The sequence below is a fragment of the Vibrio sp. VPAP30 genome (genome assembly GCF_001188205.1).
Lineage (GTDB): Bacteria > Pseudomonadota > Gammaproteobacteria > Enterobacterales > Vibrionaceae > Vibrio > Vibrio bivalvicida.
The window spans coordinates 1-57,671 of sequence record NZ_LBLS01000031.1; the positions used below are offsets into that span (position 1 = coordinate 1).

Annotated in this window: 51 protein-coding genes (1 of these 51 running past the window's edge); 38 read left to right on the plus strand and 13 right to left on the minus strand. The window is 44.0% G+C overall.

Translation table 11 applies throughout. From position 1 onward, the window contains the following. From ZX61_RS13600 to nspC, 4 genes are all read left to right on the plus strand, one after another. Window positions 1–1,886: cadherin repeat domain-containing protein (locus tag ZX61_RS13600; RefSeq protein WP_150115007.1), on the plus strand; the 1,886-nt coding region annotated here is incomplete at its 5' end. A 512-nt stretch (window positions 1,887–2,398) separates the two neighbouring features. After that, window positions 2,399–5,299 (plus strand): pyridoxal phosphate-dependent class III aminotransferase, encoded by a 2,901-nt coding sequence (locus ZX61_RS13605; RefSeq protein WP_049845173.1) that lies wholly within the window; start codon window positions 2,399–2,401, stop codon window positions 5,297–5,299. 15 nt (window positions 5,300–5,314) lie between these two features. Further along, complete coding sequence (locus ZX61_RS13610) at window positions 5,315–6,568, plus strand: carboxynorspermidine synthase (protein ID WP_049845174.1); 1,254 nt, start codon at window positions 5,315–5,317, stop codon at window positions 6,566–6,568. Window positions 6,569–6,753: 185 nt separating this feature from the next. Continuing rightward, the gene (nspC, locus tag ZX61_RS13615) at window positions 6,754–7,893 is read left to right on the plus strand and encodes a carboxynorspermidine decarboxylase (protein WP_049845175.1); all 1,140 of its coding nucleotides are present in this window, start codon (window positions 6,754–6,756) and stop codon (window positions 7,891–7,893) included. Between the two features lie 50 nt (window positions 7,894–7,943). Here nspC and ZX61_RS13620 read toward each other — a convergent pair whose 3' ends face one another. Together ZX61_RS13620 and ZX61_RS13625 are read right to left on the minus strand one after the other, a co-directional pair. Beyond that, window positions 7,944–8,456, minus strand: coding sequence for a glycine cleavage system protein R (locus ZX61_RS13620; RefSeq protein WP_049845176.1), 513 nt, complete (start codon window positions 8,454–8,456; stop codon window positions 7,944–7,946). 212 nt (window positions 8,457–8,668) lie between these two features. Beyond that, a complete protein-coding gene (locus ZX61_RS13625) occupies window positions 8,669–9,565 on the minus strand; it encodes a DUF3943 domain-containing protein (RefSeq protein WP_049845177.1) in 897 nt (298 codons plus the stop codon). Between the two features lie 177 nt (window positions 9,566–9,742). Here ZX61_RS13625 and ZX61_RS13630 point away from each other — a divergent pair, with 177 nt between their 5' ends. Together ZX61_RS13630 and ZX61_RS13635 are read left to right on the plus strand one after the other, a co-directional pair. Beyond that, entirely contained in the window at window positions 9,743–10,984 is a 1,242-nt protein-coding gene (locus tag ZX61_RS13630; protein ID WP_049845178.1) for a CinA family nicotinamide mononucleotide deamidase-related protein, read from the plus strand. A gap of 244 nt (window positions 10,985–11,228) precedes the next feature. Further along, complete coding sequence (locus ZX61_RS13635; RefSeq protein ID WP_049845179.1) at window positions 11,229–11,480, plus strand: hypothetical protein; 252 nt, start codon at window positions 11,229–11,231, stop codon at window positions 11,478–11,480. A 42-nt stretch (window positions 11,481–11,522) separates the two neighbouring features. Here ZX61_RS13635 and yfaE read toward each other — a convergent pair whose 3' ends face one another. The 4 genes from yfaE to ubiG all read right to left on the minus strand — a co-directional run bounded on the left by yfaE (window position 11,523) and on the right by ubiG (window position 16,502). Continuing rightward, window positions 11,523–11,801, minus strand: a complete 279-nt coding sequence (gene yfaE, locus ZX61_RS13640) for a class I ribonucleotide reductase maintenance protein YfaE (RefSeq protein ID WP_049845180.1) — start codon at window positions 11,799–11,801, stop codon at window positions 11,523–11,525. Between the two features lie 24 nt (window positions 11,802–11,825). After that, window positions 11,826–12,959 carry a class Ia ribonucleoside-diphosphate reductase subunit beta gene (gene nrdB / locus ZX61_RS13645; protein ID WP_049845181.1) on the minus strand — a complete coding sequence of 378 codons (1,134 nt, stop codon included), beginning with the start codon at window positions 12,957–12,959 and terminating at the stop codon, window positions 11,826–11,828. An 84-nt stretch (window positions 12,960–13,043) separates the two neighbouring features. Next, window positions 13,044–15,326, minus strand: a complete 2,283-nt coding sequence (nrdA, locus tag ZX61_RS13650; protein ID WP_049845182.1) for a class 1a ribonucleoside-diphosphate reductase subunit alpha — start codon at window positions 15,324–15,326, stop codon at window positions 13,044–13,046. A gap of 468 nt (window positions 15,327–15,794) precedes the next feature. Next, window positions 15,795–16,502, minus strand: coding sequence for a bifunctional 2-polyprenyl-6-hydroxyphenol methylase/3-demethylubiquinol 3-O-methyltransferase UbiG (gene ubiG / locus ZX61_RS13655; protein WP_049845183.1), 708 nt, complete (start codon window positions 16,500–16,502; stop codon window positions 15,795–15,797). 285 nt (window positions 16,503–16,787) lie between these two features. Here ubiG and gyrA point away from each other — a divergent pair, with 285 nt between their 5' ends. The 5 genes from gyrA to ZX61_RS13680 all read left to right on the plus strand — a co-directional run bounded on the left by gyrA (window position 16,788) and on the right by ZX61_RS13680 (window position 24,475). After that, complete coding sequence (gyrA, locus tag ZX61_RS13660; protein WP_049845184.1) at window positions 16,788–19,415, plus strand: DNA topoisomerase (ATP-hydrolyzing) subunit A; 2,628 nt, start codon at window positions 16,788–16,790, stop codon at window positions 19,413–19,415. A gap of 200 nt (window positions 19,416–19,615) precedes the next feature. After that, window positions 19,616–19,903: a hypothetical protein gene (locus ZX61_RS13665; protein WP_049845185.1), complete on the plus strand. Its 288-nt coding sequence runs from the start codon at window positions 19,616–19,618 to the stop codon at window positions 19,901–19,903. 128 nt (window positions 19,904–20,031) lie between these two features. After that, window positions 20,032–21,915: a methyl-accepting chemotaxis protein gene (locus ZX61_RS13670; RefSeq protein ID WP_049845186.1), complete on the plus strand. Its 1,884-nt coding sequence runs from the start codon at window positions 20,032–20,034 to the stop codon at window positions 21,913–21,915. A gap of 139 nt (window positions 21,916–22,054) precedes the next feature. Further along, window positions 22,055–23,596, plus strand: coding sequence for a YjjI family glycine radical enzyme (locus ZX61_RS13675; RefSeq protein WP_049845187.1), 1,542 nt, complete (start codon window positions 22,055–22,057; stop codon window positions 23,594–23,596). Between the two features lie 12 nt (window positions 23,597–23,608). Next, window positions 23,609–24,475, plus strand: coding sequence for a YjjW family glycine radical enzyme activase (locus ZX61_RS13680; RefSeq protein WP_049845188.1), 867 nt, complete (start codon window positions 23,609–23,611; stop codon window positions 24,473–24,475). Here the strand turns inward: ZX61_RS13680 and ZX61_RS13685 are convergent. Beyond that, window positions 24,472–25,386: a LysR family transcriptional regulator gene (locus tag ZX61_RS13685; RefSeq protein ID WP_082173494.1), complete on the minus strand. Its 915-nt coding sequence runs from the start codon at window positions 25,384–25,386 to the stop codon at window positions 24,472–24,474. The genes ZX61_RS13680 and ZX61_RS13685 overlap by 4 nt on opposite strands. 131 nt (window positions 25,387–25,517) lie before the next feature. On the opposite strand from ZX61_RS13685, the gene ZX61_RS13690 reads away from it, so the two are divergent. Continuing rightward, window positions 25,518–26,048: a hypothetical protein gene (locus ZX61_RS13690; RefSeq protein ID WP_049845190.1), complete on the plus strand. Its 531-nt coding sequence runs from the start codon at window positions 25,518–25,520 to the stop codon at window positions 26,046–26,048. A 219-nt stretch (window positions 26,049–26,267) separates the two neighbouring features. Here the strand turns inward: ZX61_RS13690 and ZX61_RS13695 are convergent, their stop codons facing one another. From ZX61_RS13695 to ZX61_RS13710, 3 genes are all read right to left on the minus strand, one after another. Next, window positions 26,268–27,371: a phosphoribosylaminoimidazolesuccinocarboxamide synthase gene (locus ZX61_RS13695; protein ID WP_049845191.1), complete on the minus strand. Its 1,104-nt coding sequence runs from the start codon at window positions 27,369–27,371 to the stop codon at window positions 26,268–26,270. 215 nt (window positions 27,372–27,586) lie between these two features. Next, a complete protein-coding gene (locus ZX61_RS13705) occupies window positions 27,587–27,982 on the minus strand; it encodes a hypothetical protein (protein WP_049845193.1) in 396 nt (131 codons plus the stop codon). Between the two features lie 265 nt (window positions 27,983–28,247). Continuing rightward, window positions 28,248–28,949 (minus strand): glycerophosphodiester phosphodiesterase family protein, encoded by a 702-nt coding sequence (locus tag ZX61_RS13710; protein WP_049845194.1) that lies wholly within the window; start codon window positions 28,947–28,949, stop codon window positions 28,248–28,250. A 151-nt stretch (window positions 28,950–29,100) separates the two neighbouring features. On the opposite strand from ZX61_RS13710, the gene ZX61_RS13715 reads away from it, so the two are divergent. The 12 genes from ZX61_RS13715 (at window position 29,101) to ZX61_RS13770 (ending at window position 41,471) form a co-directional block, all read left to right on the plus strand. Beyond that, window positions 29,101–29,973, plus strand: a complete 873-nt coding sequence (locus ZX61_RS13715) for a DMT family transporter (RefSeq protein ID WP_049845195.1) — start codon at window positions 29,101–29,103, stop codon at window positions 29,971–29,973. Window positions 29,974–30,096: 123 nt separating this feature from the next. Beyond that, window positions 30,097–31,059 (plus strand): lactate/malate family dehydrogenase, encoded by a 963-nt coding sequence (locus tag ZX61_RS13720; RefSeq protein ID WP_049845196.1) that lies wholly within the window; start codon window positions 30,097–30,099, stop codon window positions 31,057–31,059. Window positions 31,060–31,249: 190 nt separating this feature from the next. Then, on the plus strand, window positions 31,250–32,026 hold the full coding sequence (locus ZX61_RS13725) for an MBL fold metallo-hydrolase (RefSeq protein ID WP_049845197.1): 777 nt from the start codon (window positions 31,250–31,252) through the stop codon (window positions 32,024–32,026). 94 nt (window positions 32,027–32,120) lie between these two features. Then, window positions 32,121–32,783 carry a response regulator transcription factor gene (locus tag ZX61_RS13730; protein WP_049845265.1) on the plus strand — a complete coding sequence of 221 codons (663 nt, stop codon included), beginning with the start codon at window positions 32,121–32,123 and terminating at the stop codon, window positions 32,781–32,783. Window positions 32,784–32,787: 4 nt separating this feature from the next. Next, window positions 32,788–34,164, plus strand: coding sequence for a histidine kinase sensor domain-containing protein (locus tag ZX61_RS13735; protein ID WP_049845198.1), 1,377 nt, complete (start codon window positions 32,788–32,790; stop codon window positions 34,162–34,164). A gap of 183 nt (window positions 34,165–34,347) precedes the next feature. Beyond that, window positions 34,348–36,438 (plus strand): TonB-dependent siderophore receptor, encoded by a 2,091-nt coding sequence (locus ZX61_RS13740; protein WP_049845199.1) that lies wholly within the window; start codon window positions 34,348–34,350, stop codon window positions 36,436–36,438. 172 nt (window positions 36,439–36,610) lie between these two features. After that, on the plus strand, window positions 36,611–37,375 hold the full coding sequence (locus tag ZX61_RS13745) for a DUF3450 domain-containing protein (protein ID WP_049845200.1): 765 nt from the start codon (window positions 36,611–36,613) through the stop codon (window positions 37,373–37,375). Continuing rightward, complete coding sequence (locus ZX61_RS13750) at window positions 37,375–38,730, plus strand: MotA/TolQ/ExbB proton channel family protein (protein ID WP_049845201.1); 1,356 nt, start codon at window positions 37,375–37,377, stop codon at window positions 38,728–38,730. The genes ZX61_RS13745 and ZX61_RS13750 overlap by 1 nt, the downstream gene beginning before the upstream one ends. Beyond that, window positions 38,730–39,287: a MotA/TolQ/ExbB proton channel family protein gene (locus ZX61_RS13755; RefSeq protein WP_049845202.1), complete on the plus strand. Its 558-nt coding sequence runs from the start codon at window positions 38,730–38,732 to the stop codon at window positions 39,285–39,287. Before ZX61_RS13750 ends, ZX61_RS13755 begins: the two co-directional genes overlap by 1 nt. Then, entirely contained in the window at window positions 39,284–39,688 is a 405-nt protein-coding gene (locus ZX61_RS13760) for an ExbD/TolR family protein (RefSeq protein WP_049845203.1), read from the plus strand. The genes ZX61_RS13755 and ZX61_RS13760 overlap by 4 nt, the downstream gene beginning before the upstream one ends. Then, complete coding sequence (locus tag ZX61_RS13765) at window positions 39,688–40,305, plus strand: energy transducer TonB (protein ID WP_049845204.1); 618 nt, start codon at window positions 39,688–39,690, stop codon at window positions 40,303–40,305. The genes ZX61_RS13760 and ZX61_RS13765 overlap by 1 nt, the downstream gene beginning before the upstream one ends. Further along, on the plus strand, window positions 40,302–41,471 hold the full coding sequence (locus ZX61_RS13770; RefSeq protein WP_049845205.1) for a hypothetical protein: 1,170 nt from the start codon (window positions 40,302–40,304) through the stop codon (window positions 41,469–41,471). Before ZX61_RS13765 ends, ZX61_RS13770 begins: the two co-directional genes overlap by 4 nt. A gap of 52 nt (window positions 41,472–41,523) precedes the next feature. Here the strand turns inward: ZX61_RS13770 and ZX61_RS13775 are convergent, their stop codons facing one another. After that, entirely contained in the window at window positions 41,524–41,748 is a 225-nt protein-coding gene (locus ZX61_RS13775; protein ID WP_049845206.1) for a hypothetical protein, read from the minus strand. A gap of 349 nt (window positions 41,749–42,097) precedes the next feature. Here ZX61_RS13775 and ZX61_RS13780 point away from each other — a divergent pair, with 349 nt between their 5' ends. From ZX61_RS13780 to ZX61_RS13800, 5 genes are all read left to right on the plus strand, one after another. After that, window positions 42,098–43,717 (plus strand): ATP-binding protein, encoded by a 1,620-nt coding sequence (locus ZX61_RS13780; RefSeq protein WP_049845207.1) that lies wholly within the window; start codon window positions 42,098–42,100, stop codon window positions 43,715–43,717. Then, window positions 43,714–44,400 carry a response regulator gene (locus ZX61_RS13785; protein WP_049845208.1) on the plus strand — a complete coding sequence of 229 codons (687 nt, stop codon included), beginning with the start codon at window positions 43,714–43,716 and terminating at the stop codon, window positions 44,398–44,400. Before ZX61_RS13780 ends, ZX61_RS13785 begins: the two co-directional genes overlap by 4 nt. 81 nt (window positions 44,401–44,481) lie before the next feature. After that, window positions 44,482–45,243 carry a substrate-binding periplasmic protein gene (locus ZX61_RS13790; RefSeq protein ID WP_049845209.1) on the plus strand — a complete coding sequence of 254 codons (762 nt, stop codon included), beginning with the start codon at window positions 44,482–44,484 and terminating at the stop codon, window positions 45,241–45,243. Window positions 45,244–45,252: 9 nt separating this feature from the next. Next, window positions 45,253–46,059, plus strand: a complete 807-nt coding sequence (locus ZX61_RS13795) for a hypothetical protein (RefSeq protein ID WP_049845210.1) — start codon at window positions 45,253–45,255, stop codon at window positions 46,057–46,059. Between the two features lie 73 nt (window positions 46,060–46,132). Continuing rightward, window positions 46,133–46,795 (plus strand): DUF2726 domain-containing protein, encoded by a 663-nt coding sequence (locus ZX61_RS13800; protein WP_049845211.1) that lies wholly within the window; start codon window positions 46,133–46,135, stop codon window positions 46,793–46,795. 3 nt (window positions 46,796–46,798) lie between these two features. On the opposite strand, the gene ZX61_RS13805 is transcribed toward ZX61_RS13800, so the two are convergent. Further along, window positions 46,799–47,842 (minus strand): GGDEF domain-containing protein, encoded by a 1,044-nt coding sequence (locus tag ZX61_RS13805; protein WP_049845212.1) that lies wholly within the window; start codon window positions 47,840–47,842, stop codon window positions 46,799–46,801. 497 nt (window positions 47,843–48,339) lie between these two features. Here ZX61_RS13805 and nirB point away from each other — a divergent pair, with 497 nt between their 5' ends. The 7 genes from nirB to ZX61_RS13840 all read left to right on the plus strand — a co-directional run bounded on the left by nirB (window position 48,340) and on the right by ZX61_RS13840 (window position 55,348). Beyond that, on the plus strand, window positions 48,340–50,898 hold the full coding sequence (gene nirB, locus ZX61_RS13810) for a nitrite reductase large subunit NirB (RefSeq protein ID WP_049845213.1): 2,559 nt from the start codon (window positions 48,340–48,342) through the stop codon (window positions 50,896–50,898). Between the two features lie 14 nt (window positions 50,899–50,912). Then, window positions 50,913–51,236 (plus strand): nitrite reductase small subunit NirD, encoded by a 324-nt coding sequence (gene nirD / locus ZX61_RS13815; RefSeq protein ID WP_004745192.1) that lies wholly within the window; start codon window positions 50,913–50,915, stop codon window positions 51,234–51,236. Between the two features lie 269 nt (window positions 51,237–51,505). Further along, window positions 51,506–52,354, plus strand: a complete 849-nt coding sequence (locus tag ZX61_RS13820) for a formate/nitrite transporter family protein (RefSeq protein WP_049845214.1) — start codon at window positions 51,506–51,508, stop codon at window positions 52,352–52,354. Window positions 52,355–52,494: 140 nt separating this feature from the next. Continuing rightward, window positions 52,495–53,253 carry a uroporphyrinogen-III C-methyltransferase gene (cobA, locus tag ZX61_RS13825; RefSeq protein ID WP_049845215.1) on the plus strand — a complete coding sequence of 253 codons (759 nt, stop codon included), beginning with the start codon at window positions 52,495–52,497 and terminating at the stop codon, window positions 53,251–53,253. 131 nt (window positions 53,254–53,384) lie between these two features. Then, on the plus strand, window positions 53,385–53,861 hold the full coding sequence (locus ZX61_RS13830; protein WP_049845216.1) for a LabA-like NYN domain-containing protein: 477 nt from the start codon (window positions 53,385–53,387) through the stop codon (window positions 53,859–53,861). 77 nt (window positions 53,862–53,938) lie between these two features. Next, complete coding sequence (locus tag ZX61_RS13835) at window positions 53,939–54,838, plus strand: hypothetical protein (RefSeq protein WP_049845217.1); 900 nt, start codon at window positions 53,939–53,941, stop codon at window positions 54,836–54,838. 306 nt (window positions 54,839–55,144) lie between these two features. After that, on the plus strand, window positions 55,145–55,348 hold the full coding sequence (locus tag ZX61_RS13840) for a hypothetical protein (protein ID WP_049845218.1): 204 nt from the start codon (window positions 55,145–55,147) through the stop codon (window positions 55,346–55,348). Between the two features lie 66 nt (window positions 55,349–55,414). Here ZX61_RS13840 and ZX61_RS13845 read toward each other — a convergent pair whose 3' ends face one another. Then, window positions 55,415–55,615, minus strand: a complete 201-nt coding sequence (locus tag ZX61_RS13845) for a DUF2986 domain-containing protein (protein WP_049845219.1) — start codon at window positions 55,613–55,615, stop codon at window positions 55,415–55,417. A 154-nt stretch (window positions 55,616–55,769) separates the two neighbouring features. Here ZX61_RS13845 and ZX61_RS13850 point away from each other — a divergent pair, with 154 nt between their 5' ends. Then, complete coding sequence (locus ZX61_RS13850) at window positions 55,770–56,492, plus strand: response regulator (protein WP_049845220.1); 723 nt, start codon at window positions 55,770–55,772, stop codon at window positions 56,490–56,492. A 21-nt stretch (window positions 56,493–56,513) separates the two neighbouring features. Then, window positions 56,514–57,671, plus strand: the 5' portion of a protein-coding gene (locus tag ZX61_RS13855; RefSeq protein ID WP_049845221.1) for an ATP-binding protein. It continues 126 nt past the right edge of the window; 1,158 of the gene's 1,284 nt are visible here — the first part of the coding sequence; it begins with the start codon at window positions 56,514–56,516; its stop codon lies off the right edge, out of view.

Here is a 57,671-nt window from a genome sequence, read left to right on the forward strand (position 1 = left end):
ATGACGCGGAAGAGCCACTGTTTGAAATCGATTCAGTCACAGGGGAAATTAGCCTAACAGCGGCGGGTGTGGCTGCATTTACCAACGACTATGAGTTGGCCGAAAACGAACACAGCATAGTGGTTACCGCCACTGAAGACGAAGGTTTAGGCCCAGTTAAAACCACCGATGTGACGGTAAACCTTGATGAGGTCAACCTTGATGACAACGCGCCAGTGTTTGATGCAAACGACGACGACCAGTACGCATTCTCCTATTTGGAGAACAATACAGAGGACTACGTGATTGGTACCGTTTCTGCGACGGATGCAGACGGTGAGGACGTCACCTACAGCATTAAAACAAATATCTTTAATGACGACGACGAGCCGCTATTCGAGATTAATCCAACCAATGGGAACATAAGTTTAACTGCAGCAGGGGTGTTGGCGTTTACCAATAACTTTGAAGCGCTTGCCAATGAGCATACTTTGGTTGTCACCGCTACAGAGGTAGAAGGGTTTGGTATACAGAAATCTACAGACATTGATGTCGTACTTAGCGAACTCAATGTCAATGAACTCCCAGTTACCGAAGACTTTGATGTTGATGCCGGAGACGCGATCTTTGTACCGATTATTTTCGACTCCGATGATGAGGGTTTGGATCACATCTCTGATGAAGATGATGACTTTAATGGTGTTGAACTCAATGTCATGATTACATCTCTTCCTCAATATGGCACGTTACTCTACACCGATGATTTTGGTGAGACACGAGTGCTAACAGAAGCTGACCTTCATGTTATGGGTGAAGAAATAGACCCAGCGAAGCTGTTTGATCCAGATAACTTCACCTATGTCCCAGGCCCAGGTGATCCATTTGAGATTGGTTACAGTGGGGACCCTGATGACATAGTGCTAGATGATGATGGTTTTTATAACTGGGGCGAGTGGGTGAGTGACACTGAGCGTCTTATTACATTAGATAATGGCAACACCATAGGTATTTCCATTACTGACAATAATAATAAACCACTCAAACAGTACACCGGAGATCAACCGCATGTAGGTTGGGGTATCGGTGATACTGATGGTAACGGGATGAACAAACAAGAAGCTTTGATTATTGACTTTAGCGATAACCCGCTTGATGTGGTGACTTTTGGTTTAGATGGTATGGGTGCGGAGTTTAATACTAACAGCAGTGTCTACGTCGAAGTAACTTATACCTTTGCTGATGGTACGACGCACGTTGAACAATACCAGAAAGATGAAGGTGATGTGGGCAACGAGCAAATCCTCTATGAGTTCAGTTACTCTTCACCAGACAATCCAATTGTGGAGATGGAGTTGAGTTCAACGGGAGGTAACTGGGAACTTAGATACCTATCAGGTACGCAAGATATCACCGAAGATGTCACGTTTGATTATGTTGCGGTAGATTCAGACCTTGCGATTAGTAATGAATCGACTGTCACGATTGATGTGTCTGAGTCTCCTGAATATGAGGTTCTGTCTGCCGCTGAAGGGGATGATCTAGATGCAGAATTGGGTAATCAAGTTATGCTCGGTGATGAAAACGACAATGTGTTTACTTGGTTAGACTCAACACTAGACAACGGTACTGATGTTGTCGATAACTTTGATTTAGGTAACGACCTGATCGATTTGCGAGGTATCCTAGAAGAAGATGACAATGTATTGGTCGGTGACTTAATTGACTCCATCAGCACTGAAGTCGATGGAGATGATGTAGTGATGACGGTGACGGATGACGGGCGAGAACAAACCATTATTTTGGAAGGAGTCACTAACGCGTTCGAAGACGCGGGGTTGGTTGAAAACAACTCGATTACCAATGAACTGGAAATGTTGACTCAGGTGCTTAAGACAGATGCGGCGTAAACTTTATTGCCAGAGAAATGACCAACCCTTATCGGTTGGTCTTTTTTTTGATAGCTGAATGATTATTTTGGCGAGAAGGTGAAAAATTATTGCCAGATGATTTCAATTTATGATAATTTTCGCCGCAATCTCGGAGATGAGTCAAAATTAGGATATTCTGGGGGATACGCGTGATGGCATTCGGGCTGAGTGGACATCACGTAGGGTAGGTATCGACAAGCCCTTTTGTCGATAGACGGGATACTAATGTCGCAGTGCGGCATATGAATGGGAAACCCAACATTGAACTCACATAACAAACACACATTAATCAGCTTAGTTCTTCCACAATGCCCTGTTTTACAGGACAGTTGCATTACTGAACCTTGATCTAATTTCTCGATATGTAATCCATCCACGATGGATCGATTTTCCGTACGCGCTATTTAATTAATTTGCGCTGCGGCTTGCTGTACCCTCAATTTAGATTTCGTTCAAATGAGGGAAAGAACTACATTTCAAGGGATTAAATCATGAGCACAGCCTTTGAAGTCGATAACACAGTGACGAACACTACTATCGCAACTCCTTTTTCATCTCAGATTCCAATCTTGGAAGGCACTTACGATCTTACACCTGATCAAATACTGCTTGAGCAAGAACAGCATGAGTCTGAGGTTCGTTCGTATCCACGACGTTTGCCAATTGCAATAAAACAGGCCTATGGTGCACTTGTTGAGGATACGCGTGGTCAGTTATTCTTAGATTGCCTTGCAGGTGCAGGGACCCTGGCTTTGGGTTATAACCATCCAGAGATCAATCAAGCACTAAAAACTCAGCTAGACAGCGGTCTGCCATACCAAACGCTTGATATTGCAACTGAAGCGAAAACTCACTTTATCAAAACGGTAAAAGCGTTCTTACCCCAAGAGCTTGCTGACGATTGTGTGATTCAATTCTGTGGGCCGTCTGGCGCCGATGCAGTTGAGGCGGCGATTAAGCTTGCAAAACAAACAACAGGCAGAAACACCATGTTCGCCTTCCGCGGTGCCTACCACGGCATGACCAACGGCACCATGGGCATGATGGGTAATCTTGGTACTAAAGCGCGTAGAACAGGTCTAATGTCCGATGTTCACTTTATGCCATTCCCATATAACTTGCGCTGCCCATTTGGCTTAGGCGGTGACGAGGGTGCCAAAGCGAGCATTCGCTACATTGAACGTCTATTACACGATGATGAAGCGGGTATCATGAAGCCTGCGGCTATCGTTGTCGAACCTGTGCAAGGCGAGGGCGGGGTTGTTCCAGCTCCGGCTTTTTGGCTTAAAGAACTACGTCGTATTTGTGATGAGCATGAAATCTTGCTGATTTTTGATGAAATTCAATGTGGTGTCGGCAAGTCAGGCTACAACTTTGCGTTTGAAGAAGCGGGTATAGTTCCAGACATTTTATGTTTGTCGAAAGCCATTGGCGGCGGTATGCCAATGTCGTTGCTAGTGATTAACAAGCAGCATGACACTTGGAAACCGGGCGAGCATACGGGCACATTCCGTGGCAATCAGCTAGCGATGGTTTCCGGTGCTAAAGCGTTAGAAATTATTCAACGCGACAACTTAGTTGAGCACGCTAATATTGCTGGTCAGTATTTACGTCACGGTCTAGAAGCGATTAAAGCACGAGTAAATTGCATTGCAGAAGTTCGTGGCAAGGGGTTAATGCTTGGTGTTGAGATTCGCAAGCCTGGCAATGAACTGAATAAATTTGGTGAGCCTGTCGCCGATGGTGATCTCACCTTAAAAATTCAACGCGCTGCGTTAGAGCGAGGCTTGATGGTTGAGAAAGGTGGACGTGATGGTTCTGTGATTCGCTTCCTTCCTCCGCTGATCATCTCTTTTGAGCAGATCGATTTTGCTTTGCGAGTGCTTGAAGAGGCGATTATTGTCGCGGGCGGTAGCCATCTAGATTGCGCATATAGTGATTCTGAGTGGAAGCAACATTTCGTCCACACTGGTGAGTCCGGCAGTGACGAGTTCGCTAAAGTCATGAATCATACTACAGCGAAAATGAAAGCTGTGTTTGAGCAAATTGATGCGCCATACTCTGGCTTAGAGCCTAAGCAGTTAGAGCAAGCAATCAATGCTATTGATTTGGACAATAAAAACGCTTCGTTGATTGACGTGATTGGTGAGACGGCAGATTTGGTTGCCAAGAATTCAATCATAGTACAGCACCCAGATTGTATCGCTCACCTGCACACACCTCCACTGATGCCTTCGATTGTCGCTGAGGCAATGATCGCTGCGCTAAACCAATCAATGGACTCTTGGGATCAAGCATCCGCAGCCACTTACGTTGAACAGAAAGTGATTGACTGGATGTGCGAGAAGTATGAGTTGGGTACTCAAGCCGACGGTATCTTCACCAGTGGTGGAACCCAGAGTAACCTGATGGGATTACTACTTGCGCGCGATTGGATTGCCGATAAGCTCGATTCACATTCGATTCAAAAGTCAGGGCTACCAGAGTACGCGAGCAAGCTTCGTATCTTGTGCTCAAAAAAGTCTCACTTCACGGTGCAAAAATCGGCGTCACTGCTTGGACTTGGTGAAAACGCGGTTTGTTGTGTAGAGGCTAACTCAAACGGAACCATCCAAGTAGATGCATTAACGACACAAGTTGAAGTGCTCAAATCGCAAGGTTTGATCCCATTCGCTGTTGTCGGCACAGCAGGTACAACCGACCATGGTGCGATTGATGATCTTGCATCCATTGCTGATATTGCCAAGCAAAATGAACTGTGGTTCCACGTTGACAGTGCTTACGGCGGCGCGTTGATTCTCAGCAGTCATAAATCGCGTTTATCAGGTATAGAGCGAGCAGACTCCGTGAGCGTTGACTTCCATAAGTTGTTCTATCAAACAATTAGCTGTGGCGCTGTGCTGCTAAAAGACAAAACGAACTTTAAGTACCTTTTGCATCATGCGGATTATCTAAATCGTGAACATGACGAACTGCCTAACTTAGTCGATAAATCGATTGCGACGACCAAACGTTTTGACGCACTGAAAGTCTTTATGACGATGCAAAGTGTAGGCCCTGATACGTTAGGTCAAATGTATGATCATTTGCTTGAACAGACTCAGCAGGTTGCGGGACTAATCGATAATGATGCCTGTTTTGAGTTACTGGCAGAACCATCGCTTTCTACCGTTCTGTTTCGATTTAATGAATCCGGCGCCCGTGATTTGGATGAACTGAATAAAACTCTAAGGTTAGAAGCCCTAACTCGCGGCATTGCAGTTCTTGGAGAAACGGTAGTGAATGGTAAGTCTGCGCTTAAATTTACTATTTTAAACCCTTGCTTAAAGATCTCTGACTTTGAATCTTTACTAAATAAAATCAAAATTTTAGCTTCTGAGCTAGCGAATTAAAGGTAACGTAATACTATGGCTATTTTACAAATTGGTGCAGGTGGTGTTGGTTGGGTTGTTGCACATAAAGCAGCGCAAAACAATGATGTTCTTGGTGACATTACTATTGCTTCTCGCACAGTAAGTAAATGTGAAAAAATCATCGAATCTATCCAGAAAAAGAACAACCTAAAAGATAGCTCGAAGAAATTGGAAGCGCGTGCAGTGAACGCTGATGATGTAGATGCATTAGTTTCACTCATCAAAGAAGTGCAGCCTAATCTTGTTATCAACGCCGGTCCTCCGTGGGTCAATATGACCATCATGGAAGCGTGTTACCAAGCGAAGGTGAACTATCTAGATACATCAGTGGCGGTTGACCTATGTTCTGAAGGTCAGCAGGTTCCTCAAGCTTACGATTGGCAGTGGGGTTACCGTGAGAAGTTTGCTGAAGCGGGCATTACAGGTATTCTAGGTGCAGGTTTTGATCCAGGTGTTGTGTCAGTATTTGCAGCTTATGCAGTGAAGCACCTTTTCGATGAGATCGATACGATTGACGTAATGGACGTTAACGCTGGTGATCACGGTAAAAAGTTTGCAACTAACTTTGACCCAGAAACCAATATGTTAGAAATTCAGGGTGACTCTTTCTACTGGGAAAACCAAGAGTGGAAACAAGTCCCTTGTCACTCACGTATGCTTGAGTTTGACTTCCCTAACTGTGGCACACACAAAGTTTACTCAATGGCGCACGATGAAGTTCGTTCAATGAAAGAGTTTATCCCAGCGAAACGTATTGAGTTTTGGATGGGCTTTGGTGATAAATACCTAAACTACTTTAACTGTATGCGTGATATTGGTCTGCTTAGCCCGGATCCACTAACACTGCATGATGGTACGGTTGTTCAACCTTTACACGTACTGAAGGCACTGCTTCCAGACCCAACTTCACTTGCTCCGGGTTACACTGGCTTAACTTGTATCGGCACTTGGGTACAAGGTAAGAAGGACGGTAAAGAGCGTAGCGTATTTATCTACAACAACGCAGACCACGAAGTGGCTTACGAAGATGTAGAACACCAAGCGATCTCTTACACTACAGGTGTTCCTGCTATTACTGCAGCGCTACAATTCTTCCGTGGTGAGTGGGCGGATAAAGGTGTGTTCAACATGGAGCAGCTAAACCCAGACCCATTCCTAGAAACCATGCCAAGCATCGGTCTTGATTGGCATGTTCAAGAGCTTGAAGCGGGTCAAGGTCTGCCAGTAATACACGAACTTAAAAAGTAACGACTGAATTTTTTAGTTTGGTATCAAAAGGGGGCATCAGTGTTCCCTTTTTAGGTATAGGGAGTGGGTATTAGTTATTTTAATTTTGTAACTCACTTCGTTCAGACAGGACAAAATCAAAAATAACCAATACCAACCCATTGGTTTTACTTTTTCATCTTTATCTAGAGCTTGAGCGCGTATAAATGACACCTAATAACGAACAACTCAAAACCCCTTACTTTATGATCAACGAAGATAAGTTGATTGAAAATCTGGAGAAAGCAAAACAGCTTAAAGAAATCTCCGGCGTGAAACTGGTATTGGCACTCAAATGTTTCTCTACTTGGGGCGTGTTTGACATTATCAAGCCTTACTTGGATGGCACCACAAGCTCTGGTCCTTTTGAGGTAAAGCTTGGTCATGAAACGTTTGGTGGCGAAACACACGCGTACAGTGTTGGTTACAGTGAAGATGACGTACGTGAGGTGGCTGATATCTGTGACAAGATGATCTTCAACTCACAGTCTCAACTGGCTGCTTATCGTCATATTGTTGAGGGTAAAGCGTCGATTGGGCTACGCTTGAACCCTGGTGTCAGTTATGCGGGTCAAGATCTGGCAAACCCAGCTCGTCAGTTCTCTCGTTTAGGCGTACAAGTTGACCACATAAAACCAGAAGTATTTGAAGATATTGATGGCGTAATGTTTCATATGAACTGTGAAAACAAAGATGTGGACGCGTTTATTGGGTTATTGAATTCTATTTCTGAACAGTTTGGCGACTACTTGGACAAGCTCGATTGGGTTAGTATGGGGGGCGGAGTATTCTTCACCTGGCCTGGCTACGATATTGAGAAACTGGGTGTGGCACTGAAAGCGTTTTCGGTCAAACATGGCGTTCAAATGTACTTGGAGCCGGGAGAGGCGATCATTACCAAGACCACTGACCTTGTTGTGACCGTGGTTGATATCGTCGAAAACGTAAAGAAAACAGCGATTGTTGACTCTGCGACAGAAGCGCACCGTTTAGATACCTTAATTTATGATGAGCCAGCGTCAATTCTTGAGGCATCGAATAATGGTGAGCACGAGTACGTTATAGGCTCCTGCTCTTGCTTAGCGGGTGACCAGTTCTGTGTCGCTAAGTTCGACCAACCGCTCGAAATTGGCCAACGTTTACACATTATGGATAGCGCAGGTTATACCATGGTTAAGCTTAACTGGTTTAATGGTCTGCGTATGCCGTCGGTCTTCTGTGAGAGAACCTCAGGAGAGGTTCAAAAGCTAAATGAATTTGACTATTCAGACTTCAAACGTTCACTGTCTCAGTGGTCCGTGAAGTAGTAGGTGAGAAAAGAGAGCGATTGGTCGCTCTCTTTTTATTTGGGTTGGTGCTAGCTTTCAACCATTACCCGAGTGTCTTCACTAAGAGATTCAAGCTCATTGGCGACATCGTTGATATTGATTTGCGTTGGTAATCGAATCGATAGATTTGCTGTAAATAAGCTTGAACTTACACCGCCACCACCTGCAATGAACACACGTTGGCAGTCCATATCCAAAATACTGATTCCTTGCCCGTCTAATACGTGGGTGATTTCATTGACAATCCCAGCACGATCGTTGGAGTCGAGTCTGAGTTGGTAAATTGCATCAACATCGTGAGCATGCTGATTTGATTCTGAGAATTGCACCAACAAATCCGGGTGAGATGTAAATGCGTCTTTTACGAGTTGTTCGTTAACACTCGGCAACTCAATTTTTATTACCGCAGCGACCTGATCTTCAATGAAGTTAACTTTACTAATAAGCCACTTTCCCCCATTTTCATGAGTGATTGCAGCAAGCTGCTTGATAGTCGCAGGTGTCGCTTTACCAACAAAATTGACAATAAATGTGCTGTTCATATTGGGCCTCCTAACACTAAGTAAGGCATGCTCTTTCAATCTCTAAAGCGACGAAAGACTAATTCAGTGCCTAACTTCAGTTTAGGATGAAGCGGTAGGTTAGGTTTGACCTGAGTCAAGTTTTCCCCCTAAATCGTTGTCACTGTTACTGATCTTTTACAACGAGCACAAAAAAAGCGATGTAAGACATCGCTTTTACAAAAAGATTAGATTTAGAACGTTACTTTCATTTCTACGCCATAAAATACATCGTCGTAGCTTGCTCCTGCATCCAGAGCGAATTTGGCTGCGTCTTGATTACCAAACCAAGGTTTACTGCTGTACTGAAACTCTGCACTGCCACCCCAAGCACCACTCACCCAGCCATGAATATGACCAACAGGGTTAAGGAAGAACAATGAAACATCACCAACGGTTTCTGAGCCGAGCACTTCACCACCAGAGGCGACGATATCCTGTTCAGCTTCAAACATCATTTCGCCCACAACGGCACCAAAAAAAGGAGTTATAAAAATATCTTGCCATGAAGGTACTTCGGCAAACGCTTCGACGCCGTATTCCCAGAAGAATGTCGACATAGTGGCAGAGTAGAGGAACGATTCAAACTCATTGAACCCAGCATGTCTGGCAGCAGTGTAATATACACCGCCGAAATAGGGGTGCATGATGTAGTTGAGAAAGTGTTCATCGCGATCCCAAGTGGGACCAGAAGTGACATTATCTTTCCACTTTGAGCCTAAACCGCTAATATCGCGGTCTTCCTCGTCCCACTTAGTGATTGATTCAGGTAGAAGTGTCATCAGGCCGACTGTCGCGACACTTAGGCCTAATATGGTATAGGTTTGCCCCATAAGGTAATCCCAATCTTTACCGTCTGATACTGTCAGATACTTGGGCAGGCCTGGGCCATCTAGTTTTAGGTCGTTTTCTGTCAAACTGAGCGAAAATGGATCGGATTGCTGATATTGATAAGAATGATAGAAAAACGTGTCTGATTCAGCTTGATCTACTGCGTATGAGAACTCAATATGTTGGTTAGAATCATAGACATTGGCACTCGCGTGGGCAGAGGCTGATAATACTAAAGCGGTAATGCTTTTTTTTAACACGGAGTACTCCATCGTTGTTATTTTAATGATCACGGTCACAAGTATCCGACAAAGTTGGCAGATTAGGAACCAATAATTGTCTTAAATAAGAAACTTAGTTCTTTTTTGGCCTAATACCATAATAAATATCAGTTAAACTCTTAAAATATGTGACATTTTCCCACTAAGGATAAAATAATGTTGAAAATCGCAATGCTGAGCACTGGGGAAGAAGTCCTCCATGGAGACATCGTCGATACGAATGCTGCGTGGTTATCTCAAAGATTCTTTGAACATGGCTTCAGTGTCACCAAACGCTCTACCGTTGGGGACGAAATGTCTGCATTGGTAGAGGAACTCATGATGCTGAGCTTCAATTGTGATGTGGTTGTTGTAAATGGGGGATTGGGCCCTACGAGCGATGATTTAAGTGCGCAGGCTGCGGCTGTTGCTGGGGAGACAGAGCTAGAGCTATACCCAGAATGGTTAGAAAAGCTAGAGCATTTCTTTGCTGCACGTGGTCTGGCGATGTCGGAGAGTAATCACAAGCAAGCCATGTTGCCAAAAGGTTCAGTTCTACTCGATAACCCGATCGGAACTGCGTGTGGGTTTAAAGTTCGCTTTAATAGTTGTGACTTCTACTTCACTCCAGGTGTGCCTAGTGAGTTTAAAATGATGGTAGAACAGCAAATTCTACCTGATATGAAAAACATACACACCAATGTTTTAGGGCAGGAGTGCAGTAAGCTCTATACTTTTGGAACCTCAGAATCTGCTTTGTCTGACAAACTTGATAAGGTCCACCTTCCTGATGGATATACCTTAGGCTACCGTTCTTATCTTCCCTACATTGAAGTAAAGCTGTTCGGACCTAGAAATGACCTAGATAACAGAGTTAAGTTGCTTCAAATCATCTTCAGCCTTATTGAAAGCAACGTGGTCAGTGTGGATGAATCAATGCAAGACCACGTCGCGTATCTAATCCAAGAGCGTAAGCAATCTATTGCGACCGCAGAGCAATCTACTTATGGTGCTTTATCTCACTGGCTACAATCCAAAGAAGCGGCGGCACAATATTGTGGGCATGGTTGGGTGCTTGGCGAGCGTGTCACTGTGGGTGATGAAAGTGATGATCCCCTTGCCGCGTCATTTGCATTAGCGGGTGCGACTAAGGAAAAATGTGCAACGGACATCGCCATTGTAACCGGAAAAGTCGTAGACAAAACGTTTTCAGTGGCACTTGCGACACCTGAAGGTGAGTGGGGACAGACATTGACTTTCAACCGCCGTTATACTCGTGAAGAACGGACTTTGGTGATTACGACTGTTGCAGCAGATATGCTTCGTCGGTACCTCAATGGCAAACCCATGTTTGTTCAATACAGTTCACTTACTAGTAACAAAGAGATGTTCGTTCCTCGAAGCATGTTGCAAGCATAAATATTCAACTAGGCGAGAGAGCCAGTTTTGTCAAATTGGCTCAGTCTGCTATTCCGTATTAAGTGAATGAAACTGTTTCTTATTACTCAGTTGTACGCATATTATTTTTATATGCCAAATTCGAATATAGCTTAACTGGATGATTTTCAATAGAACAGGAAATTGTCTTAGATTTGAAACGTGCAATCGGCAAAATAACCTATAGAATGACAATTCGGGATTTAAATTGCTCAAGGAGGTTAGCATGTTTACTCAGTCAAAGATCCTCGTTTGGTATCAAGTGGCGAGCCAAAAAGTCTTTCTAGGTGAAGTACTTAACGGCAAACATCAAGATGTTATCTCTTTGTGGTTACAAGCGCCAGAAGATAAGCCAAGCGGTGACTGTTTAGGCTACCGATTATCGTTGTTTGATGATGATGGAAGGGAGATCGCAGATAAGCCCGTTTCAATGCTTACTGCAGATGAATTTTTGTCAGGTGTTCGAGTTCAAATATAAAAATAGCCAGCGTAATGCTGGCCATTTTTATGTTCTGCATACTTATGCGCGTTTTTCTTTAAGCGAGTAATTGACACCTTCTACTTCGATGTCTGTTTTCGCTTTACAGATGCATGGTAAGATTTCTTTATCTTGCGTGTATGCCATCGCAAAACCAACGTATTCAACTTCACCAGAAATAAGCTTGCATCGACAAGCGCCGCAGTGGCCATCTCTACAGTTATATTCTGGCTCTAGACCCGCGTTCTCCATTGTTTCTAGAATGGTATTTGACGGATGTGACTGAATAGCCGTGACTGCGTTGATTTTAATATTTGGCATAAAGATCTATCAATCCTTTGCGGTTTAAAGCTCGAAATCTTTAAAGTCGTCTGCACGAACATCACTATCGATCTGGCCAACCAGGTAAGATGATATTTCTGCTTCTTGTGGCGCAACCTGAACGTTATCTGAAGACAACCATGCGTTAATCCAAGGAATTGGGTTAGATGTTGCTTCTGGGTAAGCGACGTCTAGGCCCACGGCCTGCATACGGATGTTAGTGATGTACTCAACGTATTGGCAAAGAATGTCTTTGTTTAGGCCGATCATCGAACCATCTTTGAATAGGTATTCTGCCCACTCTTTTTCTTGCTCAGCAGCGTCTTTGAACAGGTCAAAGCATTCTTGCTTACACTCTTCCGCAATTTGCATGAATGAGAAGTCATCTTGACCGTTGCGCAGCAAATTAATCATGTGCTGAGTCCCAGTTAGGTGAAGAGCTTCGTCACGAGCGATGAGCTTGATTATTTTAGCGTTACCTTCCATAAGCTCACGCTCTGCGAATGCAAATGAACACGCGAAACTAACATAGAAACGAATCGCCTCGAGTGCGTTAACCGACATTAAGCACACGTAAAGTTGTTTCTTAAGCTCGTGAAGAGTAATTTTCACTTCTTCGCCATTGATTGTATGATTACCTTCGCCGTAGCGATGGTAATCATTGGTCATTTGGATCAACTCATCGTAGTAGCGCGAAATATCTTCTGCACGTTTCAGGATGTGTTCGTTTTCGACAATGTCGTCAAACACTAGGCCAGGATCATTCACAATGTTACGGATGATGTGCGTGTAAGAACGCGAGTGAATGGTTTCAGAGAAAGACCAAGTTTCAATCCAAGTTTCTACCTCAGGCAGTGATACCAAAGGCAGTAGGGCAACGTTTGGGCTGCGTCCTTGGATAGAGTCTAGCAATGTTTGATATTTAAGGTTAGAGATGAAAATGTGCTTCTCATGCTCTGGCAGTTTGTTGTAATCGATACGGTCGCTTGATACGTCGACTTCTTCTGGGCGCCAGAAGAAAGACAGTTGCTTCTCAATGAGCTTTTCGAAGATCTCGAATTTTTGTTGATCGTAACGAGCAACATTGACTGACTGACCCAAGAACATAGGTTCTTTTAGCTGGTCATTTTTGTTTTGGTTAAAAGTACTGTAAGCCATGGTGCCTCAATTCCTTTTAAGCCCCTCTGCTAGAGGGGCGAATTATTTGTTAAGCCTTGATAACCCTTTGGTAAGGATTATGGTTTAAATCTTACAACCGCCGCCTGCGCAGTCATCGTCTTGTGGTTGCACTGCGTCTTTCTGATCGTCGCTCGCGCCATCACGTGTGTTGTGATAGTAGAGTGTTTTTACACCAAACTTATACGCTGTAAGCAGATCTTGAAGCAGTTTCTTCATTGGCACTTTGCCACTTTCAAAACGCGTTGGGTCGTAGTTAGTATTCGCTGAAATTGCTTGGTCAACAAACTTCTGCATAATACCTACTAGGTGTAGGTATCCATCGTTTGAGCCGATATTCCACAGCAGTTCGTAGTTGTCTTTGTATTCTAGGAAATCAGGTACAACCTGCTTCAAGATGCCATCTTTCGACGCTTTTACTGAAACATAACCCCGAGGTGGCTCAATACCGTTTGTCGCGTTAGAGATCTGAGATGACGTCTCAGAAGGCATTAGCGCTGTTAGGGTCGAGTTACGTAGGCCATGTGTCATGATCTCTTGGCGTAAACCATCCCAATCGTAATGAAGCTGTTCGTCACAAACTAGATCTATATCTTTCTTGTACGTGTCGATTGGCATTAGGCCTTTAGCGTAGTTTGTTTCTTCGAATAAAGGACACTTACCTTGCTCTTTCGCTAGCGCAACCGAAGCCTTGAGCAAATAGTATTGCATTGCTTCAAATGTACGGTGTGTTAGGCCATTTGCGCTACCGTCGGAGTACTTAACACCGTTTTTCGCAAGGTAGTAAGCGTAGTTTATAACACCAACACCTAGAGTACGGCGATTCATGGTTGACTTGTATGCTGCTGGTAGCGGGTAGTCCTGGTAATCCAATAGTGCGTCTAGAGCGCGAACAACAAGATCAGAAAGCTCTTCGAAATCATCTAAAGAGTTAATTGCACCAAGGTTGAATGCTGATAGCGTACACAGTGCAATTTCACCAGAATCATCTTCTACGTTCTTTAGCGGCTTAGTCGGCAGCGCAATTTCTAAACATAGGTTAGATTGACGAACAGGTGCCACTTCTGAATCGAATGGGCTGTGTGTATTACAGTGGTCAACGTTTTGGATGTAGATACGACCCGTAGAAGCGCGCTCCTGCATCAAGATAGAGAACATCTCGATAGCTTTAACCGATTCTTTCTTTACTGAAGGATCGTTCTCGTACTTGACGTATAGACGCTCGAACTCATCTTGGTTTTCGAAGAACGCATCGTACAGACCAGGTACATCTGATGGTGAGAACAGAGTAATGTTGCCACCTTCTACCAAGCGCTGGTACATGAGGCGGTTTAGTTGAACACCGTAATCCATATGACGAACACGGTTTTCTTCAACACCACGGTTGTTCTTGAGAACCATCAAAGCTTGAGATTCACCGTGCCATAATGGGTAGAATACAGTTGCAGCACCGCCGCGTACACCACCTTGTGAACAACATTTTACTGCCGTCTGGAAGTATTTGTAGAAAGGAATACAACCTGTGTGGAACGCTTCACCACCTCGAATCTCTGAACCTAGAGCGCGGATACGACCTGCATTGATACCAATACCAGCTCGCTGAGAAACGTAACGAACAATAGAGCTTGCCGTTGCGTTGATAGAATCTAGGCTATCGCCACATTCGATCAGGACACACGAGCTGAATTGGCGAGTAGGAGTACGTACACCTGACATGATCGGAGTAGGTAAAGAAATTTTAAATGTCGACGTCGCATCGTAGAAGCGTTTGATGTAATCAAGACGCGTCTCTTTCGGGTATTTCGCGAACAGACACGCAGCAACTAGGATATAAAGGAACTGCGCACTTTCGTAGATTTCACCGGATACACGGTTTTGAACAAAGTACTTACCTTCAAGCTGCTTAACGGCCGCATAAGAGAAGTTTAGGTCGCGCTTGTGGTCGATATACGCATCGAGCTCATCAAGTTCTGCTTTGGTGTAGTCTTCCAGAATGTGCTGGTCGTACTTACCCATATCAACCAGGTGAGCAACGTGATCGTATAATGCTGGTGGCTCATACTGGTCATACGCTTTCTTGCGCAGATGGAATACAGCCAAACGTGCCGCTAGGTATTGATAATCAGGTGTCTCTTCAGAGATCAAATCCGCTGCAGATTTGATAATTGTCTCGTGGATATCAGAGGTAGTGATACCGTCATAGAACTGAATGTGAGCGCGCAGTTCTACTTGAGATACAGAGACGTTATCTAGACCTTCGGCAGCCCAGGTGATAACGCGGTGGATCTTCTCGAGATCGATACTTTCTTTGCGTCCGTCACGCTTAGTAACGGTAAGTTGTTGGTTCATTCTGCTTCATTTCCCTAACAAAACTGATAAAAGCCGTCTTTTTGTGTAATTCTTGTAAAAATCGTTCCGGCTTTGTGATCAAAGTCTATCTATATATTGTAGTACAAACACAACATATAGGGGTGCACCAAGGTGCGGATTACAAGATAGTGCTATCCATGCGTCTTTTCAAGTTGCAGATCTTGGATGACTTGTGGATAACTAACAAAATTAAAAAAAACAGTAAGTGACTACTAACCGATGAAGTTAGAGTAGATAAGATTGTAATTAATTACCGTTTTTAGATCGGTTTAGAAGTAACCATAAACAAAAAAAAATTCCTTGATCTTTGGTCAAAGTTGTCTTCGATTTTTGCGTTGATTATTTTGGAATCAAACCGACAAAAATTGCTTCAATTGGCACTAAAAAAGGCGATGAGCTTGTGCTATCGCCTTATTCGTAACCACTACATCTAGTGTGTGATAAATGTTAAAATTTCTGGGTGTGGACAATGTAATTTACATCTACCTTTCGACCTAGCTTATAGGTATCGGTGAGAGGGTTGTAATGAAGACCAGTAATTCCTGTTTCGGTTAAGTCCGTTTGATCAACCATCTTGATCAGCTCAGCAGGGCGGATGAATTTATCGTGATCATGAGTGCCTTCAGGGACAATCTTCAACAGCTTTTCTGCGCCGACAATCGCGAATAGATAAGACTTAAGGTTGCGGTTAAGTGTTGAAAAGAAGACGTGACCACCTGGCTTAACGAGAGCGGCACAAGCGCGAATGACAGACAGTGGATCAGGGACATGCTCTAGCATCTCCATACAGGTCACGACATCATATTTGCCTTGGTTTTCTGCAGCATGGTCTTCGATAGTGCTTTGAATGTAGGTCAGTTTGGTACCAGTCTCTAGAGCGTGTAGCCTAGCAACCTCTAAAGGCTCTTTACCCATATCCAATCCAGTGACTACAGCGCCTTCTTTGGCCATGCTTTCAGCTAAGATGCCACCACCACAGCCAACGTCTAGGACAGTTTTACCAAAAAGACCATCACAATTATCTAAAACATAATTAAGGCGCAATGGGTTGATTTGGTGTAAAGGCTTAAATTCGCCTTCTAAATCCCACCAACGTGAGGCCATATCCTCAAACTTCTTAATTTCATTTGGATCGACATTTTGTGATTGGGTCATAACTACTCTATTAAATTAACCGCGTCCTAGAATGAAAGGCATTATACCCGTTAAGTTCGTACACTCCATAGACGGGATCACTTTTCTCTATAGGTGAGTAAAATATAACCATTAATCAGCAAGATATCAGAAGAGTGTGCAATTTCTCAGCGTTTGATTCACAACCGAGCTCACAACCTGATAAAAGGAGAGGGAAAGTAATGCCGAACCACTGAAATGTATGTTATATTTTTGCACCTTAAGCGTATTGTACATACGATCTATAAATAGAGGGATAATGGCTCTATGAGCGATCTAGCGAAAGAGATCACGCCCGTAAACATTGAAGATGAGCTTCGAGGTTCATACCTAGACTACGCGATGTCAGTCATCGTGGGTCGTGCTCTTCCAGATGTGCGTGATGGCCTAAAGCCTGTACACCGCCGCGTTTTATTCGCGATGAATGTACTAGGTAATGATTGGAATAAACCATATAAAAAATCTGCCCGTGTTGTTGGCGACGTAATCGGTAAATATCACCCACATGGTGATAGCGCTGTGTACGATACTATCGTACGTATGGCTCAGCCGTTTTCGCTTCGTTACATGCTGGTCGACGGTCAAGGTAACTTCGGTTCGATCGATGGTGACTCAGCGGCAGCAATGCGTTACACCGAAGTTCGCATGGCAAAAATTGCCCACGAACTTTTGGCTGACCTAGATAAAGAAACTGTAGATTACGTGCCTAACTATGATGGCACTGAGCAGATCCCTGCAGTTCTACCAACTAAAATTCCTAACCTATTGGTGAACGGTGCTTCTGGTATCGCAGTAGGTATGGCAACCAACATTCCTCCGCATAACTTGACTGAGGTAATTGATGGCTGTCTTGCATACATCAATGATGAAGAGATCACTATTGATGAACTAATGGACTACATTCCTGGTCCAGACTTCCCAACAGCAGCGCTAATCAGCGGCCGTAAAGGCATCGTCGATGCATACAAGACGGGCCGTGGTAAGATTTACATGCGCTCGAAAGCGGATGTGGAAGCAGACAAGAATGGTAAAGAGACCATTATTGTTACCGAAATCCCTTATCAAGTTAACAAAGCACGCTTGATCGAAAAGATCGCAGAGCTAGTTAAAGATAAGAAAGTTGAAGGTATCAGTGCGCTGCGCGATGAGTCTGATAAAGACGGTATGCGTATTGTTATTGAATGTAAGCGTGATGCAGTGGGCGAAGTGGTTCTAAACAACCTATACGCACAAACTCAACTGCAAACGACTTTCGGTATCAACATGGTTGCGCTAAATAATGGCCAACCTCAGCTATTCAACCTGAAAGATATGTTGAAGTGCTTCGTTGATCACCGCCGTGAAGTGGTAACTCGCCGTACTATTTTCGAACTTAAAAAAGCGCGTGATCGTGCCCATATCCTTGAAGCCCTTGCCCTTGCATTAGCGAATATCGATGAAATCATCGAATTGATTCGTAACGCAGCAACGCCAGCAGAAGCAAAAGCGGGCCTAGTGGCTCGTGGTTGGGACCTTGGCAACGTAGCAGCTATGCTTGAAAGTGCAGGTACCGATGCTGCTCGCCCTGATTGGTTGGAAGAGCAATACGGTATCCGTGACGGGCAGTACTACCTGACTGAAACACAAGCACAAGCAATTCTAGATCTACGTCTACACAAGCTGACTGGTCTTGAGCACGAGAAGATTCTAGACGAGTACAAAGCACTATTGGACGAAATCAAAGAGCTAATGCATATTCTTGCAAGCACTGAGCGTCTGATGGAAGTTATTCGTGAAGAGCTAGAAACTGTTCGTGATGCGTTCGGCGATGTTCGCCGCACAGAAATCACAGCAGCAAGCCACGACATTGACATGGAAGAGCTGATCGCTCGTGAAGATGTGGTTGTGACGCTATCTCACGAAGGTTACGTTAAGTACCAAATTCTAAGCGATTACGAAGCACAGCGTCGTGGTGGTAAAGGTAAGAGTGCAACGAAGATGAAAGAAGAGGATTACATCGAGCGCTTGCTTGTTGCGAATACTCACGACAACATCTTATGTTTCTCGACTCGCGGTAAGACTTATCGTCTGAAAGTTTACCAACTACCACTAGCAAGTCGTACTGCTCGTGGTAAGCCAATCGTCAATATTCTTCCTCTAGAAGAAGGTGAGCGTATTACAGCGATCTTACCGGTTTCCGAGTTCAGTGCTGAGAAGTTTATCTTCATGGCAACGGGTGACGGTACGGTTAAGAAGACTTCACTTGACCAATTCGCGAATGTTCGCGCAAATGGTCTAATTGCAGTTAACCTACGTGACGACGATTCGCTGATCGGTGTTGATATTACCGATGGTCAAAGCGATATCATGTTGTTCTCGAAAGCGGGTAAAGTGGTTCGCTTTGCAGAAGATAAAGTACGCGCAATGGGACGTACTGCGGCTGGTGTTCGTGGTATGAAACTTGCCGATGATGATCAAGTTGTTTCGCTGATTGTTCCTGCAAATGAAGGTGACATTCTGACGGTAACGCAAAACGGTTACGGTAAGCGTACTGAGCTTGCAGAGTACCCAACCAAAGGTCGTGCGACTCAAGGCGTTGTGTCTATCAAGGTTTCTGAGCGTAATGGCCCTGTTGTAGGTGCGGTACAAGTAGAAGAAGGCGACGAGATGATGATGATCACCGACGCTGGTACTCTAGTACGAACTCGAGTTGCGGAAGTTAGCCAAGTTGGTCGTAACACGCAAGGTGTCACGTTGATCCGTACTGCTGAAGACGAAAATGTTGTCGGCCTCCAACGTATCGACGAAGTAGAAGAAGCAGAGCTAGTTGAAGGTGAAGATAGTGCCGAAGACGAGGCTACTCAAGCTACTGATTCCGTCGAAGCGCCAAGCGAAAACAACGACACTGAAGAGTAATTCAGTGAAATAAAAGAAAATGCCAGACCGTAGTGTCTGGCTTTTTTTATGTCTCAAAACGATGGAATAAACCTCTAATCAAGTTCTTTACGAGTGACTTCAAGTTATTAGAATAAACGATAATGTAAATAGATGATTCCTCAATATTAGACACCATTCAGCGTTAGATTAGAGCCTCTACTTCACGGAAAGAGGTGCTTATGGGCTACGATACGCCAATGGCAATTTCAAACTATCTAGGTGCTTTTCTCGTTATTCTAATTACTTACCCATTTGTATTGGTTACGGTTAATATCGCTGTTTACTCTCCAAAGAAAAGAAAATGTGTCACTAAATGGTTGAATATCATATCTGCAACCATTGCTTTGATTCTAATGGCTTTGCACATGCAAACTGAAGTTATCTACGGTAAAGAGTTGATCGAAAAATACTACCGAGATAATCCACAAGCAATGCAGACGCAACCAGAAAATTCGACGACTCTCTGACGCCATAAAAATATCGTGTTTACAATTAGTTATGTTGAGCCACGAACTTGAGAATATTGCGTGCATAGAAGCGTATTTGGCTATAAAATTCGCAACCTCTGTCTGTTCCACAATCAAAATAATTAATTATGAATATATCACTAAAACAAAAACTCATAGGTGCAAGCCTGATAGCAGTGGTGCTTATGGCAAGTGCTTTGACCTGGCTATCGGCTGATCAGCTTAAACAGCAAACTCAGAATGGCGTCTACGCTCGTGCAGAAAGTCTCGCGACGACGGCTTCGTCGGGGATTAAAGATTGGATCAATATTCGTAAAGATATTGCCTCTGCATTTAACGATTACAGTGGCGAAACTGATGTTGTCCCTTATTTGCAGCAAGCTCGAAAGGCGGGTGGCTTTGATGACATCTTTTTAGGTACACCTGAGGGGGGTATGTATCGTTCTCACCCAGAACGTAACCGCGCGGACTACGATCCTCGTGTACGTCCTTGGTACATCGATGCCAACGCTGCTGGTCGCCAAATCATCACGACTGCCTACCAAGACGCCATTACCAATGCTTTACTTGTGACTATAGCTGAACCTATTCGTCGTAATGGTGCGTTTGTGGGAGTCGTAGGTGCAGACGTACTCATTGACCAGCTTATCAATGATGTCATCAACTTGGATGCGGGTAAGAATGCCTACGCTATGCTAATTGATACACAAAATGGCACTTTCTTAGCGCACCCAGACAAGTCTCTATCTCTTAAGCCTGTTACTACGCTTTCAAAAGAGTTTACTCCTCGAGCAATCGAAGAGGCGGCCGATGCCGGTTCAATTAAAATGATCGAACGTAACGGCCAAGAGAAGTTCTACTTTTTCACTAAGGTCCCAGATACTCAATGGATTTTTGCCATTGAAATGGATCGTGCGACAGAAGAAGCTGCCCATAGTGAGCTTCTTCAAAGCCTAATCATTACTGCCGTTGTAATTACCTTGATTGTTATTGCTGTCGTGTCTTGGCTAGTTAGCTTCTTGTTCCAAGATTTGGTTCGAGTTTCTAACGCCCTAGAGGAGATTGCTTCAGGTGAAGGTGACCTTACTCAACGCCTTGAACCACGTAGTGATGATGAAGTGGGTCAACTAGCAACAAACTTCAACACGTTCGTTGGCAACATGCATACTATGGTGTCTAAACTTAGTGTGGTTTCAGCTTCGCTATCAGAACAATCCAAGCAAACTGCGCAGCAAGCTGAAGAGCGTAGTGCTCGTATTCGTCTCCAGCAAGATGAAATCAACATGGTGGCGACCGCAATCAATGAGATGGCGGCAGCGACTCAAGAGATTGCAGGCAATGCAGACAACACTGCCCAGAACTCAACAGAAGCCGTTACTGCGTGTGTTCACGGTGGTGAGCAAGTTGTCCAAACTCAAACTTCTATCCAAAACCTGGCGACTGAAGTGCAGGTAGCGACTGAAGTCATCCAAGAGCTTGAAGTTCACGGCAACAGTATCAATACAATTCTTTCGACCATTCAGGGGATTGCTGAACAAACTAACCTACTTGCACTTAATGCAGCAATTGAAGCCGCACGAGCCGGTGAGCAAGGGCGAGGTTTTGCGGTTGTTGCTGACGAAGTTCGCGTACTAAGCCAACGCACTCATGCTTCGACTCAAGAAATTCAGCAGATGATTGAAATGCTTCAAGGTACGACGGGTAAAGCGGTAGGTATCATGGGTGATAGCCGTCAACTGGCAGATACCAGCGTATCAGATTCAGATGCAGCTGCTGTTAGCTTGACGCAAATCCAAACAGCAGTAGAGCGCATCAGCGATATGGCGACTCAAATTGCTTCAGCAGCAGAAGAGCAGGCATCCGTGACCTCTGAAATTACTCGTAACACAGTGGGCATTCGAGATGTGTCAAATGAACTGGCAGATGAAGCTCATGACGCGGCGTCACAAGCCGCTCAGCTATCCGAGCTGTCTCATGAGCTAGAGCAGGAAATTCAACGCTTTAAGCTATAAAGCAATACGTGATAACCCCGAGAAATCGGGGTTTTCTTATGTGTTTATTTCCAAATTGGAAAATAGACCTAAACATAATATCAATAGTGGACATTAATGGCATGGGTTAAAATCCATATAATTAATAAGGATTATAGCCATGTCTGAAACTCATAATGCATTCCAACAACGTGTAACCAATATCGTTACCGATGCCAAGCTCTCTCCAAAACAGAAGAATCAATTTTTAGCGCTCGAAGCAGAGGCAAGTCTGCCTTACATGAAGGTATCAAAGGATGTCGTTGATGCTATGGAGGCAGGCGTTTTGTGTGACATGTTTGAAGGCCATGCACCGTTTAAACCACGTTATGTTTTGCCAGATTACGCAAAGTTCTTAAAGCGCGGCTCTGAGTATTTAGAGCTGGAAGCCGCTAAAGATTTTGATGATGCTATCAACTTGCTGACCATTCTCTATCATCATGTCCCATCGGTGACCAACATTCCCGTCTACTTAGGGCAATTAGATGATGTTCTACTGCCGTACGTTGGAAATCTCAGTGAAGAGGAGCTTTATACCAAGCTTAAACGATTCTGGATTATGCTAGATAGAACACTGCCAGATGCGTTTATGCATGTAAACATTGGTCCAACAGATAATATCATTTGCCGAACCATCCTACGAGTCGACTCAGAGTTAAAGCAAATCGCTCCGAACTTAACCTTTATGTACGATGCGAACGTCACCCCAGACGATCTACTCAAACAAGCGACGACCAATATCTGTGAATGTAGCAAACCTCATATTGCTAATTATCCAATGCATGCAGCCGCTTATGGTGAGAATAAGTTCGGCATTGTTAGTTGTTACAATTCTCTGCCTCTTGCTGGTGGGTCGAATACCCTAGTGCGAATGAACCTAAAAGAAGTTGCATTGCGTTCAAAAGACAGAACAGATTTTCTAGATTATGTCTTGCCATCTTATAGTGAATTAATGATTGAGCTCATGGATGCGCGCAGCAGTCACCTGCACGAGAAATCGAACTTCTTCAAAGGCTTCTTAACAACAGAGGGCTTGGTTGAAGAGAATCGATTTGCGCCTATGTATGGCATTTATGGTATGGCTGAAGCGGTCAATATCTTGCTTGATAAAGAAGGCATCAATGAAAAATACGGGCATAGTCACCAGGCAAATCGACTCGCACTCGCAATATCTGAAAAGCTCGCTCACCTCGTCGACAGTAGCCCAGTGAAATATGGCTTAGAGGGCAAGGCACTGCTTCATGCTCAGGGCGGGATCAGCTTGGATGAAGATGTGACACCTGGTGTTCGTATCCCTTATGGCACCGAGCCAGATCCTGTGTCTTATGTTCAAGCAACCGCTGAGCAGCACAAATATTACACCTCTGGTATCAGTGATATTTTGACCATAGATGAAACGGTGAAATCCAACCCCGAAGCTATGTTCAATTTGTGTAAAGGCGCTTTGAAGCAAGGTTTTAGGGAGTTTACCGCGAACGTTGCGTCTAATGATTTAGTCCGTGTTACGGGTTACATGATTAAGCTTTCTGATATCAACAAGTTTGCCGAGGAAGGCTCACGTAAAAACACTACTTTCTTGGGAGCTGAGGCGGCAAAGAACACTGGAATACTAGACCGTTCACCTCGCGTGGTAAGCATGGAAACAGAGCCAGTTTACAAGTAGTAGGGCACAGCAGTGAGTGAGAAGTCAGCGTTAGTTAGCCGCAATCTTAATTTCTCTTGTGTTGATGGGCCGGGCAATCGCCTGGTCATCTTTCTACAAGGGTGTAACTTCGATTGCTTAAATTGCCATAACCCACATACGATCAATCATTGTAATCACTGTGGTGATTGTGTTGACTCATGTCCTACACAAGCGTTAGCTATGACTGATATCAAAGTGGTTTGGGATGAAGGGCTTTGTACTCACTGCGATAAATGTATCGATATCTGTGGTCACAAATCGAGTCCCAAGATTAGGCGTTACAATGTCACTCAGATCTTGGAGGTCATCCGTAGCCAACACTTCTTTATATCCGGTATCACGGTTTCGGGTGGAGAGGCCACCCTTCAGCTCCCGTTTATCATAGCACTATTTAGTGCCATCAAAGCAGACCGAGAGCTAGGACACCTAACTTGTTTCATTGATAGTAACGGCTATTTACCTATTCACGCCTGGGAAAAAGTTATACCTGTTCTTGACGGTGTTATGCTCGATTTAAAATCATGGCAGAGTGAAACGCATCAATGGTTAACGAGAAGAGACAATCATAGAGTAATAGATTCGATTCGCTACCTAGCAAGCGCCAAAAAACTGCATGAGCTTAGGCTGTTACATATTCCGGGTAAAAGCGATCTGGATAGCGAAATCGATGAGGTTGTTAAATTGATTCGCTCACTGCCGGCCGACGTGATAGTTCGGCTTAATGCGTTTCAGCATCATGGGGTGAGTGGGCAAGCACTAGAGTGGGCAAAATGTAGTGAAGTTGAGATGAATCGGTTTCACTCACTTATTGCAGATAGAATTATCCAACCGATACTTACCCCTGCTATTTATACTTAGCCAGCGGTCGTTAATTGCTGGTGGAGCCAGTGTAGTGCAGGGTTGTTTAAGCTTGCTTGGTTCCACACTAAGCTATAGGCGACCTTGCCATACTCAAAAGGAAGAGGTTTAGAGACTAAGCCTTTTGCTTGCGCTGCATTTTCAGCCCACATTTTAGAGCAGGTTAGTAAGTGCTCTGAATGGTGACACATGATCGCGGCAGCGCCGAAATCCGCAACGGACATTGCCACTTTACGGGTGCCGTATTTCTGTGTCAGGGTTTGTTCGAAGTAGGGCTCAGCGAGATCTTTGTCCAAAATACCGATATGCTGGTACGACAGATAGTCATCAATGCCGAGCGCTTTATTAGCTAATTGATGGCTAGTGGACATCAAACAGACCATTTCATCAGCACAAATTTGTTGCCACATTAGCTCGCGGCTACGTGTTGGTGGTTGGCTAATATCATGCGGTAAGATCATAAAATCGACTTGCCCGCGTACCAAGGCATCAAAACTTAACTGCTCTTTCGCATAAACATTGATAGCTCTCGCGTTGGCGAGCTGGTTTATGATGAGCGCGATTTTTGACGCGAACAGTTCAAAGGTACTTTCGCGCATAGAGAGAGAAATCGTCCCCTCAAATTCCGCTGGCTTGAAAGCACCTTGGTGCAAAATACCATTCATGCTCGACAATATTTTATGAACTTCAGAACCAATGCTAAGCGCAAATGGCGTTGGAATTAATTGGCCTCCCTCACGGTAGAACAGCTCATCTTTAAGTTGATCCCGCAGCTGATTGAGAGTTTTACTCACACTTGACGGGGTAACGCATAGGACCTTGGCGGCATTGGTCACGCTATGAGTACTAAGAAGGACATGTAACACGGTAAGGTGTTTAAGGCTGATTCGAGAAAGGGCTAGGTAATCCATAATTCAAAGGGACTTACATTGGGAATGCTACTTATACCGCTTCGCCGCAGTAATTCATAGCCTGTCACTCACATAAGCGATCACCGCGATATCCGCTAGACTTTAATTGAGGGATGTATCAGGAGTGAATTATGAAGAAATTGCTATTGACTGCTGTCTTGTTAGCACTGGCATTTTCTAATGCTTACGCGGAAGAAGAAGAAGGTGAAGAGGCGGGCAGCAACAGAACGAAAACGCCGCCAAGTGTTGAAGACATTGACACTGATGGTGACGGATTGGTATCGCAAGAAGAGTTTAATCAGTTCCGTCAGGGTGATGATGACGGTGACGAGGAAGAAGGCGATGAGTCTGAGCGAGAAGGAGATGGACTCAGTGCGTTTCCTTCGTTCGATAAAGATCGCGATGGTTTCGTTACTCAAGAGGAGCTTAATGCTCATGCTAAGTACTCGAACCCGGGTAATGGTACTGGTGAGCTGAAAACAAATAAACAATCACCAGACGCCCGCACAATCTCTTCAAGCTCGCGGAGCCAAGGAAAGGGTAATAGTAGCGAGAGCCGAGGCAATAGCGGTAATAGCAACAAAGGCGGAGGCGACAAAGGAGGCGGTAATCGTGGAGGTGGTAACAGCGGTGGGGGGAACAAAGGTGGTAAGAATAAATAGCTAAGCACAGAGCTAGTTTTTCTTCGCTCGTACAAAAGTGAAACCCTGATATTAAGGAAGCAACCTCTACTAATGTATGTCAGACTCCTTTGAGTATATTCGCTGACCTACAGAGAAAATGCTGGTTTAATTATGCTCTGTTTTGAATTGCCAATTTGATAATTGCGGCGAAATCAAAAATGCCCTCAAAAGTGAGGGCATTCGATTCGGCAGGGGAGGTTAATCGATCAGGCCGTAATCGCGGCTAAGGATATCGATGATTTCCTGTTTTGGGTTATTGCTTAACTCAATCTTGCCACCTGTGATCTTCTCTGCGATGCCCAAGTAAGTTTTAGATATGTCCATTAGTGCCTCTAGCGGTAGTGCGTTATCACACGCTAATGCTGCACGCTCGTCCATGCGCTCTTTGTTAAGTAAGATATCTGGTTCAGGGAAGTGGTTAAGTAGGAACTGACGAAAGCCTTCTTTTGAATTTTCGACAATGTTACCCGTATCGTATTCGAGCTCGTCCCAAATGCGTGATGAATCTGGAGTACCAACCTCATCCATGTAGATAAGCTTCTCGTTACCCGCAGCATCATGCACATAACCAAACTCAAACTTAGTATCGACAAAGATTTGCTCAACTTGTGCGAGAGCGTTACTAATGACAACAAAGCCTTCGCGGAGTAACTTCTCGTACTGATAGATGTCTTCTGCTTTAGAAAAGTTAAATGCGGCGAAGTTATCTACGATGTTCTGACGCGTGATGTTTACGTCATCGGCTTCAGGCACGCCCGGAATACCTTTTAAAATGCCTTTCGTTGAAGGTGTCATCAGCAGCTCTGGTAGCGCTTTATCCTTTTCTAGTCCTTCTGGTAACTCAATACCACAGAACTCTCGTTCGCCTTTCTCATAAGAGCGCCACATTGAGCCAGTAATGTACTGGCGGCAGATCGCTTCGATCATAATTGGTTTCGCTTTTTGAACGATCCAAACGAAAGGGTGGGGAATATCAAGGATGTGGCTGTCAGCTAAGCCGTGGTCCTTAAAAAGCTTAAACCAATGATTTGAAATAGCATTGAGCGCTGCGCCTTTACCCGGAACCCCTTTAAGTCCGCCTTCGGCGTGCCAAATACAGTCGAATGCTGAGATACGATCACTTATAACCATAATGGCTAGCGGCGCGTCTGGGGCGACGTCATAACCTTTTTCTTGGATAAGACGCTTGCTGTCTTCTTCAGTGAGCCAGTAAACAGAGCGAACTTTTCCGCTGTGGACGGGTTTATCGGTGCGAATTGGAAGATCATCGTTAACAGCGAGAACTTGATCAGCGAGACTCATTTTGACATTCCTATACTTTAGCAAGGTGGTGAAATTATCTACGCAGATAATTTATTTGCTTCGCATAATACCAGAACTATTTTGTGCTGCCACAGAAAAAGCAAACGTTTGCTTTGATTTTTCTCTATATGGTGGAAAACAGCTCAATAGGATGCAAAAAAGAAAAGGCCCCTCGGTTAAAGAGAGGCGAAAAGACAGTGAATTTGTTGAGCTTATTAGTGGTACTGGTTGAATCTGCCCTCAACGAAAAAGACTTCGCACTGGAACTGTTTGCCATGAACGCGCAGCAGGCTTTGCTCGATCATAGGGATATTGTTAGATGCGATTACGGCACTTGCGTTACCGGATTCAATCGCTTTTTTGACGATCTCAAACTCAGACTGTTTTTGCGATGGCTTCATTTGAATGATCTTTTTACAGCTAACATGATAAGAAGCAAATTGCTCATAATCTGGACGAGGGCACTCTGCAGTAAACAAGATCCATTGTTGCTGCCCTGAAAGACCAGCTAGGCGACTTAGCGTTGTGTTATCAATGCTCATTGGTACCGTAGGTTGAGCCAAAACATTGTATTTAGAGAACGTGTGAGCTTGAGTATGTGCCTGAATCATAATTACTGTCCTTACGTACATGCTGTATGTCTATACAGTAGATTTTATTGATGGCGATAGCAAGCATTTTTGTGCAGCTTTTAAGCAGAAAATTGCTGGCACTTCTGATGCTGCTGGTGTAATACGTTGTATTTATGGGTTTTATTCGTTTTTAGGCGAAATTTGATGTAGAGAGGGAATCGACAAAAATGTGAGCTAGAACAGAATAAGTTATTCAGTGTTATACAGTAGTTTCGAATAACACTGGATAAAGAAGGAGAGGAGACTAAAGGAATCGTTCAGGGTAATCACTAAAAATAGCATCAAGGTTTGGCAGATGTTTTAACGAGCCTGGGTTGTTGACGGTATAGCTCCACACTTGGTAACCCTGCGCTTTTAAGTGTTCTACCAGTCGTTTGTTGGCCCAACGATAGTTGATATTACAGCTGAACGCGCCTACTTGCTTTAGCAGCTGTTTAGTCTTGCTATCAAGGCGATTGCAAAGAACACCAATTTTGTATTGCGGCAACTGTTGATAAAGTTGATGGATGATTTGATGGCTAAAGCTTGAAATAACAATCTGGTGGGGATCAACCTTTGCCTCTTTGAGTTGCTGCTTAAGTCGTTGGCATACGAACTGTGGGTCGTGTCTATCGATTTTAATCTCAAGATTAAGCTTTAAGTTGTGCTCGGCGCTCATTTGCAGCAATTCTGATAAGCTCAAAATTGACTCATGGCTAAAACGCTTATCAAACCACTGGCCAAAATCATACTGCTTAAGTTGCTCTAGCGTTAATGAATCCAAACGTCCAACACCATCGCTGCATCTATTAATAGTATGATCGTGACAAATAACTAAGTGGTTATCTTTTGTTGGCTGGATATCGACCTCAACCCATTCCAAACCAAGCTTAATTGCTGCTTCAATACTCGATCTAGTGTTTTCAGGGTAGTGTCCTGCGACACCTCGATGCCCAACAATAATCATATGGTTATTCTCTATGATGGAAAGGGAACAGATTACTCTTTAGCGAGAATTTTGGATAGATAATTCATAGCCATTGTAGTCCAAATCTGACACTATCAGTCAGATATTAATAATAAAATAGATAGGTCGATAGACCATAGAGAGAGTTAAATTGAACGCTGAACGTAAAGCTGCTTGGATCCTATTTATAACTACCGCTCTCGCTGGGTTAGGGTGGATCTTCTCTAAAGAGACAATACAAGGTCTCCCTCCATTTGGTTTTGTTGGGCTGCGCTTTCTTGTGGCTTCGATATGTCTATTACCTTTATGCTACAAGCGCTTTAGAGACCTGACCACTCAACTTTTATTGCAGGCGATAGGAGGTGGGAGCATTCTTGCTTTGGCTCTGCTTACTTGGGTCTATGCGATTTCTATTAGCGAGACCCTAGGTGAAGGTGCCTTTATCGTTAGCCTGTCTATGATTATCGTGCCGATTATTGCCTGGGTTCTTTATCAAGAGCGTCCTAAAAGGGCTTTTTGGGTTTCTATGCCTATAGCCATTGCGGGCTTAGCAATGCTGTCGTTAACGGATGGGTGGAAAAGCTCTGCAGGACAGCTGTGGTTTTTAGCCAATGCCTGTCTGTTGGCGCTTCACTTTAATGTAAATAGTAAGTTGGCGCAAAAAGTCCCTGTTCTTATGTTGACATGCATTCAACTGTTCGTGACCGGAGTGCTTGCACTGGTCGCCTCCTTGATATTTGAAACCATCCCGGAAAGCGTTGAAACTTCCATATGGGGATGGTTTGCGTTAAGCGCACTGCTTGCGACAAGCCTTAGATATGTCATGCAAACTTTGGGGCAGAAAGGGTGCAACCCTGCCAATGCCGCACTGATCATGTTGCTAGAGCCAATCTGGACGGTCATTCTCAGTATTCTTTGGTACGGAGAACAACTGTCGCGCAATAAATTGATTGGTTGCAGCCTCATTTTGCTTGCGCTGATTTTCTATCGAACCGATGGACGATTGTTTAAAGGAAGAAACTAGGTTTCGAAATTGCAATGACAGTATATGCTAATATTTATTTTGAGTGCGAAATTAAATTGGAATTATTGATGAAGTTGTTAGTACAATCCAAAGTTAAGAGGTAATGCTTACAGGGAAAGATAAATGAAGATCGGTGTTATTGGTGCAGGTTCAGTCGGTGTAGGAGTGTGTAATTATCTCCTCACACTCGGCAGTGTGAGTGAATTGGTATTGCTTGACAAAGACTTGCAACGCGCAGAGGGAGAAGTGTTTGATTTTCGACATACTTCAGCCCTGACATTTTCAAAAAATACACATTTAATACCAACCGATGATTACTTGACTCTGATTGGTGCAGACATCGTTGTTATTACTGCCGGTGCACAAATTAAGCAGGGTCAGACTCGTATTGATCTTGCGGAAATTAATAGTCGCATCGGTGTAGATATTGCAAAGCAAGTCGAGCGCGTAGCGCCTAATGCAACACTAATTATCGTCAGTAACCCATGTGATGTGGTTGCTCATTTCGTTGCGACAAACACAACTTTCCCTCGTTCTAAAGTGATCAGCAGTGGTTGTGTGATTGATACAGCCCGTCTGATGAGTATTGTGGCAAATCGTGTCAACCTCGATCCCAAAAACGTTTTTGGCTATGTACTCGGTGAGCACGGTAGCCATTGTTTTACACCTAAAAGCCTTATTTCGATTGCGGGTCAACCCGCTGACTTCTACTGCGATACGCATCATATAGAAAGGATCTGTGCTGATGAGCTACTTGAATTAGTGAAACAAGCTGGCTATGAGATCTTTAAGCGAAAGCACAATACTACTCATGGCATAGCGGCCAGTGTTTTTCGTATTATCCAGTCGATTATGATTGATGAGCGCTCTGTTCTACCTGTTGCTACTTTACTTCAAGGGGAGTACGGTCTTAAAGACGTGGTATTGAGTCTACCTACTGTGGTAGGAAAAAATGGTGCGGAGTCGATTCTTCTTCACCCTTTTACTGAGCAAGAGATGGAAGCCTTGTCATTCATTGCGAGTGAAGTGAATAAGGTCGTTAAGCAGGTTTCTGAAAAAACGGGACTTGTTATGCTTAAACCCTAGGGTATTGAAACAGTTGAATGCAATGAATGAGTGACGTCAGATAGCGCTCATTTATAATCCCGTTGCACTATATTGCTCGAGATTGACAGCGCGTAGGAAATCAAAGTTCACATTTTAGAGTCAATACTCTGCTAATGTAGGCAAACCTTGTTACATTGAAATGTAAATGGTTTGTTAAAAGAATTGCGCTGTGAAAATCCACTCCCTTGATGGTTATATTCAAAAGATCTACTTAGCTGAGTATACAGATAAACTGATGCTGCTTGATGGGGCATCTAGAGCTGATATTTCTTATATCAAGAAGTTTATCACTCATGAACTTCAAAGACCCTTCACAGATTTGTCTGCGGTAGTAGTGACTCATATGCACCCAGACCATGCGGGGGCAGCTCATAAACTTCGTGAATTCACCGGATGCAAGATAATTTCTGCAAAAAGAGAGAAAGATTGGTATTCCGGGGTAGATGGCTTTTTGATGCATCTAACTGACATAGCGCTAGCACGATGGGTGGCAAATCGTAAACGCAAACCTAAGCGCAACTTATGGTATTCGAGAAGGCTCAATGCGGATGTTGAGCTCAGCGATGGCGATGCCATCCCCAATTTTGAAGATTGGAAAGTATTAGAAACTCCTGGTCATACAGACCGAGATCTCTCGTTACACAATGTTGAGCGAGATATCTTGTACGTTGCTGACCTTATGGTCGAAGTTAAGCAAAAACTTATTTCTCCTTTCCCGATTTTTCACCCGAACAAATACAAAGCTTCACTAAAGCGTGTTTATCGTCTAAACCCCAAAGTCCTTTTGGTTGCCCACGGTGGCCAAGTTGAATTCAATGAGCAAGTTTACCAGCACTTGATGGACACTGCTCCTAGAACGCCTTCAACACATTGGCGTGCAACTAAGGTAAAACTTAAAAGCCTGTTAGGCGCAGCTTGGCATTTGGGGGTTGCCAAGCGAAAGTAGGGCACTTTTTTACCCCCAATTAAACAAGGGAACGTTGTGTTGTTATGGGGTTAAGATTAGAATGCGAACACTTTTCAATTGTACTGTTGTTCTCATGTCGAGTATTTTAGTTGTAGATGATGATATTGAGTTGTGTGAATTGCTTTCAGATGTGCTGATCGCAGAAGGTTATAGTGTTGAAAGCGTTCATTGTGGTGAAACGGCACTCAAATATATAGAGAAAAAGCCTGTTGATTTGGTACTACTTGATGTCATGCTTCCGAAGTTAAGCGGTATGCAAGTCGCACGCAAGATATGCCAACGCTTTGCTACGCCAATCTTAATGCTTACGGCGCTCAATGACGAAGAATCTATTTTGGATGGATACCAGTCGGGTGCCGATCAATACATTGCAAAACCGTTCAAAGTTCCTGAACTCCTTACACGAATCAAGGCAATCTTCCGTCGGGTTGGATTAGAAAAACAGCGCCAAAACCAATGTATCACCTTTGCTGGTTCGGCATCGAAAGTCTCAAATTTGCCTCTGACAAGTACAGAGGCAGATTTACTCAACTATTTAATTAATCGAGAGAGCATTGTTGTCTCTAAAGCCGAGCTGCAAATAGAAGTGCTGAAGAAAGAATTGAGTCCGTTTGATCGCAATCTCGATATGCACGTCAGCAATTTGAGACGCAAGTTTGTGGAAGCGGGATTGTCAAAACAGCACATTAAAACAATCAGAGGCAAAGGGTATAGCTTTGTCGAAAATGTAGGGTAGTTCTATGATTGGGCCTGTACGCGTACCAAGCCTCGTTAAGCGAAAAGATACCCTGGTTTTTCAACTGTTTAGTTATATGTCCACCGTCATTATATCAATAGTGATTTTGCAAGCCTTGGCTGAGCAAGCACTGATCAAGACGATGCTAAAAGTGCCGCTAGAGGTAAAGCAAGATATTCAGAATCTAGCGCACCAAGCCAAGGTGCTAATCGAAGATGGAGACATGGACGATTTAGCCGATTGGGCAAATGCGCAGCCTTATTACTTGTTTGTGCTAAATGACGAAAAGCAACCGTTATCCCATCGTCAGATGCATCCGCACTTCGAATTTAAACTAAGGTTCCTCAGAGAAATGGATGATCTTCTAGATGAAAGGGTGAATAAACCTCTTATCGGAGTCAGACTAGGCAAGGGAAACACACTGGTTGTACAGTTGCCCAGTCAATTGCACCCAGCCCATCGATTTATCGCCTATTTTTCGATCAGTAAGGTCATTATCGTGATTGCGATATTGCTGTTGTTTTCGTTGATCTTTGCCAGAAAATTGCAGATGCCCCTTGATCGTCTTCGGGAAGCAAGCCGTCGTCTCGCCTCGGGAGATTTTAAGGTAAAGGTTGTCGAAGAGCTTCAATCAAACACCCGTGAGTTTAATGACCTTGCCCATGACTTCGATAATATGACTAATGAAATTCACGCTATAGCAGAAAGGCAGCGCCGACTTATTCGAGATGTCTCTCATGAATTGAGAACTCCGTTAGCAAGGCAAAATCTGGCTCTCCATTTACTGCGTGCGAAATCTTCTGAGTCAGAAATACCGCTGGTTGAAAGATTAGAAAAAGAAGTCGATGAGATGGATGCGTTAGTTGGAGAAATTCTTGAATTTAGCCGCCTAGAGAACTCTCGTTACGAAGCGCAGGTAAGCCCAATCTGTTTAGAGAGCTTGTTATCAACTCAGGTTGATCAGAGCCGTCTTGAGCTAAGAAATGGACAAAAGCTAACTATCTATACTGGCTCAGCGATACCAGTGGTGATGACAGACGAACGCTTGGTGATGCGTTGTGTTAGCAATCTAATTTCTAACTCGATTAAATATGCTGGTGAGAATGCACGAATTGAGGTGTCGATTTATGAACGCGCTGATCAATCTGATCGTTCGGTGTGTATAGAAGTGGCAGATAACGGTCCTGGAATTGCTCAGGCTCAACTTGAAGAGATATTCAGACCTTTCACCCGCTTAGAAGCAGCACGAGATAAACAGAGTGGCGGATACGGCCTGGGCCTCGCGATAGTAAAAGAGGCGATCAACCTACTAAAAGGGGAAGTGAGTGCTTCGAATCGTAAGCAAGGGGGCTTAAGAGTTGAGTTGATTGTCCCGGTTTGAGTTTTAAATCCCGCAAGATTGTAAGCGAACATCCTAGGTGTTCGCTTTTTTATTGGTTGACCGATTAGGAATGCAAAGAATGTAAATTTAATGCAAATGATATTGGTTATCACCTATATTTCGCTTCGTTATAAAAAACTCAACAGAGCGATGAGGCTCTGTAAGAAATATTCGGAGAAAAATATGTTCACTAAGAGTCAGTTGGCGTTAGTAATCGGCGCTGTGTTGGCGGCTCCTGCAGTGGTAGCGAAGAAGATCAATACTGATGAGCACATGATGATAGAGGGACGTGACTACGGCTACAAGGCTGACACTAACTCAACAGCAATGCGCATGGAAGCTTCACAGTTAGAAACTCCGGGGCAGATTGCTGTTATTGATGAGCAGCTTATTGATGAGCAACGTGCAAGTACTCTTGGCGAAGTTTTAAAGAATGATGCCAGCGTAAGTGCTGGTGGCACTGGTCGCAACCGTGAGCGCTTCTCGTTGCGCGGTTTCGAAGTACAAAGTTCTTCGGGGTTTCTACGTGACGGTCACCAGCACTGGTCACATTACCGCCAACCAGTTGAACTGCTTGAGCGGGTAGAAGTGGTTAAAGGGCCTTCTGGTTTGCTATATGGCGTGTCAGCACCTGGCGGCCTGATAAACATGGTGGCGAAGAAACCAACTTATGATACCAAAGTCAACGTTAGTCAAGACGTAGGCTCCAATGACCGTTCACGTACTATGGTTGATGTAAGTGGTGCCCTTAATGATGACGAATCACTAAGAGCGCGCACTGTGGTTTCAAAAGAGAGTTACAGCTCATGGCGAACATATGGTGACGGTTCAAAACCTCAAACAGAACGTTTAGTTGCTGGCTTGTTTGTAGACTATGACATCAATGATGATGTTACGGTTTCGTTCCACTACGATAAAACCAATGACAATGGCAGCGTTGACTCTGGCGCGCTTTATAATCTCGACGGCCAGCGTGTAGGTAGTGCAGAGCATATTTGGGATGCGCAGTGGTCAAAGATTGAAAATGATGTTGAAAATATCGGTTTCAATGTTAGCGCTAACCTTTCGGATGTGTGGGCAGTTAATACAGGGTTCAATTATCAAGACTTTGAACGTACCGATATCGAGAGCTACCCTGACTTTTCGGAGCTAGACTCAAGTGGAACAGTAGGGCACGGAGGAAGCAACCGTAACGACAAGTGGCGTTTCAGAACCGGTTACGTCGATCTCGTAGGTAACCTTGAGCTTGCGGGTATGAGTCATCAACTTCTATTAGGTTCAAATTGGCTAGGTTATAGCTACGACCGCAATCAAAAAGGTTTTAACAGCCAAGATGTATCACCAGGTGAGTCAGTAGGTGTGCCTACATATAGTGGTAAGGACAAAGTTAGCCACTCAAGCTACGATACTTGGGGCTTCTATGCACAAGATTTAGTCACCCTTAGTGAGCAATGGCAGGTACTAGCAGGACTCCGATTTGATCGCAAAGTCGAAAATGGTGTTGCCGAAGAGAATGTGTCACCTAAATTGGGGGTGATCTTCCATCCAGCGGACAACGGTAGTCTTTATGTCTCATATTCTGAGAGCTTCGAGCCTCAGGGCGTCGTTTCAAGCGGAAGTCGAACCTATACTAATGATGGCGCAATGCTCGATGCCGCACTTGGTAAATCTTATGAGCTAGGTACTAAGTGGGAATTGCTAGATAATCGTCTATTTGTTTCTGGTGCAGTATTCGACATCACTAAAGACAACATAAGTATGGACGTAGAAGATGCAAGCTCTGGCGACTGGACAAAAACTCAAAGCGGTAAACAGGTTCATCGCGGCGCTGAACTAGTAGCACAAGGATTTGTAACAGATAAACTATCGCTAACGGGGTCGGCAATGTACCTGGATGCTAAGATAGAAAACCACGAAAACTACGCAGGTAACCGTCCTGTAGACGTGCCAGAGTTTGCAGCAAGTGTATGGTCTAACTACGCTGCGACGAATGACGTAGACCTCAATGTAGGGGTTATATACGAAGGTTCTCGTTACGGTGATGATGCCAACACCTTCAAAAAAGAAGGTTACACTCGGATAGATATGGGAGTGGCACACACGTATAGATACGATGAAAACCTAGATATGATTACGCGCTTAACGGTTGCAAACGTGTTCGATACTGAATATTTAGGTGGTGGCGGTACAACCTCTTCTAAGCACAACTACGCTCAGGGTGTCGTCATTGGTGAAGGCCGTAATTACATGGCAACGTTACAAATCAAATATTAACAACGAAAGTCGATAAATGACTCGAGTTATATTAGGGGAAGGGCTTAGCCTTTCCCCGGTTTTTGTATAAAGTGTAGGGACAATTGCAATTTTGCTCAATCGCGGTACTATGTCGCGAGTGTAAATGAGAGTGTTTCTCAATCGTATATCGCATCAGTGAACAATAGCCGTTATGAATTTAATTAAAACTAGCTTGGCACTTCTCCTTGCTACTTCAGCATCGAACACCCTGGCGAACAGCCTTGATTCAGCTCAATCTATCCAGAACAAAACTAATGCAGCTTCAGCTTCAAGCCAAAAGCGTATTGACTTCAGCGCTGAAAAAACGCTGACTTTAAAAGCGGAAATTGAACAGCTTGAAGAAGAAGTGAAAAATCTAAAAGTGTATCGCGATCACCTGACTGCCTTGGTTGCAAGCCAAGCTAAAGAGGTCGCAAGTTTAGATAGCCAGATAGAAGAGATTAAGTCTACACGCCAAGGTATTGTTCCCTTGATGTATCAAATGGTCGATGGGCTAAAAGAGAGCCTTGCTGATGATGCACCGATCAAGTTCGAACAACGCCAACAACGGATCGCTAAGCTTGACTCAATGATGACTAGAGCAGACGTCAGTGATGCTGAAAAGTATCGCCGCATTTTAGAGGCCTATCAAATCGAATTAGATTACGGCACCAAGCTCGGTTTGTATCAGGGCCAAATTGCGCTTAACGGTGAAAACAGAGAGGCAGATGTTCTGTATTTAGGTCGTATTTCGTTAGTCGCACGTAGCTTAAACGGCACTAAGTTCTGGTCTTGGGATCAAAAGTCTGAGCAATGGTTAGATGTAGATGGTTCTCTTAAGGCGGATCTAGACAAAGCGTTTAGTATAGCGGCGAAACAAACAGCACCAAGCCTGATTACTCTTCCTGTCTCCTTAAAAGTCGCGGAGGCAAAATAATGAAACGTACACTGATTACTTCTTTAATTGCATTTAGCGCTATTTCGTTTAACAGCGTTGCGGCTGATTTAGCTTCTCCGGCCAAAGCTGACGCGAAAGTTCAAAAACAGCATAACATTCAACGTGAATCAGGTTTTAAGCAAACCGAGCGTGGACTAGCCGCTTTAAAAGCTCAACTGATTCAACAAAGAGAAACGTTACAGCAACAAAACGATCGATTGGCTGCCCAGTTTAGCCAAAACGAAGACACACTAGCGCGACTTGAAGAAAAGCTGCGTCTTGAAACGGGAAGCCTAGGTGAAGTCTTTGGTGTTGTACGCCAGCATGCCAAAGAGCTTGAAACTGAGCTTTCTCATTCAGTAACCGGAGCGGGTGCTCAAACCTACTCTGGTGTCATTAAAGAGATTGTTGCTGCAACCAAGCTACCTTCTCTGGCTCAATTAACAGGACTATGGTCTGCTTTAGAAGAACAAATTAAGGCGACCGGTCAGATACAGTCGACTCAAGTTAAATTTGTCGATGGTGAAGGACTCACTCAAGATGTGACAGCGCAACGCCTTGGTGCTTTCGGTTTGGTTGGTGAGCAAGGCTACCTAAATTGGAACGGAACTAAACAAGACGCAACGGCTTACATCAAGCAGCCAGAAAATGGGCCAACAACATCGTCTATCGCGGGATTGTTAAGTGGCGAGCGAACAAACCTTGTTGTCGACCCTTCGCGTGGCATTATGCTTGAACAATTGGCGCTCACTCCAAGCCTGATGGATAGGCTTCAGGCGGGGGGCGTTGTAGGAAAAATTATTCTTGGGCTTCTGACTATCGGTCTGATTATATCCTTGGTTCGTGGTGTGAGTTTGTCTATTGCGCGACAACAGATTCGTAAACAATTGCAAACGCCTCTAACGCCGGCCGATAACGCTCTTGGTCGCGTTTTAGCCGTGTACAGTAAAGAGAAAAAACAGACAGTTGAAGCACTAGAGCTTCGTCTTCTGGAAGCGATCGTGGATGAGCAAGCGGGCCTAGAAAAAGGTCTCTCTATGCTGAAGTTGCTCGCAGCATTGGCTCCAATGTTGGGCTTGCTTGGCACTGTGACTGGCATGATAGAAACCTTTCAAGTGATCACCCAGTTTGGTAATGGTGACCCTAAAGTGATGGCTGGGGGGATCTCCATGGCACTGGTGACGACTGTACTCGGTCTGATTTCTGCAATGCCATTGTTGCTGGCACACAATATTCTTAGCTCTCAAGCCGAGAGCATTCGTAACATCCTAGAAAAACAAGGTATTGCTCTGGTTGCTCAGCAGGCGGAAAAACAAAACGCTATGAGTGAAAACAGTTTAGAGAAAGCAGCGTAATGGACGCGATCTTCACGCTTCTTCCTCATGCAATTGCTACAAGCAACGGGTTGATTTCGCTACAAGATTTTATGCAGCAAGGTGGCCAGGTACTCTGGTGGTTGTCGGCTGTGGTCGCGGTTAGCTGGTTGTTGATCGTTGAACGTATTGTTTTTCTGTGGTTTCAGTTTCCAAAACAAAGAAACCAGTGGGTTGATACTTGGAAGCATCGCAGTGATCAACATTCTTGGTATGCACGTTCAATCCGTGAAGGTTGGCTGTCTGAAGCGCATGCCATGCTAAATCAGAACCTCAATCTTATTAAAGTGCTGGTGGCGATCTGCCCTATGCTTGGTTTGCTAGGTACGGTGACAGGCATGATTTCAGTGTTTGATGTTATGGCCAATCAAGGCAGCAGTGACCCGAAACTTATGGCTTCAGGTATTTCATTGGCGACCCTACCAACAATGGCAGGCATGGTCGCAGCGCTAACAGGCATGTTCTGTCATGCGCGTTTGGTCAAGGTGTGCCAAATGAAAGAAATTAAATTGGAAAAATCTTTAAGGAGTCAACAATGAGACTCGGTCGACGCCATGCTAAACAAGATGAAGCTCAAGTGGATCTCACTTCTATGCTTGATATCGTATTTATCATGCTGATCTTTTTCATCGTCACTAGCTCATTTGTTCGTGAATCTGGTGTTGAAGTTAACAGACCAACGGCTTCAAATGTTGTGAGTCAAAAAGAGGCGGGAATTTTTGTTGCCATAACATCAGCCAATGATATCTATATCGACAAACGCATGGTGGATGTAGAACGTGTTGAAGCGACTCTGGAGCATCTTATGCTCGATAATCCCGATGCTGCTCTGGTAATACAAGCTGATGAGCATGCCTATAGTGGCACCGTTGTGAAAGTGATGGATGCCGCAAAAGGGGCAGGGGTTAAGAATATTGCTTTGGCGGCGGAGAAAATCTAGTGGGTCGATTGCTCATTGCCACTCCGATAGCTCTGTCTTGTGTTGTGGCTATTTTTAGCTTCATGGCATGGATGGTGGATATAAATCATCGGCGTGCACCTGAACCTAGCGAAGCGCTTAGTTTTAATATGGTGATGGTGGAAAACGAACAAGATGTACAGCGTCGTCAACGCTCTGTTCCAGAACAGCCTAAAGCACCTGAAGTTCCACAGCAGACGACAATGTCACAAACAAATACTGAACTGACTCAGGTATCACCGGTCGCACAATCAGTACTGGGGCTAAATACTGCTATCGAAGGATTGGCTATCAGTGCCCCAAGTTTTGGTGATTTTGGTGTCAATCAACAGGCGATGCCACTGTATCGCGTTGAACCACGCTATCCGACAAAAGCATTGAAGCGTAGCGCTGAAGGCTACGTAATTATGACATTTACTATTGACCCGACCGGCAGGCCTGTTGATGTTGAAGTCACCGAGGCGAATCCTAAGCGTATGTTTGAACGCGAGGCGATTCGAGCACTCAAGAAATGGAAGTACCAACCTAAAGTTGTTGATGGTAGCGCTGTTGCTCAGCCTGGCCAAACAGTGACTGTGGAGTTTAAGATACCGAAATGATTAAACGATTATTGATTGTCTCTCTGCTGTTCGCTTCGGGGGCTTCGGCTAGTCAAGAGCTTAGTCAGTACACGGCAACCAGAGTCCAAAAGGCGCATGAACTGGTGCAAGAAGAGCAGGTTAAACAAGCCATTACTTTACTCAAGGAACTCGAGGTTGCGAGAGACTATGACCAAGCTTTTGTCGCACGGATGCTCGGTGTATTCTACTGGCAAGATGGAGACACCAAACTGGCGATTAAACACCTAGAAAAGGCAGTAGCGAGCGGTTTGTTACAAGATGAGCAAGGTTGGATTACAGAGCGAATGCTGGCAGACCTTTACCTTAACGAACAACAGTTTGAGCAAGCTCTCCATCACTACTATGTATTGCAAAAATCCGTACCCGAAACGCAGAACGTTGACGATATTTGGCTACGTATAGCACAGTCTCACTACCAATTAGCACAATGGTCGAAAGTTATACCTGCTGCAAATGCGCATCTAAAGGTTAACTCACAAAACCGCCTCCAACCTTTGTCTCTCAAACTAGGCGCTCAGATCCAGTTAAAGAAATGGAAACAGGCGATTCCTACTTTGGAACAGTTGATTGTATTGCAACCTGATAAAGTCAATTGGTGGAGACAGTTGGCTAGCTTGCAATTGCGAGTTGGTAAAGGCCACGACGCGTTAGATACCTTGTCTTTGGCTAAGCTAAACAAGCTCGAATTAAGTCAAAGTGATCGTCGCATGCTTGCTCAATTATATGTTAAGAGAGGTGTGCCAGAGCGTGCTGCGATTGAAGTTAGCGAGCTTGAACATGCTGATACAGATGCCCAGTTACTGTCTGAACAGGCTACGTATTGGCAGCTTGCGAAAGAGTGGGATAAAGCTTTAGATGTATGGGAGTTGGCCGCTAAGCATGATTCGAAATACCAATGGAATGTTGCTCAACTTATGGTTCAGCAAGGCTACTATCAACCTGCGTTGGGTGTACTGGATAAAGTTAAGGGTAGGAAGGTGCAGGTGGCACTGGCTAAAGCCCGAGCTTTTTATAAGTTAGGCAAGTTAGAGCAAGCCTTAATCGAAGCCAAGCGCGCAAACAGTGTCGAACCATCAGCGCAAGCAAAAAGCTGGATCAGGTATTTGACTCAACTAAGGCAAGCACAAAGTCACACAACCAGTTGATAAAAAAGAGGGAAGCGCGGTGGCTTCCCTCTTTGGTGCATTCAAAGCATAATTATTTCATGCCTGAGCATATGAATTCAGCACGCCACAAAAGTCGTTGTGTTTCTTTCATGTTGATCAACACTTCTTGACCAGACATTTGCGGGAATGCATGTAGCACTGTAACATCCTCGCTTTCTTCAGACTTTTGGTAAGCCCTTACGTGCGTAAAAGTACTTGATAGGTTATTCGACAGCATACCCTTAGATAAACAAATACCGAAAACGTCCCGTTTCATCGTATTTCCCTCTGACAATTAGGCTGCCAAATTATTATGTGTTTGTTATATCGAGTTTGGCAGTCAGTTTAAACGTTTCTACACATTTCTCTGTGTTCACTAATTATACGAAATTTACGACCATTTAGTACAAAAAATAATCTAAATTTAGTGTGATCAATGTCGCTTATTCCATTGGTTTTATATGTGGATTTTCTAACTAGATCTAAAAGTAATCGTTTGCAGAATAAGCAGCGGTTGCGTAATAACCGACGAGAATAAATTAATTTTGTAAGCTTCACAGTTTAATCAACAAGCAATCGAGGTGATGTTATACGAATGTTATTCTGCCTTGTACTAAGGAGAAGGTATGAAATGGAGTAGTATCAGCTTTCGTAAAAGGATGCTGATTATCATGACGCTATCAGGTTTGATTGAACTGTTGATTCTGGTTGCTGCGGGATTCATCTATATTAAACAGGCTCAAGAAGATGAAATGGGGAATCAGGCCCTTGGTGTTGCGTCATTTCTTGCTAAATCTCCCTATGTCATTAGTACCATTGAAAACGGTGTCGATGATGAGAGCCAACAACGTTACCGAAGTTTAACTCACCTGATTGGCGCAGCGTTTATTGTAATTGGCGACAAAAACGGGATTCGTTTGGTGCACCCGTTGGATGAGCGCATTGGTAAGCCAATGAAAGGTGGTGATAATGAACGTGCCCTGATTGGTGGCGAAGCGTATATATCGGTTGCTGAAGGTTCGCTAGGTTACTCCGTACGTGGCAAAACTGCCGTGTTCAACGACCAAGGTGACATCATAGGTGTCGTTTCCGTTGGTTATTTGCTAGACCGCCTGCAGGATCGAATAGAGCCCTTTATCATTTTCCTCGTGTTGATGACATTTGTTGTCGTTGGCGCAAATGCGATCGTATCTAGCTATGCTTCACGCCGATTTCAAAGAGCCATTTTAGGCTTTGAACCTGAAGAGATAGGGCGTCTTTACGTAGAACTTGATGTGACTCTAGAGACGCTCAAAGAAGGGATCATTACCATAGATGACCAAGGTAAGTTGCGTTCGATTAACCGCAGTGCTTGTCAAATTCTAAACTTGAGCAAGGAGCAAAGTCTCGCTCGCCCTCTCAGTGAGATTTTACCAGAAAGCGATCTGCATACTGTTATTTCAACTGCTCGCACCGATCACGACATCAACCTTTATTTAAACAATCAGCGTTTAATTGCCAACAGAAGCCCGATCATTGTTGATGGTAAGGTGGTGGGTGCGGTATCGAGTTTCCGACGACGAGATGACCTAACAGAGCTGACAGAACAGCTAGCGAAAACGAAAGAGTATGCCGAAATGCTTCGTTCGCAAACTCATGAACACCGAAACAAACTAAACACTATCAGCGGCATGGTGCAAATGGGAGAACTTGAAGCAGTTCAGTATCTCATAGGCCAAGAAACAGAGCACTATCAGGTATTAATTGAATTCTTGAGAGAGACGATAAAAGAGCCTTTGATTGCGGGGATGCTACTCGGAAAAACGGAGCGAGCACGTGAGTTGGGTATACAGTTAGTAGTTGAAGAGGGTTCGCGTCTGGAACCATTGCCAAAGTGCATAAATCCTGAAGATTTGGTGACGATACTAGGCAATTTGATCGATAACGCTTTTGATGCCACTAGAGAGGCAATTATGGGCGACCCACTGTTTCCATCCGTCCGGAGAGTCGTTGAAGTTTCGATAAGCGATTATGGCAACGAAGTGATACTAGAAGTTGTGGATCAAGGCTGCGGCTTGCCTGACAACATCAGTACAGCCGAATTGGTTGAACGAGGTGTTTCGAGTAAGGACGCATCAACGCGTGGTGTAGGCTTGTTTCTAATCCATCAGCTTGCAACTCGTTACCTTGGTGAGCTAGAGATGACGAATAACAAAAATCATGGTGCAAGAATGACAGTGTATCTACCTAAGGATGAACAGATATGACGAGAGTAACTCGGGTAATGATCATTGAAGATGATCTCGCCATTGCTCAATTGCATCAACGTTATCTGGAGCAGATAGGCTGCTATGAAGTGATAGGTATCGCGACCAGCAAACTTGAGGCAAACATACAACTAGACATACTTCAACCCGATCTACTGTTGTTAGACGTTTACCTTCCAGATGGTACAGGCTTGGAAATACTGCAAGATCTCCGGAGTAAGAACCTAAGCTGCGACGTGATCTTGATCACCGCGGCGAGAGATGTTGATACTTTGCAACAGGCAATGCGAGGTGGGGTCGTTGACTATTTACTTAAACCCGTCGTTTTTCCTCGCTTAGAAGCTGCTTTAGAAAAGTATGTACATCAAAAGCAACAACTTACTCATGCCAACGACTTAGATCAAAATATCGTTGATAAAATGCTACAAGCCCCTAGCACAAGTGAATCGTCAAAAAAACGGTTACCCAAGGGTATAGACGGGGTAACTCTAGATAAGATCAAAGCACTGTTTGTTGCTAAGCGAGACTTGACTGCTGACGAAGCGGGAGAACAGATTGGCGCAAGTCGAACGACAGCTCGCCGCTATTTAGAATACCTTATCAGCACTGGTGAACTTGAAGCCGACCTAAACTATGGTTCGGTAGGTCGTCCGGAAAGGACTTACCGGAAAGCTGTTAATTAATCTATCTAATTACCTAGACGGAATTGTGTACGACCTCTACATTTGTTTATAGGCTATAAACTAATGACTTGAGGTCGTCTTATGCGACTTTTAATATTATTTTTACTCAGTTATGGCTCATTTTTACAAGTTTCTCATAGTGTAGAACTAAATGAACTGAGCTATCTGACGGAACAGTATCCCCCCTATAATTTTGACCAAGGAGAAGGTGTCGAAGGCATAGCTATAGATGTGCTTAGGTCTGCGAGTGAGCAAGCTAAGAGTCAGGTCAAACTAGAGTCAATCCAAGTACAGCCTTGGCCGAGAGCGTATCGAAGTGCATTGATTAAACCAGACACCGTCCTATTTTCAACGACGAGAACTCAGCTTAGAGAACATATCTTCCAATGGGCTGGGCCGATCAGCAAAACTCGAATTGTGGTATTGGCTAAGAAAAGTAGAAATATCACTGTTAGCCAGCCTATGGCTCTTGCCCAATATCGTATCGGCGTTATTCGCGATGATGTGGGTGAACAACTACTATTGGAATTGGGAGTTCCAAGAGATTCTATGGTTGAAAGCTCAGTACCAGAGACACTCGCCAACCAATTTGTCAAAGATCGCATAGACTTATGGGCGTATGAAGAAAATGTTGCTAAATGGTGGCTTAAACGCGGTGGTTACAATACTGATGAGTATGAAGCGGTCTATGTACTGAGTGAAGGAGACCTCTATTTTGCATTTAATTTAGAAACAAACAGTGATTTGGTTCAGCAACTTCAGCAGGGTATCGATACCATCAAACAAACTATCGGAGAGAGTGGAAGAACTTTGTATCAAGAGATAGTGGCTAACTATAAATAAGGAGGAGGGATGAGATTTCTGAGTCTATTGCTATTTGTCTTAGCTAGTCAAACTTTTGCCAAACAGTCAATTACCCTTAACTTAGCCTCACAGCTTGACGATGGGCATCATTTTTATCATGAGCTTCTATTTGAAGCGCTCACTAAACAAGGTTATAAAGTAACAATTACCGTCCCTAGTGAACACATACCGCAAAAGCGGGTAATTAGGATGGTTGAAAGCGGCCAACTGAGCCTTACGTGGCTGCTCGCGACGCCTGAAAGAGACCAAAAATACCTTGCAGTCAATGTTCCCCTTACCAACGGGCTTATCGGCAAGCGCGTTATGCTCATTCCTCCCGCGCTTCAAGCAAGACTCAAGGGTATTAATACGCTCAAAGATCTACAGAGTTCCAAGCTGGTGGCAGGCTTGGGCGTCAACTGGTTTGATGTTGATGTGTGGAAACAAAATGGATTAAAGGTCTATCAAGAAGATGGCGAGTGGCGAACACTTTACGGAAAACTCAGCACTGCCGGAGATGTAAACTATTTTCCGCGAGGTATGAACGAGATTGGGGCAGAAGCGAAGCAAAATCCACATTTAGCCATCGAGAAAAGACTTCTGCTTGTTTACGACCGTGATTTCAAGTTTTACCTCTCAGCAAATATGGCTAGCTATCAGCCCATTATCGAAAGAGCATTACAAAAAGCCAAAGAGACAGGCTTGATTGATCAACTTGTTAGGAAGCATTGGGGAGAAAGCTTTAATCAAATTAAACCCGATGAAAGAGTCGTCATTAAACTTGAGTTACCGAAACACACATCTCAAAAACGCTAACCGTTTATTGCCCTCTGTGTATAATACCGAATAATCAAAGAATTGAACTCATTTAAGGTAATTTGAAACGCCAATGGAAAGTGTTTTTATTGTTGTCGCCATATTGGTTATTTTTTTTGTTGTGATTCAAAGACGCTATCTTAATCAAGATGAGTTGAAAGACAGTGCTTACAAAAAGAAGGGACCTCTGCTAAATGCCCAAGAATCGGCTTTTTACAACGCTCTAATTACTGCAGTTGGTCAGCACGGTGTGGTAATGAGTAAGGTGAATTTATCCAATGTGGTTACGCCTCTCGCGACGGACAAAAAGCAGTGGTTTATTGCGAGTAATCGCATTTCTAAAAGCTATTTCGACTATGTTGTGTGTGACCCGCGCACCTTAGAGGTGAGAGTTGCGATTGAACTAGATGATGGGAAAGAACTTAACAAAGGCAAAGTCGACAGACAAAAACTACTGATTCATGTAACTAAATCTGCGGGTGTTCCACTGATTGGAGCCAACATTAAACACAGCTATCAAGTGGGTCGCTTACGACGTCTTCTCGCTGCGCACATAGATTTGATTGAACCTGATAAGGAAATTCGTTTTTGTAAACGCTGTGGCAGCCCAATGACGATTAAGACTGCTAGCCAAGGTGAACACAAAGGACGGCGCTTTTTTACTTGTAGCCGTCAACCACATTGTACGTATACAGAAAACTATAATGTGGTTTTTGAAGAAGATAGCGACAGTTAAGAATTAAGAGAAATTCAATGCTGTTTCGGATGGACGGTTGCATACCATGACTTGGTTTCGACCGTTCTGTTTGGCGCGATAAAGTTCTTTATCGGCTTCTTTCAGGACACTTTCTAGGTTGGCATAGTGGTCACACTGATAAACCCCGATACTTGCAGTTAAAGAAATCGGGGCAGACTTGTCATTGAACTCGTAACCTTCAATTGCATTACGAATCTGCTCTGCTTTTTCTTTTGCTGTTCTTACACAGGTATTGTGCAAAGCGATACAAAACTCTTCGCCGCCTATTCTATAGACCAAATGCTCTTCACTTAACCCGTCGATTAGCGCTGCTGTTTGGATTAAAACAGTATCACCTACGTCATGACCGTATTGATCGTTAACGGCTTTGAAAAAATCTAAATCGAGAATCAAAAGTGAAAGAGGGAGTTTAATGCTTTCATTGCGATAACGCTCAAAATTATGGGTAAGGGCATGACGATTGTACACACCAGTTAACGCATCGCGAGAAGCAAGTTGCCCTAAAGATGCTTCAGAAACTCGTCTTTTTACTTCAAGAACATGGGAAGTGAGCCAAATGGTAATAAAGGCGAGCGAAAAGTTAATGGCAAGTTGAGAATTGCCTTCGATTCCGTCATTCCAAAGCCTAGTAGAGATGATTCCTATTTGTGCGATAAACCCGATGCTAGTAGCCAGTACACCTGCACGTCGGCCTAATATCAGATAGAACATTATCGGAAAAAGGCAGGCCCATATAAAAACACCAAACTCAAGTGGGTATTCATAGGTCGCTAAGCCAGTCACGCCTATCAGGCTAAATACGTAAGCAATAATAAACGGTTTAGAGATGGATTCGTGGTAGGTGTGATAGGCAATATAGAGTGAAAGCAGCCCAAATGCAGTTTCTATATAATGATGCGGGCTGTATTGATCAACAGCTAGATTATAGCCAGTCACACAGGCTGAGATGAATGCTAACAGCGTACTTAGCCAAAACAACACGGCTCGGCGCAATTGCCGAGAAGGATTAAAAATGTCTAGATCCATCCTTGTTGCCTTTGTCTAATAAATGAGAATATGCCAAAGCTTGAATATGAGTCTCATCATATGCTTTTTATAGGTGGAATCAAGGCAATAATTGAATAGAGATCACGCTATTTAAATGAGAGGTTACATAGTACACAACAAGAGTGTGGGATGTTTCTAGTAAGTCGATGAGTTGTATAGGTTTTGCTCATATTGTTTGGATTACGTTCTTGATGGAAGTATCCATTCAGAAAGGTAGCCATAAAGACAAGCTTTATCCTAGCGATTTGCGGTCAATATTTGAGATTCTTGCTAGTTGTAAACAGGCGAGTTGAAATGTGACGCAAGAATGAGAGGTGATTACCCTAAATGTAACATAATTACATATATCAAGTGGTTATTTTCTGCTCCTACCCCTTTAGGGTAGTTTAATTCTGTAATTGATTTACATCATGTATTAATTTTCTTTCACAATTAACAATTGGCTCAGATAAAGAACCTAACCCTTAGGAAGTATTATGAGCAAGTTGAAGCTGGTCGTTATCGGTAACGGTATGGTAGGGCACCGTTACATTGAAGACTTAGTAGAGAAGGCAGATGCATCCCAGTATGACATTACTGTTTTCTGTGAAGAACCGCGTGTCGCTTATGACCGTGTCCACCTTTCTTCTTACTTTTCTCACCACACAGCGGACGAGTTATCTTTGGTTAAAGAAGGTTTCTACGACAAGCACGGTGTGAACATGTTGATTGGTGAACGTGCAATTAACGTCAACCGTGAGAAACGCATTGTCCATTCTAGTACTGGTCGTGAAATTCAATACGACAAGCTGATTATGGCGACTGGCTCATTCCCATTTGTCCCACCTATCAAGGGCCGTGAAAGTAAAGACTGCTTTGTTTACCGTACTATCGAAGATCTAAAAGCGATCGAAGCGTGTGCGAAGAAGAGTAAAGTCGGCGTGGTTATCGGCGGCGGTCTACTTGGTCTCGAAGCGGCAGGTGCACTGAAAGCGCTTGGTGTGGAAACTCACGTAGTTGAGTTTGCACCAAAACTGATGGCTGAACAGCTAGACCAAGCGGGTGGTAATCAACTGCGCCAAAAAATCGAGAGCATGGGTGTTAAGGTTCACACCAGTAAAAACACACTTGAAATCGCTCCTGAGGGTAGAGATGCTCGTAACGTGATGCGCTTTGCTGATGGTACTGAGCTAGAAACAGACTTCATCGTATTCTCCGCGGGTATTCGTCCACAAGACAAGCTTGCCCGTGACATGCAGCTAGACGTCGCGCCACGCGGTGGTATCGCCATCAACGACTTCTGTCAGACTTCTGATGAGAACATCTATGCGATTGGTGAGTGTGCTTCTTGGAATGAAACCTTCTACGGATTAGTAGCGCCAGGTTACAAAATGGCAACGGTTGCGGTTGACCACATTGTGGGTAACGACAGCAAGTTCGAAGGTGCAGACATGTCTGCCAAGCTTAAGCTGCTAGGTGTGAAAGTTGGCTCTATCGGTGATGCTAACGGTCGTACTCCTGGTTGTAAGAGCTACGTTTACCAGAACGAAGAGCAGGAAGTATACAAACGCTTAATCGTATCTGAAGATAACAAGAAGCTTCTTGGTGCGGTAATGGTAGGCGATACTTCTGATTACGGCGATCTTCTTCAGTTAATGCTCAATGAAATTGACCTACCGGAGCACCCAGATGCACTTATCCTACCTGCACATGCGGGGGCTGAGAAACCTACTCTAGGCGCCGACGCTCTGCCTGATTCTGCGGTTATCTGTTCTTGTTTTGACGTAACAAAAGGCAAAATCGCTGAAGCCGTTGCACAAGGTCACCACACGATTGGCGACATCAAAGCAGTAACCGGTGCGGGCACGGGTTGTGGGGGGTGTATCCCACTTGTCACGTCAGTGCTAAACGCTGAGCTTGAAAAAGCAGGCGTTGAAGTTAAAGCGGATGTATGTGAGCACTTTGCTTACTCTCGCCAAGAGCTTTTCCATCTAGTACGTATTGGCGAAATCAAATCGTATGAAGAATTGCTAGAGAAACACGGTAAAGGTTACGGCTGTGAAGTGTGTAAACCTCTAGCAGGCTCTATCCTTGCGTCCTGCTGGGGTGACCATATTCTGAAGCCATCTCTGGTTAAACTGCACGATACCAACGATAACTTCTTAGGTAACATGCAAAAAGATGGTACCTACTCTGTGATTCCACGTATGGCTGGTGGTGAAGTGACGCCACAAGCACTTGCAGCACTTGCAGATGTTGCTGCGGAATACAACCTGTACACCAAGATTACAGGTGCACAACGTATCGGTCTATTTGGGGCACAGAAAGATGACCTTCCTGCAATCTGGAAGAAGTTAATCGAAGCGGGTTATGAAACGGGTCAGGCTTATGCGAAAGCACTGCGTATGGCTAAGACGTGTGTCGGCTCTACTTGGTGTCGTTACGGCGTTCAAGATTCAGTTGGCCTTGGCGTGATGATCGAGAACCGTTACAAAGGCATTCGTACTCCTCATAAGATGAAGTTTGGTGTGTCTGGTTGTACTCGTGAGTGTGCAGAAGCGCAAGGTAAAGACTTGGGCATTATCGCAACAGACGCGGGTTGGAACATGTACGTGTGTGGTAACGGTGGTATGAAGCCACGCCACGCGACACTGCTTGCTGGTGATCTAGACCAAGAAACACTGATCAAATACATCGACCGTTTCATGATGTTCTACATCCGTACGGCTGCGCCACTACAGCGTACTTCTGTATGGTTCGAGAACCTAGAAGGCGGCATCGACTACCTACGTGAAGTGATCATCGAAGACAAACTGGGTATCAATGATCAACTAGAAGCAGACGTTACCAAACTAGTTGAAGAGTTCCGCTGCGAATGGACGGATACCATCAACGACGAAACGCAGCTAAAACGCTTTGCTCATTTCATTAACTCAGATGAGCGTGACGACAACGTTATGTTTGTGACAGATGGCCGTGAGCAACATCGCCCGGCAACATTCACTGAAAAACATCCTGAAGCGAAAGGCGACATCCTTCACGTAGAAGTGGTTTAAAGGGAGAAGAAATCATGGCATTTACAAAAGTTTGCAACATCGAAGACATCATCCCAGGCACTGGCGTAGTCGCACTATTTGAGGGTGAGCAAGTGGCTATCTTCCGCCCACGAGCAACTGAAGAAGTGTTTGCAATCAACAATATGGACCCATTTTTTCAGTCAAATGTACTGTCACGTGGCCTGATTGTTGAACACGACGAGCAACTATGGGTAGCAAGCCCACTGAAGAAGCAACGCTTTAACCTAGCAACCGGTGTGTGTATGGAAGATGAACGCATGAGCGTGAAATCATACAAAGCACGCGTTGCAAAAGGTAAGGTTGAAATCGCGGCTTAAACGTTCGTTTAAATGTACTTTCATAGCCAAAATAGTTGTTGTTGCAGCTAGGAGACAAGCCGATTCATCCCTATGAGCATAGGTGTTTTATGTGATTAGGGTGAAGAGGTGCAGGCAACAACGCTGCGGCAACAAATATGAAGGCTATGGAGATTAAATAGCTTAAAGGTTCGTTGTTTCTCCGTTGGGGAACAGAGGAACAGCGGGTCTTTCACTATTCAATTTCAACTTTCAACTTTTAACTTTCAATTTTGAATAAGGACACATTCATGTCTACAGACTTTAAACCTGCTGAATTCGTGCAAACAATGATCAATGTTGGCGAAGCAAAAACGAAAACCAGTGCTCGCGATTTGCTTCTTCGCGGTACGATGGCGGGCATCATTCTGTCTCTTGCGGTCGTTGTAGCTATCACAACAATCGTTCAAACAGGTGTTGGTGTGGTTGGCGCACTTGTTTTCCCAGTGGGCTTTGTCATCCTATCAGTCATGGGCTATGACCTAGTGACAGGTGTTTTTGGTCTTGCTCCTCTGGCAAAATTCGAAGGCCGTCCGGGTATCACATGGAACCGAGTCTTCCGTTGCTGGGGTCTTGTTGGTCTAGGTAACCTTATTGGTTCACTGATTGTTGCGTACCTAGTGGCTATTTCTCTAACAGGTAACTTCTCACTTGAATTGAACGCGGTTGCGAAGAAATTCATCGCTGTTTCAACCGCTCGTAGTGCAGGTTTTGAAGCGATGGGCATGGACGGATGGATCACCTGTTTCGTACGTGGCATCTTCTGTAACCTAATGGTTTGTTTAGGTGTGATTGGTAACATGACGGCACGCACGGTTGCTGGTCGTGTCGCAATGATGTGGTTCCCAATCTTCATCTTCTTTGCACTTGTATTCGAGCACACAGTAGTAAACATGTTCCTATTCCCACTAGGTATGATTTTAGGTGCGGATTTTGGTATCGCGACTTGGTTGAATTTCAACCTTATCCCAACCATCCTTGGCAACATCGTTGGTGGTTTGATCATGACATGTATCCCGCTATACCTGACTCACGCAAAAACAGCGCCTTCTCTAAGCGATGAAGAAGAAGTTAATGCGAAACCAGCACTAGCGAAATAATGATCTACAGCCCCACGTTGATGCGTGGGGCTCCTAACCATCAAATACAGTATTGATTTGAATATAAAAAGTAGTCATTCATTGTTCGCACTCGTTGAGTACTACTCTTTATATCCAAATTTAAGTTGATAGGCATAGCTATGAGCATGACTCCCATCTCTCCATCAAACCTTGGCTTTGTTTCTTTAGTCGGTGCTGGGCCAGGCGACCCAGATCTACTAACAGTCAAAGGCTATCGAGTGATTCAACAAGCAGAAGTTGTGGTATATGACCGTCTAGTCTCTCCAGAGATTCTGGCATTAGCCAATAGCGATGCCGAAATGATTTATGTGGGGAAAAAGCTAGATTTTCACTGTGTTCCTCAAGACCAAATTAATCAGATTCTGGTTGAGAAAGCGCAGCAAGGCAAAAAGGTTGTCCGTCTAAAAGGCGGAGACTCGTTTATATTTGGTCGTGGTGGAGAAGAGCTAGAAGAGCTTGCCGAACATGGCATCCGCTTTGAAGTGGTTCCAGGTATAACCGCTGCTGCTGGGGCGACGGCTTATGCGGGGATTCCTTTAACGCATCGCGATCATGCTCAAAGCGTTCAGTTTATTACAGGTCATGTGCAGAAAGATGGCCGTGAAATCGAATGGCACTCTTTAGCTCAGTCTAATAACACACTCGTGTTCTACATGGGCTTAAAGCAAAGTGGTTACATCACCGAAAAATTGTTGGAAACTGGGCTAGATTCGAATATGTCTTGCGCCATTATTGAAAATGGAACCCGACGTGAACAAAGGGTATTTACAGGGTCGCTGAAAGAGTTGCCAAACATGGCGAAAGAGGCAGTGAGCCCAGCGTTGATTGTTGTTGGAAGCGTGACGTCTTTGCACGATAAGTTGAAGTGGTTTCATTGAACATTATCCAACCCTGTTTGTTAACGAATTAGACCTGATATCATACTTGAAGTGATTCAGGTCTTTTTGTTTTGGTGTATTTTGCGCGTTGTTCTGATACAGTCTCGGCGTCGAAACTAAGGTAATCAATCATGGAAAAAATCGCGATTTTTGTCGATGTACAGAACATCTATTACACCACTAGAGATAAGTATCGAGCGAATTTTGATTACAACCAGTTTTGGTACATCGCTACTGAGGGTCAGCAGTTGTTAGAAGCCAATGCCTATGCGATTGCCTCTCATGATCCTAAGCAGCGTCAATTTCACCATATCCTACGTGGTATCGGCTTTAACGTTAAGCTTAAACCTTATATTCAGCGACATGATGGCAGCTCAAAAGGAGACTGGGACGTAGGGATTGCCTTAGACATCTATGAAGCGGCCTCAAAGGTTGATCGTGTCATACTCCTCTCCGGTGATGGAGATTTTGAGATGTTAGTCGACCGAATCCAAAAACGCTTTGATACTAGAGTCGATGTCTATGGTGTGCCTGGTTTAACCGCTCAGTCATTGATCGATGTTTGCGATAGATTCATTCCGATTGAAAAGACACTATTGTTGAGGTAGGCAAATAAAACAATAAGCCAGACTTTCAACTCTTAATGTTATGATTCCTTCGAAGTGTTAAGTAATCAAGGAATTACATGTTTAATACTGCTGATGATATCACCATTTCGGTGTCTGAAGAGAAGATAAACATGCTAGATGAGCTGCTGAATAACATTGATGCTGAGATGGCGATCTCTATGTCGTGTGCCCGGCGTGCTCAAGGTATGTCTATTGCTGAACTACAGCAACGTCTAGAAGGTCTGAATGCTTCAACATTAAGACGTTACATGCAGCAGAGCTATCGATCGATGCGCCCAATCCATGTCGTTGCTGCCCTGTCATGGATAATGATGGTTCCAATGACGAGCTTTTACCATGCAGTTAAGCTACGAGAACATTATCGTGGAATGGATGACAAAGGGATAGAGGCTCTGTTTTGTATTGGTCGCTTACCAGAACAACAGTTTGAATTGTATTTGGATCTCATTGCATCTTTGATGAGCTCAACGACAAGAAATGAATTTGAACGTTTTCGACGAGAAACCACAGCTCTTGTAGATCCTGAAATACGCTATGATGATTTGTTTGCACCTAAAACTCTCGATATGAACGCTTTTGCGATTGACTATTATCGTTCGATCGCGATAACTGTGAAGCGTTTTCGCCGTACACACCAAATCTCCATTAATACGATGGCCCGAGTCCTAGGTCTGTCTGAGAAACAGTACATTCAGTTAGAAGATGTTTACAAAGTACGAGACTACTCTGTGGCAATAGGCTTTAGAGTCAAGCTAGGATTTAATCTGAGCTCACATGTTAACTTTACCTGCGAAATGCGACAGTTTCCGCAATTTCACCAATTGCGACAAATGCAGCATGTCCGAGACTCATTGATGATCGAGGCGTTAAGAAATTTAGATGGAGAGCGAAAAATTCGCGCGGTAGAAATACTGACTCCTTTATCGAAAATATACACCAGAAATGTGACTCATTAACGCGGAGTGAAAATTGGCAAATCAGTTTGTACACTCTCTTGATCTTTATTTTGGGTATTAATATTCTTATTTTGACTCTCATCGCATCAGGCTTTCGTTTTCTTTTAACTCATGCTTTATTAGGTAATTATCAGCGACCTAAATTTTAAGCTTTGTAATTGAGCCAGTTTTATACGAGACCTAGCAATTGCGATTGAAACAATAAATACAGGGTTATCTTGAACGAGCCGTTTTGGATTTTCACATCAGTAGTGTGGAAGGAGCTGTTCGGGAGGGATCCAGCGTAGTGTTATGGCTAGGAATATAATGAACAACAATAGGTTAGAACAACATTTGGCAGATGCAGATCAGCCAGTTAAAGATTTTATGGCTGAGCTGTTAGAGACGCTTGGAAAGAAAGTGTCTGCTAATAAAGACCCGAAACTGGCGTTAAGTTACTTTGGGGCGCAGCTAGAAATTAAACTGGTTTCATTTGATGGTATGGCGGCAACCTCTAATCACAACGAATAAACACACTGAATATAAAAAAGCGCCACTTGTCATTACGAGTGGCGCTTTTTTATCTGAAAATCGGTATTATTGATCTGAGGCAGTACTATCTAATTGTTCTACAGTATCACTAGCTATATCGATTGCCTTTTGATTTTGCTCTTCCGCTTCTAACTTAGCTCGCTCTGCTTTCGAGATGTATCGAGGCTTATTGCTCTTGTGCAACTTAGCATTGGTCTTTTTTTGTTTTGCTTTAAGGATCTGGTTGATCTTTTTCTTACGGTTCATGGTACTGCTCAGTAACAAACGGGAAGCGCATCCTAACAGAAAAGCCGCATGCTTGCACCGGACAAAAAGCCCAGTAACTCCCCTTGAGTTGCAGAAATTGGAAGTAGGATGAGATAGAATCGATGATATGTAGTCATACCATACTTTAATTTATATGCAAAATTCTGTGAATCAGACTCTATTTATTGTCGAAGATGACGCTAAGCTTCGTCAGATGCTGTGCGAGTATTTTCTTTCCCAAGATTTCGATGTCACAACTTTTGAAGAGGGTGAAAACGCAATCAATGCTATCGTAGAAAAGCAACCTGATATTGTTCTGCTTGATCTAATGCTACCTGGAATTGACGGTCTGACAATTTGTAGACAGATCCGACCAAACTACTCGGGTAAAGTGCTGATGCTGACAGCAAGTGATGATGATTTTGATCATGTAGCGGCGCTCGAAATTGGTGCAGATGATTTTGTGACTAAGCCAATCAAACCCCGGGTTTTATTAGCTCGAATGCGAATGCTGCTAAGAAGAGGCGGTTCGAACACACCGTCATCAGTTCAGGCGCCCAATTCGAAGGTGCTGGAATTTGATCAATTGAAGTTGAATGATGCACGAAAGGTTTGCGAATTGGCAGGTAAGGTGATCTCTATGTCTGATAGCGAATTTGATTTGCTTTGGGCTCTGGCATGTTCTCCTGACGAAGTGTTATCTCGTGACCAACTTACTAAGACGCTAAGAGGCATTGAATATGATGGCCTTGATAGAACCGTTGACAACAAGATTGTAAGCCTACGTAAGAAGCTTGGCGATACATCCACAACACCAAAACGCATCATCACCGTTAGAGGGAAAGGGTACCTATTTGTCCCTGATACCTGGCAATAGTAATTAATCTAAAGAGGGTGTATGCGCCGAATTTACTTGGAATCGTCTGTTGGCCTACTAATCTGGTTTATGGTAAGCATTTTTAGCATAGATTATGTGATATATCAGCTGAATACCGACTATGACAATGTTCTTCAAGAGCGAAAAGGGGAAGCCTTTCAAAGGTTAATCCTTAGTATTTACGAGAATCAGGGAAAGGAAAACACTCTAGATACACTCGAGCGTTATGTAGAGACAACTGCGGAAAAATTGATCGTATTTAAGGCGGACGAAGTACCTGAAGAAGTAGCAAACTACTTCGACAGTGATTCTAAGGTTAATGTGTTCTTTGATGTAGAGCGTTCTTTCTGGTTTAAGCTGGCCGAACCTGACGTTGTTTTTCATATCATGCCCGACTCAGAAACGGAGCTAAGGCGTGCCATTGAAATTGATGACATTACATCCTTCGGGTTTATTCTTGCGGGCTTTTTTGTTTATTCCCTGTGTTTTATTTGGTTTTTAGGTCGTCGCGTGAGGCTATTGGAGGACGCAACCGTCAAGTTTGCTAAAGGGGATTTTAATGTTCGAGCTCCACTTCAGAGCGGAAAAGCTTTGGGCTCTTTGAATCGTAGCTTTAATTATATGGCGGACAAAATATCTAATTTAATCACCGGTAACCGCTTTTTAACCAATGCCGTTGCGCATGATTTAAGGACCCCAATATTCAGAATTCAATGGCAAGCTGAAATGTTGCAAGATCAAGAGATGTCTCAAGCGCAGCATGACAAAATTGCAAGCATTATTGAAGACACTGAAGAAATGGAGCGAATGGTCGATGAGCTACTTTATTTTGCAAAAATGGAGCGCCCTGAGACTCAGCTCAACATAGAACAGCTTAATCTAATTGGTTTTTTATCCGAAGTGGTTCAACGTATACCAAACAGCCGCAATATCAATATTGGCGTTAACATTGAAAAAAATGTAGAGCTTAGCGCTGACCGTTCACTGTTAAAGCGTGGAATAGTCAACTTACTTTCAAATGCGATCAAATATGCTGAAAGCGAAGTTTATTTAACTGTGATAGAAAGTGAGCAACAGGTTGTGATTAAAGTAGAAGATGACGGTAGAGGAGTGCCTCCTGAACATTGGCCGTCAATCTTTCAGCCGTTTTACAGTGTGGATGCGTCCAGAAATAAAGAA

Excerpts from the sequence above, each read along its gene's own strand:
- ZX61_RS13605 (WP_049845173.1), top strand. The coding sequence starts at position 2,399 with ATGAGCACAGCCTTTGAAGTCGATAACACAGTGACGAACACTACTATC.
- ZX61_RS13610 (WP_049845174.1), top strand. The coding sequence starts at position 5,315 with ATGGCTATTTTACAAATTGGTGCAGGTGGTGTTGGTTGGGTTGTTGCA.
- nspC (WP_049845175.1), top strand. The coding sequence starts at position 6,754 with ATGACACCTAATAACGAACAACTCAAAACCCCTTACTTTATGATCAAC.
- ZX61_RS13620 (WP_049845176.1), bottom strand. The coding sequence starts at position 8,456 with ATGAACAGCACATTTATTGTCAATTTTGTTGGTAAAGCGACACCTGCG.
- ZX61_RS13630 (WP_049845178.1), top strand. The coding sequence starts at position 9,743 with ATGTTGAAAATCGCAATGCTGAGCACTGGGGAAGAAGTCCTCCATGGA.
- ZX61_RS13635 (WP_049845179.1), top strand. The coding sequence starts at position 11,229 with ATGTTTACTCAGTCAAAGATCCTCGTTTGGTATCAAGTGGCGAGCCAA.
- yfaE (WP_049845180.1), bottom strand. The coding sequence starts at position 11,801 with ATGCCAAATATTAAAATCAACGCAGTCACGGCTATTCAGTCACATCCG.
- nrdB (WP_049845181.1), bottom strand. The coding sequence starts at position 12,959 with ATGGCTTACAGTACTTTTAACCAAAACAAAAATGACCAGCTAAAAGAA.
- nrdA (WP_049845182.1), bottom strand. The coding sequence starts at position 15,326 with ATGAACCAACAACTTACCGTTACTAAGCGTGACGGACGCAAAGAAAGT.
- ubiG (WP_049845183.1), bottom strand. The coding sequence starts at position 16,502 with ATGACCCAATCACAAAATGTCGATCCAAATGAAATTAAGAAGTTTGAG.
- gyrA (WP_049845184.1), top strand. The coding sequence starts at position 16,788 with ATGAGCGATCTAGCGAAAGAGATCACGCCCGTAAACATTGAAGATGAG.
- ZX61_RS13665 (WP_049845185.1), top strand. The coding sequence starts at position 19,616 with ATGGGCTACGATACGCCAATGGCAATTTCAAACTATCTAGGTGCTTTT.
- ZX61_RS13670 (WP_049845186.1), top strand. The coding sequence starts at position 20,032 with ATGAATATATCACTAAAACAAAAACTCATAGGTGCAAGCCTGATAGCA.
- ZX61_RS13675 (WP_049845187.1), top strand. The coding sequence starts at position 22,055 with ATGTCTGAAACTCATAATGCATTCCAACAACGTGTAACCAATATCGTT.
- ZX61_RS13685 (WP_082173494.1), bottom strand. The coding sequence starts at position 25,386 with ATGGATTACCTAGCCCTTTCTCGAATCAGCCTTAAACACCTTACCGTG.
- ZX61_RS13690 (WP_049845190.1), top strand. The coding sequence starts at position 25,518 with ATGAAGAAATTGCTATTGACTGCTGTCTTGTTAGCACTGGCATTTTCT.
- ZX61_RS13695 (WP_049845191.1), bottom strand. The coding sequence starts at position 27,371 with ATGAGTCTCGCTGATCAAGTTCTCGCTGTTAACGATGATCTTCCAATT.
- ZX61_RS13705 (WP_049845193.1), bottom strand. The coding sequence starts at position 27,982 with ATGATTCAGGCACATACTCAAGCTCACACGTTCTCTAAATACAATGTT.
- ZX61_RS13710 (WP_049845194.1), bottom strand. The coding sequence starts at position 28,949 with ATGATTATTGTTGGGCATCGAGGTGTCGCAGGACACTACCCTGAAAAC.
- ZX61_RS13720 (WP_049845196.1), top strand. The coding sequence starts at position 30,097 with ATGAAGATCGGTGTTATTGGTGCAGGTTCAGTCGGTGTAGGAGTGTGT.
- ZX61_RS13730 (WP_049845265.1), top strand. The coding sequence starts at position 32,121 with ATGTCGAGTATTTTAGTTGTAGATGATGATATTGAGTTGTGTGAATTG.
- ZX61_RS13735 (WP_049845198.1), top strand. The coding sequence starts at position 32,788 with ATGATTGGGCCTGTACGCGTACCAAGCCTCGTTAAGCGAAAAGATACC.
- ZX61_RS13740 (WP_049845199.1), top strand. The coding sequence starts at position 34,348 with ATGTTCACTAAGAGTCAGTTGGCGTTAGTAATCGGCGCTGTGTTGGCG.
- ZX61_RS13745 (WP_049845200.1), top strand. The coding sequence starts at position 36,611 with ATGAATTTAATTAAAACTAGCTTGGCACTTCTCCTTGCTACTTCAGCA.
- ZX61_RS13750 (WP_049845201.1), top strand. The coding sequence starts at position 37,375 with ATGAAACGTACACTGATTACTTCTTTAATTGCATTTAGCGCTATTTCG.
- ZX61_RS13755 (WP_049845202.1), top strand. The coding sequence starts at position 38,730 with ATGGACGCGATCTTCACGCTTCTTCCTCATGCAATTGCTACAAGCAAC.
- ZX61_RS13760 (WP_049845203.1), top strand. The coding sequence starts at position 39,284 with ATGAGACTCGGTCGACGCCATGCTAAACAAGATGAAGCTCAAGTGGAT.
- ZX61_RS13770 (WP_049845205.1), top strand. The coding sequence starts at position 40,302 with ATGATTAAACGATTATTGATTGTCTCTCTGCTGTTCGCTTCGGGGGCT.
- ZX61_RS13775 (WP_049845206.1), bottom strand. The coding sequence starts at position 41,748 with ATGAAACGGGACGTTTTCGGTATTTGTTTATCTAAGGGTATGCTGTCG.
- ZX61_RS13780 (WP_049845207.1), top strand. The coding sequence starts at position 42,098 with ATGAAATGGAGTAGTATCAGCTTTCGTAAAAGGATGCTGATTATCATG.
- ZX61_RS13785 (WP_049845208.1), top strand. The coding sequence starts at position 43,714 with ATGACGAGAGTAACTCGGGTAATGATCATTGAAGATGATCTCGCCATT.
- ZX61_RS13790 (WP_049845209.1), top strand. The coding sequence starts at position 44,482 with ATGCGACTTTTAATATTATTTTTACTCAGTTATGGCTCATTTTTACAA.
- ZX61_RS13795 (WP_049845210.1), top strand. The coding sequence starts at position 45,253 with ATGAGATTTCTGAGTCTATTGCTATTTGTCTTAGCTAGTCAAACTTTT.
- ZX61_RS13800 (WP_049845211.1), top strand. The coding sequence starts at position 46,133 with ATGGAAAGTGTTTTTATTGTTGTCGCCATATTGGTTATTTTTTTTGTT.
- ZX61_RS13805 (WP_049845212.1), bottom strand. The coding sequence starts at position 47,842 with ATGGATCTAGACATTTTTAATCCTTCTCGGCAATTGCGCCGAGCCGTG.
- nirB (WP_049845213.1), top strand. The coding sequence starts at position 48,340 with ATGAGCAAGTTGAAGCTGGTCGTTATCGGTAACGGTATGGTAGGGCAC.
- nirD (WP_004745192.1), top strand. The coding sequence starts at position 50,913 with ATGGCATTTACAAAAGTTTGCAACATCGAAGACATCATCCCAGGCACT.
- ZX61_RS13820 (WP_049845214.1), top strand. The coding sequence starts at position 51,506 with ATGTCTACAGACTTTAAACCTGCTGAATTCGTGCAAACAATGATCAAT.
- cobA (WP_049845215.1), top strand. The coding sequence starts at position 52,495 with ATGAGCATGACTCCCATCTCTCCATCAAACCTTGGCTTTGTTTCTTTA.
- ZX61_RS13830 (WP_049845216.1), top strand. The coding sequence starts at position 53,385 with ATGGAAAAAATCGCGATTTTTGTCGATGTACAGAACATCTATTACACC.
- ZX61_RS13835 (WP_049845217.1), top strand. The coding sequence starts at position 53,939 with ATGTTTAATACTGCTGATGATATCACCATTTCGGTGTCTGAAGAGAAG.
- ZX61_RS13840 (WP_049845218.1), top strand. The coding sequence starts at position 55,145 with ATGAACAACAATAGGTTAGAACAACATTTGGCAGATGCAGATCAGCCA.
- ZX61_RS13845 (WP_049845219.1), bottom strand. The coding sequence starts at position 55,615 with ATGAACCGTAAGAAAAAGATCAACCAGATCCTTAAAGCAAAACAAAAA.
- ZX61_RS13850 (WP_049845220.1), top strand. The coding sequence starts at position 55,770 with ATGCAAAATTCTGTGAATCAGACTCTATTTATTGTCGAAGATGACGCT.